The 57,671-nt window shown below is 47.9% G+C and carries 54 protein-coding genes and 1 pseudogene (2 of these 55 only partly in view); 38 read left to right on the top strand and 17 right to left on the bottom strand.

Going from position 1 to position 57,671, the window contains the following annotated elements:
* Positions 1-506, bottom strand: the 5' portion of a protein-coding gene (locus tag BC351_RS33600; protein WP_079419262.1) for a DUF1796 family putative cysteine peptidase. The gene continues 130 nt to the left of window position 1, outside the view; only the first 506 of its 636 coding nucleotides appear in the window; its start codon is at positions 504-506; its stop codon lies off the left edge, out of view.
* Between the two features lie 273 nt (positions 507-779).
* Here BC351_RS33600 and BC351_RS33595 point away from each other — a divergent pair, with 273 nt between their 5' ends.
* The 9 genes from BC351_RS33595 to BC351_RS33555 all read left to right on the top strand — a co-directional run bounded on the left by BC351_RS33595 (position 780) and on the right by BC351_RS33555 (position 9,293).
* Complete coding sequence (locus BC351_RS33595; protein ID WP_079419260.1) at positions 780-1,163, top strand: hypothetical protein; 384 nt, start codon at positions 780-782, stop codon at positions 1,161-1,163.
* 31 nt (positions 1,164-1,194) lie between these two features.
* Positions 1,195-1,542 (top strand): hypothetical protein, encoded by a 348-nt coding sequence (locus tag BC351_RS33590; RefSeq protein WP_079419258.1) that lies wholly within the window; start codon positions 1,195-1,197, stop codon positions 1,540-1,542.
* A gap of 17 nt (positions 1,543-1,559) precedes the next feature.
* Positions 1,560-2,624, top strand: coding sequence for a glycosyltransferase family 4 protein (locus BC351_RS33585; RefSeq protein WP_079419256.1), 1,065 nt, complete (start codon positions 1,560-1,562; stop codon positions 2,622-2,624).
* Positions 2,625-2,684: 60 nt separating this feature from the next.
* On the top strand, positions 2,685-3,920 hold the full coding sequence (locus BC351_RS33580) for a sialidase family protein (protein WP_079419254.1): 1,236 nt from the start codon (positions 2,685-2,687) through the stop codon (positions 3,918-3,920).
* 34 nt (positions 3,921-3,954) lie between these two features.
* Complete coding sequence (locus BC351_RS33575) at positions 3,955-5,172, top strand: sialidase family protein (RefSeq protein WP_079419252.1); 1,218 nt, start codon at positions 3,955-3,957, stop codon at positions 5,170-5,172.
* Between the two features lie 291 nt (positions 5,173-5,463).
* Positions 5,464-5,835: a hypothetical protein gene (locus BC351_RS33570; protein WP_079419250.1), complete on the top strand. Its 372-nt coding sequence runs from the start codon at positions 5,464-5,466 to the stop codon at positions 5,833-5,835.
* A gap of 636 nt (positions 5,836-6,471) precedes the next feature.
* Complete coding sequence (locus BC351_RS33565; RefSeq protein ID WP_079419248.1) at positions 6,472-7,674, top strand: glycosyltransferase family 2 protein; 1,203 nt, start codon at positions 6,472-6,474, stop codon at positions 7,672-7,674.
* 14 nt (positions 7,675-7,688) lie between these two features.
* Positions 7,689-8,759: a glycosyltransferase family 4 protein gene (locus BC351_RS33560; RefSeq protein WP_079419360.1), complete on the top strand. Its 1,071-nt coding sequence runs from the start codon at positions 7,689-7,691 to the stop codon at positions 8,757-8,759.
* Positions 8,760-8,852: 93 nt separating this feature from the next.
* The gene (locus BC351_RS33555; RefSeq protein WP_079419246.1) at positions 8,853-9,293 is read left to right on the top strand and encodes a hypothetical protein; all 441 of its coding nucleotides are present in this window, start codon (positions 8,853-8,855) and stop codon (positions 9,291-9,293) included.
* Positions 9,294-9,380: 87 nt separating this feature from the next.
* Here the strand turns inward: BC351_RS33555 and BC351_RS33550 are convergent, their stop codons facing one another.
* Positions 9,381-10,295, bottom strand: coding sequence for an NAD-dependent epimerase/dehydratase family protein (locus tag BC351_RS33550; RefSeq protein WP_079419244.1), 915 nt, complete (start codon positions 10,293-10,295; stop codon positions 9,381-9,383).
* Between the two features lie 218 nt (positions 10,296-10,513).
* On the opposite strand from BC351_RS33550, the gene BC351_RS33545 reads away from it, so the two are divergent.
* The 6 genes from BC351_RS33545 to BC351_RS33520 all read left to right on the top strand — a co-directional run bounded on the left by BC351_RS33545 (position 10,514) and on the right by BC351_RS33520 (position 14,155).
* Complete coding sequence (locus BC351_RS33545) at positions 10,514-11,302, top strand: glycosyltransferase family 2 protein (RefSeq protein WP_079419242.1); 789 nt, start codon at positions 10,514-10,516, stop codon at positions 11,300-11,302.
* A gap of 4 nt (positions 11,303-11,306) precedes the next feature.
* Entirely contained in the window at positions 11,307-12,422 is a 1,116-nt protein-coding gene (locus BC351_RS33540; RefSeq protein WP_244209259.1) for a glycosyltransferase family 2 protein, read from the top strand.
* The gene (locus BC351_RS33535) at positions 12,413-13,144 is read left to right on the top strand and encodes a glycosyltransferase family 2 protein (protein ID WP_079419240.1); all 732 of its coding nucleotides are present in this window, start codon (positions 12,413-12,415) and stop codon (positions 13,142-13,144) included. The genes BC351_RS33540 and BC351_RS33535 overlap by 10 nt, the downstream gene beginning before the upstream one ends.
* Positions 13,145-13,245: 101 nt before the next feature.
* The gene (locus BC351_RS33530; protein ID WP_079419238.1) at positions 13,246-13,536 is read left to right on the top strand and encodes a nucleoside-diphosphate sugar epimerase; all 291 of its coding nucleotides are present in this window, start codon (positions 13,246-13,248) and stop codon (positions 13,534-13,536) included.
* Between the two features lie 11 nt (positions 13,537-13,547).
* A complete protein-coding gene (locus BC351_RS33525) occupies positions 13,548-13,892 on the top strand; it encodes an alpha-helical endospore appendage domain-containing protein (protein ID WP_079419236.1) in 345 nt (114 codons plus the stop codon).
* A complete protein-coding gene (locus BC351_RS33520) occupies positions 13,892-14,155 on the top strand; it encodes a hypothetical protein (RefSeq protein ID WP_079419234.1) in 264 nt (87 codons plus the stop codon). Before BC351_RS33525 ends, BC351_RS33520 begins: the two co-directional genes overlap by 1 nt.
* 1 nt (position 14,156) lies before the next feature.
* On the opposite strand, the gene BC351_RS33515 is transcribed toward BC351_RS33520, so the two are convergent.
* The 3 genes from BC351_RS33515 to BC351_RS44485 form a co-directional block, all read right to left on the bottom strand.
* A complete protein-coding gene (locus tag BC351_RS33515) occupies positions 14,157-15,146 on the bottom strand; it encodes a ketoacyl-ACP synthase III (RefSeq protein ID WP_079419232.1) in 990 nt (329 codons plus the stop codon).
* A 174-nt stretch (positions 15,147-15,320) separates the two neighbouring features.
* The gene (locus BC351_RS33510) at positions 15,321-15,581 is read right to left on the bottom strand and encodes a TraB/GumN family protein (protein ID WP_158082316.1); all 261 of its coding nucleotides are present in this window, start codon (positions 15,579-15,581) and stop codon (positions 15,321-15,323) included.
* Between the two features lie 107 nt (positions 15,582-15,688).
* Positions 15,689-15,823, bottom strand: coding sequence for a MerR family DNA-binding transcriptional regulator (locus tag BC351_RS44485; protein ID WP_425270957.1), 135 nt, complete (start codon positions 15,821-15,823; stop codon positions 15,689-15,691).
* A 215-nt stretch (positions 15,824-16,038) separates the two neighbouring features.
* On the opposite strand from BC351_RS44485, the gene BC351_RS33500 reads away from it, so the two are divergent.
* Complete coding sequence (locus BC351_RS33500) at positions 16,039-18,105, top strand: methyl-accepting chemotaxis protein (protein WP_079419228.1); 2,067 nt, start codon at positions 16,039-16,041, stop codon at positions 18,103-18,105.
* A 568-nt stretch (positions 18,106-18,673) separates the two neighbouring features.
* The gene (locus BC351_RS33495) at positions 18,674-20,017 is read left to right on the top strand and encodes an FAD-dependent oxidoreductase (protein WP_079419226.1); all 1,344 of its coding nucleotides are present in this window, start codon (positions 18,674-18,676) and stop codon (positions 20,015-20,017) included.
* A gap of 110 nt (positions 20,018-20,127) precedes the next feature.
* On the opposite strand, the gene BC351_RS33490 is transcribed toward BC351_RS33495, so the two are convergent.
* Positions 20,128-21,132 (bottom strand): DUF3231 family protein, encoded by a 1,005-nt coding sequence (locus tag BC351_RS33490; protein WP_079419224.1) that lies wholly within the window; start codon positions 21,130-21,132, stop codon positions 20,128-20,130.
* A gap of 171 nt (positions 21,133-21,303) precedes the next feature.
* Here BC351_RS33490 and BC351_RS33485 point away from each other — a divergent pair, with 171 nt between their 5' ends.
* The 7 genes from BC351_RS33485 (at position 21,304) to BC351_RS33455 (ending at position 28,225) form a co-directional block, all read left to right on the top strand.
* Positions 21,304-22,086 (top strand): peptidoglycan-binding protein, encoded by a 783-nt coding sequence (locus BC351_RS33485; RefSeq protein WP_079419222.1) that lies wholly within the window; start codon positions 21,304-21,306, stop codon positions 22,084-22,086.
* Between the two features lie 164 nt (positions 22,087-22,250).
* Positions 22,251-23,831, top strand: a complete 1,581-nt coding sequence (locus BC351_RS33480) for a helix-turn-helix domain-containing protein (RefSeq protein WP_079419220.1) — start codon at positions 22,251-22,253, stop codon at positions 23,829-23,831.
* Between the two features lie 127 nt (positions 23,832-23,958).
* Positions 23,959-24,519 carry a nitroreductase family protein gene (locus BC351_RS33475; protein ID WP_079419218.1) on the top strand — a complete coding sequence of 187 codons (561 nt, stop codon included), beginning with the start codon at positions 23,959-23,961 and terminating at the stop codon, positions 24,517-24,519.
* Between the two features lie 34 nt (positions 24,520-24,553).
* Positions 24,554-25,507, top strand: coding sequence for an ABC transporter permease (locus BC351_RS33470; protein WP_079419216.1), 954 nt, complete (start codon positions 24,554-24,556; stop codon positions 25,505-25,507).
* A complete protein-coding gene (locus tag BC351_RS33465; RefSeq protein WP_079419214.1) occupies positions 25,497-26,444 on the top strand; it encodes an iron chelate uptake ABC transporter family permease subunit in 948 nt (315 codons plus the stop codon). Before BC351_RS33470 ends, BC351_RS33465 begins: the two co-directional genes overlap by 11 nt.
* Positions 26,441-27,199: an iron ABC transporter ATP-binding protein gene (locus BC351_RS33460; RefSeq protein WP_079419212.1), complete on the top strand. Its 759-nt coding sequence runs from the start codon at positions 26,441-26,443 to the stop codon at positions 27,197-27,199. The genes BC351_RS33465 and BC351_RS33460 overlap by 4 nt, the downstream gene beginning before the upstream one ends.
* A gap of 27 nt (positions 27,200-27,226) precedes the next feature.
* Entirely contained in the window at positions 27,227-28,225 is a 999-nt protein-coding gene (locus BC351_RS33455) for a siderophore ABC transporter substrate-binding protein (protein ID WP_079419210.1), read from the top strand.
* Between the two features lie 82 nt (positions 28,226-28,307).
* Here BC351_RS33455 and BC351_RS33450 read toward each other — a convergent pair whose 3' ends face one another.
* The 3 genes from BC351_RS33450 to BC351_RS33440 form a co-directional block, all read right to left on the bottom strand.
* Complete coding sequence (locus tag BC351_RS33450) at positions 28,308-30,695, bottom strand: EAL domain-containing protein (protein ID WP_079419208.1); 2,388 nt, start codon at positions 30,693-30,695, stop codon at positions 28,308-28,310.
* 217 nt (positions 30,696-30,912) lie between these two features.
* Complete coding sequence (locus tag BC351_RS33445; RefSeq protein ID WP_079419206.1) at positions 30,913-31,944, bottom strand: anthranilate phosphoribosyltransferase; 1,032 nt, start codon at positions 31,942-31,944, stop codon at positions 30,913-30,915.
* Positions 31,941-32,585 carry an ANTAR domain-containing response regulator gene (locus BC351_RS33440; RefSeq protein ID WP_244209258.1) on the bottom strand — a complete coding sequence of 215 codons (645 nt, stop codon included), beginning with the start codon at positions 32,583-32,585 and terminating at the stop codon, positions 31,941-31,943. Before BC351_RS33440 ends, BC351_RS33445 begins: the two co-directional genes overlap by 4 nt.
* 467 nt (positions 32,586-33,052) lie before the next feature.
* On the opposite strand from BC351_RS33440, the gene BC351_RS33435 reads away from it, so the two are divergent.
* The 4 genes from BC351_RS33435 to BC351_RS33420 are packed head-to-tail and all read left to right on the top strand — an operon-like array spanning position 33,053 to position 39,300.
* Positions 33,053-34,297 (top strand): nitrate/nitrite transporter, encoded by a 1,245-nt coding sequence (locus BC351_RS33435; protein WP_079419202.1) that lies wholly within the window; start codon positions 33,053-33,055, stop codon positions 34,295-34,297.
* 53 nt (positions 34,298-34,350) lie between these two features.
* The gene (gene nirB, locus BC351_RS33430; protein WP_079419200.1) at positions 34,351-36,774 is read left to right on the top strand and encodes a nitrite reductase large subunit NirB; all 2,424 of its coding nucleotides are present in this window, start codon (positions 34,351-34,353) and stop codon (positions 36,772-36,774) included.
* A gap of 30 nt (positions 36,775-36,804) precedes the next feature.
* Complete coding sequence (nirD, locus tag BC351_RS33425) at positions 36,805-37,155, top strand: nitrite reductase small subunit NirD (protein ID WP_244209257.1); 351 nt, start codon at positions 36,805-36,807, stop codon at positions 37,153-37,155.
* A gap of 57 nt (positions 37,156-37,212) precedes the next feature.
* On the top strand, positions 37,213-39,300 hold the full coding sequence (locus tag BC351_RS33420; protein ID WP_079419196.1) for a molybdopterin oxidoreductase family protein: 2,088 nt from the start codon (positions 37,213-37,215) through the stop codon (positions 39,298-39,300).
* Between the two features lie 7 nt (positions 39,301-39,307).
* Here BC351_RS33420 and BC351_RS33415 read toward each other — a convergent pair whose 3' ends face one another.
* From BC351_RS33415 to BC351_RS43060, 4 genes and pseudogenes are all read right to left on the bottom strand, one after another.
* Complete coding sequence (locus tag BC351_RS33415; protein WP_244209264.1) at positions 39,308-42,511, bottom strand: Lhr family ATP-dependent helicase; 3,204 nt, start codon at positions 42,509-42,511, stop codon at positions 39,308-39,310.
* An 84-nt stretch (positions 42,512-42,595) separates the two neighbouring features.
* A pseudogene (locus tag BC351_RS43650) lies at positions 42,596-43,660 on the bottom strand (DEAD/DEAH box helicase); the annotation flags it as partial.
* A gap of 678 nt (positions 43,661-44,338) precedes the next feature.
* On the bottom strand, positions 44,339-44,575 hold the full coding sequence (locus tag BC351_RS33410) for a hypothetical protein (protein WP_144028602.1): 237 nt from the start codon (positions 44,573-44,575) through the stop codon (positions 44,339-44,341).
* A 16-nt stretch (positions 44,576-44,591) separates the two neighbouring features.
* Positions 44,592-44,969, bottom strand: coding sequence for a hypothetical protein (locus BC351_RS43060; protein ID WP_208629879.1), 378 nt, complete (start codon positions 44,967-44,969; stop codon positions 44,592-44,594).
* Positions 44,970-45,263: 294 nt separating this feature from the next.
* On the opposite strand from BC351_RS43060, the gene BC351_RS33400 reads away from it, so the two are divergent.
* The gene (locus BC351_RS33400) at positions 45,264-47,282 is read left to right on the top strand and encodes an S-layer homology domain-containing protein (RefSeq protein ID WP_244209263.1); all 2,019 of its coding nucleotides are present in this window, start codon (positions 45,264-45,266) and stop codon (positions 47,280-47,282) included.
* 99 nt (positions 47,283-47,381) lie between these two features.
* Here BC351_RS33400 and BC351_RS33395 read toward each other — a convergent pair whose 3' ends face one another.
* The gene (locus tag BC351_RS33395) at positions 47,382-47,567 is read right to left on the bottom strand and encodes a hypothetical protein (protein ID WP_079419190.1); all 186 of its coding nucleotides are present in this window, start codon (positions 47,565-47,567) and stop codon (positions 47,382-47,384) included.
* Between the two features lie 178 nt (positions 47,568-47,745).
* Positions 47,746-47,967 (bottom strand): helix-turn-helix domain-containing protein, encoded by a 222-nt coding sequence (locus BC351_RS33390; RefSeq protein WP_028556998.1) that lies wholly within the window; start codon positions 47,965-47,967, stop codon positions 47,746-47,748.
* 195 nt (positions 47,968-48,162) lie between these two features.
* Here BC351_RS33390 and BC351_RS33385 point away from each other — a divergent pair, with 195 nt between their 5' ends.
* From BC351_RS33385 to BC351_RS33375, 3 genes are read left to right on the top strand one after another with little or no spacing between them, the layout of a single operon-like run.
* The gene (locus tag BC351_RS33385) at positions 48,163-48,858 is read left to right on the top strand and encodes a DUF6483 family protein (RefSeq protein WP_079419188.1); all 696 of its coding nucleotides are present in this window, start codon (positions 48,163-48,165) and stop codon (positions 48,856-48,858) included.
* Between the two features lie 28 nt (positions 48,859-48,886).
* Positions 48,887-49,618, top strand: coding sequence for a class I SAM-dependent methyltransferase (locus BC351_RS33380; protein ID WP_079419186.1), 732 nt, complete (start codon positions 48,887-48,889; stop codon positions 49,616-49,618).
* 10 nt (positions 49,619-49,628) lie between these two features.
* Entirely contained in the window at positions 49,629-50,606 is a 978-nt protein-coding gene (locus BC351_RS33375; RefSeq protein ID WP_079419184.1) for an MBL fold metallo-hydrolase, read from the top strand.
* Positions 50,607-50,870: 264 nt separating this feature from the next.
* Here BC351_RS33375 and BC351_RS33370 read toward each other — a convergent pair whose 3' ends face one another.
* A complete protein-coding gene (locus BC351_RS33370) occupies positions 50,871-51,833 on the bottom strand; it encodes a phosphatidylglycerophosphatase A family protein (RefSeq protein ID WP_158082315.1) in 963 nt (320 codons plus the stop codon).
* 266 nt (positions 51,834-52,099) lie between these two features.
* Here BC351_RS33370 and BC351_RS33365 point away from each other — a divergent pair, with 266 nt between their 5' ends.
* The 3 genes from BC351_RS33365 (at position 52,100) to BC351_RS33355 (ending at position 54,740) form a co-directional block, all read left to right on the top strand.
* On the top strand, positions 52,100-53,149 hold the full coding sequence (locus BC351_RS33365) for a GerMN domain-containing protein (RefSeq protein ID WP_079419180.1): 1,050 nt from the start codon (positions 52,100-52,102) through the stop codon (positions 53,147-53,149).
* Positions 53,150-53,344: 195 nt separating this feature from the next.
* On the top strand, positions 53,345-54,103 hold the full coding sequence (rph, locus tag BC351_RS33360; protein ID WP_079419178.1) for a ribonuclease PH: 759 nt from the start codon (positions 53,345-53,347) through the stop codon (positions 54,101-54,103).
* Entirely contained in the window at positions 54,087-54,740 is a 654-nt protein-coding gene (locus tag BC351_RS33355) for an XTP/dITP diphosphatase (protein WP_079419176.1), read from the top strand. The genes rph and BC351_RS33355 overlap by 17 nt, the downstream gene beginning before the upstream one ends.
* Positions 54,741-54,792: 52 nt before the next feature.
* On the opposite strand, the gene asnB is transcribed toward BC351_RS33355, so the two are convergent.
* Positions 54,793-56,637 (bottom strand): asparagine synthase (glutamine-hydrolyzing), encoded by a 1,845-nt coding sequence (asnB, locus tag BC351_RS33350; RefSeq protein ID WP_079419174.1) that lies wholly within the window; start codon positions 56,635-56,637, stop codon positions 54,793-54,795.
* Positions 56,638-56,815: 178 nt separating this feature from the next.
* Between asnB and BC351_RS33345 the strand changes: the two genes are divergently transcribed.
* The 3 genes from BC351_RS33345 to BC351_RS33335 all read left to right on the top strand — a co-directional run.
* Entirely contained in the window at positions 56,816-57,172 is a 357-nt protein-coding gene (locus BC351_RS33345; protein ID WP_079419172.1) for a hypothetical protein, read from the top strand.
* A 46-nt stretch (positions 57,173-57,218) separates the two neighbouring features.
* Positions 57,219-57,332 (top strand): DUF4023 family protein, encoded by a 114-nt coding sequence (locus BC351_RS33340; RefSeq protein ID WP_079419170.1) that lies wholly within the window; start codon positions 57,219-57,221, stop codon positions 57,330-57,332.
* 155 nt (positions 57,333-57,487) lie between these two features.
* Positions 57,488-57,671 carry the start of a MarR family transcriptional regulator gene (locus BC351_RS33335; RefSeq protein WP_079419168.1) on the top strand. The gene runs 290 nt beyond the window's last position, so 184 of the gene's 474 nt are visible here — the first part of the coding sequence; its start codon is at positions 57,488-57,490; its stop codon lies beyond the right edge, outside the window.

The raw sequence follows: 57,671 nt of genomic DNA, 5'->3' as shown, positions 1-57,671 counted from the left end.
ACAAGGTCGGGCACGACGGCATGCTGAACAAACAAGAGGCTGAAATCATAAGCAACAAGTTCTGTTAAAATGGCCTGCAGCTCCTCGACATGTTCGAAAGCATCTCCTGAACGCACAAAAAGGATTCGCCGCCGAGTGGCAAGGACGTCCCAAAAACGAGCGATTCGCCGCTCATATTTCGCTTTTACCTCCGGATATGCTGTCAATTGTGTGAGACTGTTTTTGCGAATAGAGAAATCGTGGTTGGATATGAAGGAGTACCGGGTGTCGAGTACCAGGAGCTGCTGGCCGGCATAGCCGAGAATTTGCAGATAAGGCAGTTCCATGAATCCCTCAAAACGCTGCTGAAGCAGACGATTGACATCGGAAAGGCGGTTGGAAATCATCCAATCGAGCACACCCGAATAGGGGCGCAAGGCGTTTTTCTCCAGCTGCATCGCGGGAACGCAAAGCCCTCCCAAGCTGAAAATAGCATCATACGAGCCTTTCAAGTCTACCAATCGCATAAGTTAACCTCCCTCAGAAACTTCTTCATGGAAAAGTTACTTCTATAGTAGATGCATCCCAAGGAGGATTGGATTGGACAAAAAGCAGGGAGTTGTTTCCCCAATTTACGAGATAATCCAGTCGTGAGATATAGGTACTTTCTAGTGGAAATATGCCCTTCCCTTTTGGTGTAAATTTCATACCTTAATAGAGTGAACATGCATGAGCCTGAACACCGATCACACCTATTTTGGGGCAAGGTTTACATGCGATTTAGAGAGGAAGTGACGACTATGCCTAAGTACACGCATGCAAATTCAGCAAATGAGGGGACATTTACGCCGTTTTTGATTACGGATAAGGAAGTTGTGCTCACCTCAGTCATTGCTATGCACGTTAGTCCAGGGAATCGAATCATTCTCCAGATGGAAGTGGGATGGGAGAAGCCGATGAACTGGGATATGGGGGAGATCGAAATTGTTTTGCGCAAAGATGCTCCGGACGGCCCCGTCGTATACTGGACATTGGAATCCTGCTTCGTAAGTGCCCATACCATCGTTGAGCAAGTTGAAATCGGAGAAAATCCCGTTCACGTTTATTACTTATCTGTCCTTTCATCAGAGCATCGTGCGATTATCGTGGGTCCTTATCTTTTGAAATGCACGGTTATGGAATAAAGAAGCCAATAGGTACGAGGAAGGTGAGCGAATGTCAATTTTTCGAATAGAAGCCAGTGAAAACTATGCCATCAATTCTAAATATATTCAGTCTTTTGATATCACTTTGCAAAATTTGGGCAATGAGGAATTCGATATGTTGATTCAGGGGACGAATCCTTCGGGGACGACCTTTACGTACTTATATCATTTGAATCCTGTGTCCGCTGCCAATTCCGTCATTCATATCCCTGATATTTATACAAACTATGAGTCCTTTTCATTGCTGCTTGTAACCAATATCAACACCTACGCCACAACGGCTGTCACCCTGCATATGAAAAGCAATGGACATGTGGTAGCAATATTCACACAAGATAACTTTGTCCGAATCCATTGAGAAAAGAGGAGAACAATGTGAATGTTCTTTTCGTTTATTATGTGCCAAGCGGCGGGGTGGATACCTTGAACCGTCTGAGATGCAAGGCGCTTAAACCTTATGGCATTCATGGTGATTGCCTCTATTATGGCTGGGGAGCCGGGATGCAAAATAAGCCGGATATCCCTTACTATGTAACTAGAAACGATATTGAAATTAAAAAGATCATTGATAAAGGCAATTATGACGCCATTGTGGTGACGACGGATTACGCATCCTTTCCAAGATTTCGCTTGCTTGGATATACCGGCAAGCTGGTCCTGGAAGTACAGGGATACGGTCCCAAGGATGTGGCTCGCAAAGAGCTTACACTGGCCATCCCTTACGTGAATGGTAATGTCGCTGGACTGCTTAACCCGCGAACGCCGCATATCGCTGCTTTATTTGAAGAATTATTCCCGGCTATTCCCCGGTTTAATTTCAATAATGCTTTTGATTCGCACTACTTTACCTATCGGGCTCTGCCTAAAGCCCAAGAACCGATTATCGGTTGGCTCGGACGTATTCAGGACAATAAAAATTGGCGTGAGTTTCTACAAATCGGCCACACCTTAATTCATCATGGATACCCCAAATTACAGTTGTGGATGTTTGAGGATCACCACTTAGCGGTGCCGGAGGAGCGGGTTCAATTTCATGAACTCGTGGAGCAGCTTCACCTGAAGGAGCATCTTACCTTGCGTTCCAATGTAGAACACGCTCAAATGCCAAGCTATTTTTCTATGATCGGAGATTCCGGAGGGCTCTTGTGTTCAACTTCTAAGGTAGAAGGGGCTCCCTATGCTGTTTTGGAAGCTATGAGCTGCCGTTGCCCGGTCTTATCGACATATTCGGATGGTGTATCCAGCTCGATCTATCACAATACTACAGGGAAGTATTACCAACAGGGCCATATCGCGCAAGCGATTGTTGAGGCCAAGGAATTGATGAGGAATTTGGAATTGCGGGAATCGATACGTGCGGCAGCTCAGCTTCTTGTGGAGCGCAATTTCAGCACAGATGCCTATGCCCAGCACTTCAAGGCTATGCTCGAAAGCATATAAGAAGAAGCAAGAATGCTTATGAGGCAAGTTACAATGAATGTAATCGGAGGAGGAAGTAGCGTGGCGAATTATCAAGTGACTCCCAGTGGCAATCCGAAGCAGGAGCCCTCAGTTGCCGTGAATTTACTGGATCTAACGACAGTCATGGCAACTGCAACAGACTTTTCCTCAGGGCCGCCATTGATTGGGATCTATCGCTCGATTAATGGCGGCGTGAATTGGGTTAATGCACTGCTGCCATTGCCTCCGGGTTATACCGGAGCTGAAGCAGGATTTGTTGCCTACGGTTTTCCGAATTTATTCATCGTCTCAGCGCATGTGTTTCCCAGTGATTCCAATGGGACGGTTGTTGCTTATCGGTCAACCGACAACGGCGTGACCTTTTCAGACCCTATTTTTGTCAATAAGGGCTACGGCACTTTTATTAATAACGACTGGACCAAAATTATTATTGATAATGCGCAATCCAGCCCCTACTTGGGTTATGTGTATGTCACGTATAACCGACAGTATAATGTCGATCTGGGAGGCAACTCTGTTGCTGGCTTCCAACGCTCAACAGACGGCGGGCTTACATGGGACCAGCCACAGTTCCTCTCGGATTTGATGGAGGATACGGAACGGGCCGATGTGGCGGTCAGTTTGAAAGGGACGGTGACCTTGGGATGGATCGATGTCAGTTCGGTAAATCCCGCTTTTTTCATTCGTATTTCATTAGATGGAGGGACGACCTTCGGATCACCCATCTTTGTCTCCAATGTTGTCCTTGTCCCGAGTCCCCTCCCAGTCACCGGTTACGAGTTTCGTGTACTTAATTTCTCCAATATGGCAGCCGATACGTCACTGACTCCTGGAACCAGCGGAAATCTGTATGCCGTCTGGCAGGATAACAGGCAAGGGTATGCGGACATTTTCCTCTCCCGATCACTAGACCAAGGACAAACCTGGAAAGCTCCGATTTCAGTAACGAACGCTCCGGCGGGATCACAGAATTTCTTCCCGGCTGTCGCCGTTTCTCCCAAAACAGGGACAGTGAAAATTTTATATTATACGAATCAACTGGATGGTTTTGATTTGGATACTTTCGTCTCTGAATCGAGCGATGGAGGCTTAACCTTCATCAATTCCAGAGTTTCCACTGTATCTTTTAACCCGAATGGGAACAGTCCTATCCCCACACCTCTGATTGGGGATTATATTGATTTGAGCATCGTACCACCCGATGACTTTCTAGGTGTTTGGACAGATACGAGGACAGGAACACAGACCATTTTTGCAGGAAACAATAATCCCTAAGTAAATTCAATACATGTTAATAAGGAGGATGGTTATGGCTAATGTTCAAGTCTCACCTCCAGGCGCGCTTGCTCAGCAACCGTATGTCGCTGTTAATTGGTTGAATACGAATAATATTCTCGTTAGCGCTACCGATTTTACTTCGGGACCACCGCTTGTTGCGGTGTATCTCTCTAATGATTCAGGCAATACCTGGTCGCCGACCATATTACCGCTTCCAAGCGGTTTTCTGGGAGGGGAATCCAATGTAGTGGCTTATGGATTTTCAAGTATTTTCCTCGTGGCATCGCATGTATTTAATGCCGTATCTGGCACAATCGTTGTCTATCGTTCTACAGATAATGGCATGACGTTCTCTGCTCCTATTATCGTAGCGCCCGGGTATGGCACCTTTACGAATAATGTGCAGGTGATCGTGGAAATCGATAATGCGCAGGCCAGCTCTTTCCAAGGGAATTCCTATTTGATTTATGTTCACGGATTCAATACGGATGTCATTGGTGGATCCACGGTCTTTTTTCAGCGGTCACTGGATGGGGGAGTTACATGGCAGCAGTCCGTACTCGTGTCTCCAGAGGCTAGCATCGTAACGCGATCCGATATCGGGATCGGGCTTTCGGGGATTGTCTATGTGGCTTATATTACACTGAGCCCAACTACGGAATTCAAAGTAAGCCGTTCTCTAGATGGGGGAGAAACCTTCTTACCTGCGGTTTCAGTATCTTCGGTGACGCTTGTTCCCGATGTGCTGCCAGTGACGGGCTATGGATTTCTTGTGCTGACATCAGCCAATATTGCGACAGATACGTCATCATTTCCGACAAGCGGGAACGTCTATGTAACTTGGCAGGACAATAGGCTTGGGTATGCGGCTATCTTTTTATCCACATCATTGGATGACGGCGTGACATGGAGCGCCCCATTATTAATATCGAATAGTGGGCCAGGCTTCCAAAATTTTTTCCCAGCGATCGCCGTCTCGCCGAAAACGGGTCTAATCACCGTTATTTACTATTCGAATCAGGCGGATGGTTTTGATTTAAATACTTATGTTGCCGAATCTTCCAACGGTGGCAACACGTTTACTGTTTCACAATTAAGCACAGCCCCCAGCAATCCGAATGCGGGAAGCGCCACACCAGTGACGACGATCGGCTATTATATCGACATAGCCAGCAGTCCGCCAGCTAACTTTATTGGTGTTTGGACAGATACAAGAACAGGGGCACAAGCAATCTTTTCGGGAACATAGGGCATTTGGGGGTTATCGGGCATTTGAGGGTTATCAGGCATTTGGAGGTTATCCTCCAATGCCTTTTTTTAATCACAATAGAAAGTACAAGTTTTCGGTTCCCGAAAATGGCTTTCTATTTGGTGGTATAACGTGTTTCTTGGAAGGCGAAGCGAGGCAGGAAAAAATTGTCCACCCCGCTCTGAATATTATTTGGACAACAGAAATTCGCTAATTTTGTATATGTGTCCAATCATTCTAGCAAGCAATGAATATAGTATTGGTAGATTCATAGAAAGGAGGTGGACATAGATGGTATATACAACTGGTTTGATTAACAATACCAATGACGGCGGAACCTTAGCAGCGAATGTCATTGTCAATATTACGAATGATGATCCAACGAATACAGCGCTGGTTCTCGTGAAAATATTTTATGCGATGGGAACTAGCGTTGCGAAAACTCCCTTGCATTTCACAGGGTACTATGTAGCATCTGGGTTTGTGGACATTCACACGTTCTCTGTAGTCGGTGTTATGGCTTATGAAGTTCAGATTGAAATTGACAGTTCGACGCCGAACCTGACCGTTCCAACTGTTTTTGCTACCGATACATTTGGAAATCTGATTCCTGACACAAGAGTCTTGCAACCTGAACTTGCGTTCATTTCAGCTTTGAGCTAATTAATTCAATCCAGTAAGTGAAAATCCTTGTTGTACAAGGTTTTCACTTTTTTTGACCACAATAGAAAGTATAAGTTTTCGGTTCCCGAAAACGTCTTTCTATTTGGCGATAAAACCTACCTCTAAACGCGGTCGCTCATCTTTGAATGGCTTCGATAGAGGTTTTCTCATGCTAGTTGAGAACAATTAATCCACCGGAGTCTGACTCAATTCAGCTGATTCAATTGACATTGAGCCCGAGAAGGAACTACGGTCCGCTAATTGACAGAGAACGGGGGAAAAGCAGCATGAGAGGGAACTGTGGTACGCTATTTCGGCGAAAAACGTTGATTCTGAGCGGGAAATGCTGAAATATGGGATCCTACTTCCCTTTCAGCTGCAAATATCCGATTCTGAGACAAATAGAGGATCATAGTTCCTCCTACAGTGGAATTTCCCCGAATTTCCCGTAGTTGATCCAGTGTCCGTGAAGCTGTTGACTTCGCTGAAGGTTCATAAGGATTGATACAAGAAGGTTGCCGTGAATCGCGGCCTTCTTTTTTTGCATTTTAGACAAGTAACTGGTTACGAACACAATCAAATGACTACGCACAGCAATAAGCTATTAGTAATATGGCATGGAAGGGGTTCGAATCCATGATTGAAGTTGGAATCGTTATGCCCGTATACAAGCAAAAACGTGAATATCTAAGCGCCGCGATAAAGTCGATTTTGAATCAGACGTTTAAACAATTTCGATTCATTATTGTGATCGATGGAGACACGGAGATGCTGAAGCTTTCCAAACAACTGGTCGGTGAAGACCCCCGAGTAGAGTTTATCGTGAATGAAGTCAATTTGGGTGTGGCTAAAGCGTTAAACCGTGGTTTTGATGTGTTATTCGCAGATCCAAGGATGAAATATGTGACGTGGGTATCCAGTGACAATATTTATTATCCGCAATTTATTTCGGTGCTGCGCCATGCGCTTGCTCGCTGTCCAAGAGAAGTTGGACTCGTCTATAGTTCATTTTGTTCCATAGATGGGGAAGATCGTTCGTTGGATACGGAGCAAACATTGGCGCTGCTGAGACAATATCAGTCCCAACCCAGGGAAGCGCTTCTGGATGCTTGCATAACAGGCGTATCATTTATGTATAAATCGCAATATGCCAAGCAGATTGAAGGGTATTATCTTGAACCTGTCGAGGATTATGAATACTGGCTTCGCTTAACCGAACTTTGCGACATCAAGTATATTCCTGTGGAGCTTGTTGATTATCGCGTCAATTCCACGTTCAGCATTTCAGCTACCTTGCAAACGACCGATAACCATCGCAAATGGAGATACGCCTACCACTTGGCGCGATATGAGGCTAGAATGAGGCGGGGCATTGCACCGCTAGTGACCGTGTTATTCAGTGTGAAACAATTGGATGAACAGGGTATCGCTTGTTTGGAAAGCCTATATGAACAATCATTTAGCAATTACGAATTGCACATTTTGGACTGTTCTTCGGATCGAGTGGCTACCTATGAGATTTCTAAAATTGCACATCCAACAGTAACCTATAGGTTTTTTCCTCATGTGGACGAAGAAAAGGCTATTTTCTATGCTTCACAGTTTACGAAAACACCTCTCACCTTTGTTTTGGGGAAAGAGCCTTTGTCCCAACATCTTCTGATGGAAACCCTAGTCCGGGAATTAAGCACCAAAACGCCGGATTACATGTCCAATTATTTTACGCAAGATAACTTGATTGGATACCGCAAATATGAGAATGATGACAAACCCTATTTCAACGAGCTTTTCCGCACGGTGCATTTTTTTGCTTACCAAATTAAGAAACATCTAGTATGAAAGCGGGCCGGGCTATGAAAATTTTATTTACGTTCTATAACCCAAGCGGCGGTATGGACACCTTAAATCGAATACGCTGCGAAGCTTTGCAAAAGATCGGTGTCGAATGTCATATGCTCTATAAATATGACGGCAATGGACGGCGAAATATTAGACATATCAAGACACATATTTGCAGTACAAACAAGGATATAGAAGATTTGCTCCAGCGGGAAAATTATGACGCGGTCATCGTCTGCACCGATTTTGATTTGCTCCAGAAGATTCGCGCCAGCGGTTACAAGAATCCGCTTATTTATGAGGTTCAGGGACTAGGTACGATGGAAACAGCTGTGGAGATTTTGAAGCAGGCTGAAGCTAATGTGAATAAATATGCATCCGCTCTGCTATACCCGCGCACTTCCCATATAATGACGCTGCTTGAAACATTTTTCCCGGATAAAAAGCACTATTCCTTCGATGATCCCTTGAATATGGATGATTTCGGCTATACTTCGTACCCGCAGAAGAAATATAGCGTTATCGCTTGGGTGGGACGGATTGAGACGAATAAAAACTGGCGGGATTTCATTGAGCTAGGCTATCAACTCAGCCAATCTATCCCGAATCTATATCTGTGGATGTTTGGCGATATGGATTTGAATGCACCTAGTGAGCAGAAGAAATTCGAAGAGAAGATCGCAGAGCTGGGAATTGAAGATCGGGTAATCCGATATTCGAACGTTCCCCATGAGCAGATGGCAGATTATTTCTCCATGATTGGCGACTCGGGCGGATTTCTCTGCTCAACCTCCATATTGGAAGGCTTCGGTTATGCCGTTGCGGAGGCTATGCTTTGCCGCTGTCCTGTGCTTACAACAGATTCGGACGGGGTCAGGAATTTCATTTTTCATAATGAAACAGGTTTATTTTTTCCTCACGGGGACATTGATCAAGCCGTTGTTCTGGCCAAACAACTCATGTACAATGCTGAACTTCGCGATCATATTCGAACGAACGGAGAACGATATGTCAAAGTCCGATTCACGGTTCGCAAATATACGAAAAAGTTCATGGCGATGCTGGGAGAGCTTGGCGTGAAGTAAGGCGAATTGAGGATTGTAAAAAGATAACTTGTCCAGTCATTTCTCTGAGTCTAGCATACGATAACGTATAAACTCAGAAAGGAGGTCCTCTAAATGGGGATTTTACTAGATGAACAAATTTCGCAAAATATTAGTACGTCAGGCGGTATTTCCATTCCGCTTACTTCTACGCCAGCCTTGTTTGGCACGCTAGGCTTGAACACAGCCGATGCAGGAGCTAATCTTCGTGTCCAATTCTCAGCTACTGTTTCTTTAGCTTCTATTGTCTCTGTATTGACACCTGTCACAATTACAATTTTCAGAGGAGTAGGACCTGACGCCGTGCTTGTCTATTCCGCTACGCAGTCTGCTCCGGCAGTTGGCCTGTTGGAAGTTTTGGCGAATAGTGTCATGACAATAACGGGAGCAGATTTTCAGCCTCCGAATCCAGGATTCTTAGTCTATCAAGCCTTCGTCAGCATTCCTAGCGGTATTGCAGTTGCTCCTACGCGAATAGGCCCAGAAAGCTTTAACGCAGCCGCTTACTCCGACTAAGCGTTGTTAGCTGAGCAAACTGAATAACAAGCCAAAGAACCTTACCTCGACTTGCACCGAGTGTGAGGCTCTTTGGTGTTCAATGGGTTAGCTGTTAGTGCTGATTTGGTACGTTTCCAGCAGCCCTGAACGAATGTCATAGTGAGGCTTCCATGACAAGAGGGCAAGTGCTTTGCGATTATCCAAACAGCTGTGCTTGATATCGCCATCCCTAGCTAAAGCATGCAGGATAGGCAGTTCAGAGCCATGATAGTGCAAAAGCAGCTTCGCCAACTCTTTGACGGAGGTTGGGCTGCTCGTGCTCACATGCAGCGTTTCCCCGTTGCCATGATGGATGGCCGCTAGATTTGCGCGTACCACATCTTTCACATAAACGAAGTCTCGTGTCTGTTCTCCATCGCCATGAAGCGTGAGTGCTGTCTCTTTCAGAATGCGATCCATGAAGACAGCGACCACGCCGCCCTCTCCTTTGGGCGTTTGTCTGGGGCCGTACACATTGCCAAAGCGGAGGATGGTGTAGGGAAGTCCGTGGAATTGATGGAAGACTCGAATATAGGATTCGGCAGCAAATTTGGATAACCCATAGTAGGATATTGGCGATGTGGGGTCTGTTTCGGTAAGTGTCTCTCGCTGTAAGTCGCCGTACACGGCGGAAGTGGAAGCGAAGATGAATTTGCTTACACCCGCATCGCGTGAAGCTTCAAGAAGATGAATGGTGCCGATCAGATTAATGTAGGCATCTTGACCTGGATTCGCAATCGAACGCTGAACATCGGCTTGGGCCGCAAGGTGGAAAACAACATCAGGTTGAATCGAAGCAAGAAGCGGCTTGATCTGTTCGTGACTTATATCTTCCACATGAAGAATGGCATCAGGATGAATGTTAGTTGGTTTGCCTGAAGACAGATTATCAATAACATGGACTTCATAATGCTGAGCGAGTAGGTCATCGACAAGGTGTGAACCAATAAAGCCCGCACCACCGGTTACAACAGCTTTCATCTAGAATTCCTCTTTTCTTGGTAGTATGCACTATCTTACGTGAGGAAATAGAAGGATGTACAAGGCAAATGCCTGTTTGTCTCTTGTAAAAAAAGCGAGGAAATAGGCTGTACAAATGCCTGTTTTCCTATATTACGGCTTCTGCCCTGTCCCCTTTCTTTTCCGATCATAGAATATATAAAGCAGGTATTCCGCCATGGACAGGAGTTGAGAGCGAATTGAGTAACCAACGTATTCAGCGGAAGCAGAAGCAGCTAACAGCGCGCATCAGCTTGCATCAGCCTAAGGTATCCGTCATCATTCCTGTTTACAACGAAGCCCGCACATTGGCTAAAGTGATTAGGGAAGCCTTTCGTGTGCACCCTCATACCGAAGTGATTGTGGTAGATAATGGATCGACAGATGGAAGTAAGCGTGTAGCGGCGGGGTTAGGGGCTAAGGTTATCTCGTTTAATCAACCGCTAGGACATGATGTAGGAAGAAGTCTTGGAGCGAAAGAAGCGAGAGGAGATATTCTGCTGTTCCTTGATGCCGATTTCGTTATCGCTGCGAAAGAAGTGATTCCACTAGTCAGAGCCGTACAGCGGGGAGTGGATGTCGCGTTGAACAAATACAACGGAAGCACGGCTACTGTCGGCGTACACCGCGTTGTGCTGGCGAAACATGCGCTGAACGCGATATTAGAGCGCACCGATTTGCTTGGAGCTTCCATGACGACAATCCCGCATGCGATCAGTCGAAAAGCACTTCATGCGATAGGAGCCGATAATTTAGCCGTTCCGCCACTGGCCCAAGCGATCGCTGCTCATCGCGGCCTTCATATAAAGGCAACCCAGCTTATTCAAGTTGGTCTTCGCAATCGCATCCGTCGAAGACCAAAAGCTTCGGATCCCGTAGGTGACTTAATCATAGGCGATCATTTGGAAGCCATTAACTGGCTAGTTGGAGTGTCCGGTGAACGGGCGAGCTTGAATGACTCCGTGCGTGTTAGAGAAATGATGAGGTGAATACATGAAGCCGAACATCAAGAAAAGAAGCCCTCGACCCCAGCCTTCAGCAATTAAAAAAAAACGTTTACAGCCCAAGCCTTCCTTGTCCCGTCTGCGGGCAAAACCATCGCCCAAAAAACGCTCAAGAACACAAGTGTACTGGAGAAATTGGGGCAGCAAGGCGGGTCAAGAAGATGCCCTGAAACATGACATTACCAAAGAAGCTTATCAGAAGAAAGCTCTCAATCAGCTTTGGGTGAATCGAGTTAAGTCCGAATTGCTGCATGCTAACGCGCAGAACTATGAAGCTGCTTCCCAAGGTTACGTGCATGGTTATTGCAAAGCGGCCAAACTGCCAATCCCTGATTGGGTGTTAATGCCTACGGCAGGCTCTGTTGGAGCGATTGTCAGTGTGATGAATGAAGAACGAACGATTGTGAAGGTGCTGGAGCAGCTGAATCGGCTGCCGCTGGATGAGATCATCATTATCGTGAATGGCTCGAGTGACCGCACGCTGGAGAGGGTCAAAGCGCATTCCCACGCGCTCATTGTTCATTATCCAGAGCCATTGGGGCATGATGTGGGCAGGGCGATTGGAGCCAAACTATCGCATTCGGATATCTTGATCTTTCTCGATGGCGATTTTGTTGTTGGTGCTGAGAAATTACTGCCCTTTATTTCTTCGATTGAAAGAGGACATGATCTAGCTCTTAATAATATAACGCCATATTTGCCTCCCTTCTCACAATGGGATTCCGTCACCATGATGAAACGGTTTCTTAATGTCTCGATGAAAAGGCCCGATTTAAATGCCAATTCGCTAACCGCTGTTCCGCATGCATTATCCCGAAATGCGCTCCAGCATATGGGCTATGCGGAACTGATGGTTCCGCCAAAAGCACAGGTCAATGCCATCATGGGAGGATTGCGGATAACGGCGCCTGCCAGTGTTAATGTTGTATCCGTGAACAGAATTCGTAAGATCAACATGGGAAGAAATAATCCCGTTGCCCGGATGATTATCGGAGACCACGTCGAGGCACTGCAATTTGCTATGAAATCCAGAGGGGAACGTATTGTGTTTCCTGATATCATTCGGAAAAGGAAATTCCTCGAGGGGGAAGTCTCATGCAGGTAACGAGTATCGTCATTCCTACATTTAATGGTCTATCCTTGCTGAGAGACTGTGTAGCCTCTATTCGCAAGCATACCTCAGTGCCTTATGAAATTATTGTGGTCGATAATGCTTCCACAGATGGCACATTAGAGTATTGTTATCAAGAGCGGCTTAAGCTCGTTTGCCTTCCGGTGAACCGCGGCTTTCCAGTCGCTTGTAATTACGGTCTTCACATTGCCACAGGGAACGCATTGATGCTGCTGAACAATGACACCATCGTAACTCCAAACTGGTTAGACAATATGCTGCGCGCGCTATACAGCAGTGAGGACATCGGAATGGTTGGACCGGTGACGAATTACGCGAGCGGCAAACAGCAGATTCAAGAGCCGTTTACAACGATTGCCGATATGGCGGCCCAATATAATGTTCCCAATCCTGATTTGTGGCAGGAAAGCACTCGGCTGGTCGGGATTTGTCTGCTTTTCAAAAGGGAAATGCTCGATAAAATCGGCTTCATGGATGAACGCTTTTCCCCAGGACATTACGAAGACGACGATATGTGCTATCGGGCGAGGCTTGGCGGCTTCCGGCTGTTGATTACCGGGGATTGCTTTATTTTCCACCATGGGAGTGCCAGCTTTCATAAAAAGGGGCAAGAGGCTGTCCAAGCGCTGCTCCAGCTTAATCGCCAGAAGTTTATTGATAAATGGGGAGTAGATCCCCATCATTTCATTGCGTAACAAGGTGAAAGGGCGAATGGAAGAAGTTCTGGTTCTTGGCACCGTTTTTTGCCTGATTGCATAACTTAGAGTGAAAAAGCGGAATTTGGAGGCGAAATGGCGTGGAACAAAGGGTAACAACGATTATTTCCCATATAGCGGCTTCCCATCGCGAGATGTCCAAAATCTTGGAGGCGAAGCGGAGTATCTCGACGCAGATGGCCTCCATTGCGAAGGATATCCCAGACTCACACCCCGATTTCGAAGGCCTTAGCATGCTGCAGGAGCAGGCGTTGCAGTTGACTAAGAATATAACGGCATATTTAAACAGTTTAGCTAATCTGGAAGAAGCCATTGCGCAGCAAACAGAGATTGTGATGAAAGAAATGAAAGATCCTGAGGATGAGGAATAGAGGGATATAACTTGAACAGAAATGATCTGTATTTGCATATGCTGGATGCCACAGCTAAGCTGCAGCATGAAATCGCCTTAATGCTGGAAGCCAGAGTTGTCGAGGCGGAGAAATCTCGCAATTGGATATGCCATCACATCAATTCTTCCAATCTGGAAGGGCATGAGCATCAAATGAAACAAACTGGAGAGATTCACGAGCATGTGATCGAGCTCATCGACGGTTTGACGAAAATGGAGAACTCGTTGAACCGACATATGCAGGCTCTTCTTGGATCCAATGATTCTGGTTCAGGAGATTCAGGCGGATCGGGCGGGTTGGGCAATTTATTTTCCTTTGGCGAGGATGAGAAGTAATGAAATCAACACATCGAGATACCATTGAATTGCATATGCTGACCTCGCTGGCCAGAAGCCAGCGAGCGATATGCCGCATCTTGGAAACCATTGCGGATCAGGTAGAGATTTCAGAGCAGCTGGCCGTCCACTTGGCTGAGAATCTGTCGACATTAAGTGGTTATCAACGTACGCTGATTCACAAAATAACCAAGCAGAAGCCGCGCAAGCGTCAGATGGGAACACCCGCCAAGCCTTGGATGAACAAGCAAGTACTGCGTTAGCTTATCCCCAACGTACAATCAAGCCTGCGTGAGTAAGACCGCCGCCGAAGCCATAGAATAATAAGGTATCCCCCGCTTTGACTTTGCCTTCCGTTATGCCTAAATCAAGTGCCAGCGGAATGGAAGCCGCAGAGGTGTTGCCGTAATATTCAAGACTATATAAAGCTTTCTCCAAAGATATGCCGCTCTTTTCGCAGATGGACTCGATGATGCGCAAGTTGGCGCTGTGAGGGATGAACCAATCGATTGCCGTCTGCGGCAAACCGCTTTTCTCGAGAAGCTTCTGGATGCCTTGCGGGACCGTTGTCACCGCGAATTTGTACACTTCGCGTCCATTTTGGACAAGCTTGCCGTCTCCGGTTAATGGCGTCCCCTGCCATTGTGTGGACAGACCGGTTCGGTAGACGTGCTTGCCGCCGGAACCATCGGAACCAAGATGGTGAGCCAGGAATGCAGGCCGATCTGTTTCGCGTTCTACGACTACGGCACCGGCGCCGTCACCAAACAAAATACAGGTGGAACGGTCGGTGTAGTCCGTTATTTTGGACAGCGCGTCACCGCCGACGATGAGAATCTTGCGGTGGACGCCGGCCGCAACAAGCGCGCTTGCGGTATGCAGAGCGTAAGCGAACCCGGCGCAGGTCGCGTTGAGGTCATAAGCACCCGTTTCGGGCAAACCGAAATGCGCTTGAATCTGGCAAGCAACCGGTGTCGAAGGCAGATCAGGCGTATGCGTAGCGACGATGATCAGCTCGACCTGATCCAGCGAAGCGGGGTACCGGGAGAGCATATTTTGCACAGCGGCTATACATAAATGGCTTGTGAATTCATCGTCAGCAGCAAGCCTGCGTTCGCGGATGCCTGTGCGCTGTACGATCCATTCATCATTCGTATCCACCATGGTTTGTAGATCAGCGTTGCTAAGAATACGGGAAGGAACATAGCTGCCAATGGCAGAGATGCGAGCTTGCAAGGGAGTTGAGATAGTCATTTGGATTCACTCCTTTTAGTATCTGATATTAGTACTTGGTACTAAATATAACTTTACTTTAACGAATTTAAGAGGCTGTGTCAATGGTGTGTTGCCTGGACACTAAACGAAATAAAGAACAGGGCTAACCTCATAGTTAGCCCTGTAGTGTTATAAACGATGATGATCTAAAAGCTACTGTTTTACCACCTTAAAGCCTTGCTTCTCCAGCATTGCAACAAGACCAGAGTCGCCCGAAAAATGCGAAGCTCCAAGTGCAATCATATACGTTTCTTTTTTATCGCCGTTCAGATAGCCTTCAATCTTCTCAGCCATTGCTGCATCGCGGTCAGTCTGCATACCTTTGAAATAGTCATCATCCCATTGAAGCGTTTTGACAAATTCAAGCAAGGCTTTATCATCGCCATCTTTCCATAGCTTCAGAATATCATCCATCGACATTACCGCAGCAGAAGGGGGCAAAGTACTTGGATCCAACGTTTGAAGTAGTATTTTTTTCCTGTAGAGAGTCGGCAAAGTTGTTGAAAACCTCGAACTGGGACTCAAAAGTTTCCAGTCCAACAATTGGCTTTTTCGCTTGGCTTGAGCAGCCCCTTGCGATCATAAAAGTGCAGCGTACGTTTGGTCGTTGAGGCCAGTTTAGCGAATGTACCAGCGGTATAATATCTCTTACTTATTATTCTCAGCCCCTTTCTAGCACCAGTATAATGGATGACCTTACGTTACACTCAAGCATTTTTTCTCAGGCGGTTGGCAGTTGGTAATTGCAGCGAAATGCGGGCGCATAATGTGTTATGAAATCTCACAAAATGGCTGGTCGCAGCCGATAAAGATAGTGGATAGAAGTAGAAGCAGGTCATAGACAAATACAGAGTTTGAAAGAGGAGTCAACATGACAAAAACACAAGGTTCAAGGCAAAGAAAATCTTTTTCACAAGTATCATTGAAAATCAAACTGCCTTTATGGATCAGCCTGTTAGTGATTCTTGTGCTAACGGCAACGAGCTTATTTACCTATAGGTTCGGGTCCCAAATTGTAATGAAAAAAAGCAAAGACGAAATCAATACCAACGTTGAACGTATCGGGCAATATTTGCAATCAACAGCAGAGTTGGAAGAACAGAGCCTCTATCTGGTATCCAATGAAGGCGAACTAAAAGATTTATTGAAACTAAGAAATCAAAAAACGTTGTCAGATCAAGACTTTTTCGCTCCCAAAAATGAGCTGCAAGCCAAGACGAATGCCTTCCTTGCGGAAAGCATCAAAGGGACAAAAGGTATCCAAACGATGACACTTGTAGATAACAAGGGGACGACGATTGCCAGCAACAATCCGGGCTCCTTGAAAGCGGATCTTTCGGAACGTGACTATTTCAAAGAGGCTATGCAAGGCAAATTTGCCATCAGCGACGCATTGATTTCCAAGACGACAGGCACTTTGGTCAATGTATTCGCGCAACCCGTTAAAGCAGAGGATGGCACCGTACTTGGTGTAGTCATTCTTACCATTGATACGTCCCTGTTTGTCAATAAGCTCAAGGGGATCACCATCAACGACGAAGGCAGGGTATTCGTTGTAAGTCGTCAAGGAACAATCGTGTATCACTCCACTGTGCCTGACATGATTGGGAAGAAATTAGAATCTGAGCAATATGCCGATGTCCTCAAGCAGAAAGCGACCGATCAGCTGCTGATGGGGAATCTCGATAACGCGGAAACCTATATCCGGTATGCCAAGATTCCAAGAGCGGACTGGATGATTGTTGTTGCCGATGATTTTAGCGATATTCAAAGACCTTTGGATGATTTGATGACCAAAATCGTTATGATAACAATTGCTGCTGTGGTCATAGCTCTATTGGCAGGTATCTTCATCTCCAGAAGCATTACGTCGCCTATTGCGAAGCTGGCAGCGTTGTTCAAAAAGTTGTCTGACGGGGATTTAACGGTTCGAACCGAAGGAAAGTTTGTTGGCGAATTTGGTGTGTTGGCGAACAGCTTTGATACCATGGTGGGGAAAAATAAGGAATTAATCGGTCATATGAACACGTCCATTGAGGTGTTGAATACAAGTACGAGCGAGCTGGAACAAACTTCCCAGAAAACGGCTCAATCGATTCACGAAACGTCCGTAACGACAATGGAAATTGCCAGAGCTATGGAATCTCAGTCGAATGAGACTGAAACGATTGTCGGCAAATTTTATGAACTGGGCGAAAAGATGGAAACGATCGGCAGCAAAACGCAATCAGTGAAGGAGCGCTCGGAAGCTATTCTGGATGTGTTTGATACGAACAAAGAGATCATCGAGAACTTGATTCATATTAATCATCAAAATGAACAGGAAGTCCAGAAAATATCGGCGATTACAGGATTGTTGGCCGAAAGCTCGAATCAGATTCGGACGATTACAGGGACGATCGGCGATATTGCTAAACAGACGAACCTGCTGGCGCTGAATGCGTCCATTGAAGCTGCAAGAGCCGGAGAACACGGAAGAGGTTTCGCTGTGGTAGCGGATGAAATCCGTAAATTGGCGGAACAATCCTCCAAACAGTCCAGTGAAATTAATGAAATTATTCGATTGACCCTCTCACATGTTGACGAGAACAACCAAAGTGTCGGTGAAATCCAGACGATTGCGTTGAAACAAGATGAATTTGTAGGCAAAACGCAGCAAGCCTTCACGATGATCTTGGCGCATGTCAAAGATATTACGAATCAAATTCAATCGATGGCAAGCGATGTCACGCATATGGAAAAGGATAAAGATGATGTGCTTGAATCCGCTCAAAGCTTATCCGCTTCCGGTGAAGAAGTTTCCGCATCAGTGGAAGAAGTAACGGCTACGGTACAAGATCAGTCTTCCATGGTTCAAACGCTTGCTGGCATGGTAGCGAGTATCGACAGCTTAACGAAGAGCCTTGCTGAATTCACCCTGCAGTTCAAAGTGAAATAAACAGCTGATGAGAAGGGCTGTCCCACAAGTAGATAAACCTACTTGTGGGACAGCTTTTTGTGTTTGGGCGTGCGTATACATGTAGCATCCGGATTAGCTGTACGGGTTCTGATCATCTCTTGATGAGCCTTCTGCTTTCTCTGACTCTAGCTCCAGTTGCTTTCTCTAAACCTGCAATTATACATCTTTTTTGCTCCTGGAAGAGCCGAAACTGTTAAATTCCTGCGTTTGTGCAGGTTTTTGAGGCTTTTTCTGGATGAGCGGCTGAAAAAGATAGAAATGCCTGCACAATCTCCAAGGCATTTCCACTTTTTAACCAAATTCGCCCGGAAATTCCTGTATTTATGCAGGCTTTTACACTTGGGTGAACTGATCTGATCTGGAAGCCCCTTCATTCCACATGAAAGTAATCAACCCCATCATCTATCGACGCTTGCTTACTAAATTTAGCTTAGGGGATAAGCTCTTTTTTAAACTAAATTTAAACTAAAATGAAGCTTTAGTTTAATTTATACTGGGGGAAGCAACAACTTGAGCTTATCAAGCAAACCCAAAGGAGTGAATTCAAATGAGCAAAAGCATAGAAGCAGATATCGTTGTTGTAGGCGGAGGGCCGGCTGGCGTGAATGCGGCGATTGCGGCAGGCCGGAGCGGGGCCAAGACGGTGCTGATCGAAAAATACGGCTTTATTGGCGGCATGTCCACCGCTGCCTTGGTGTATCCTTGGATGACTTTTCATACAACGGACGGCAAGCAAGTGATTAAAGGTTTGGCGCAGGAGATTATTGACCGCCTGATGGCGATGAACGCGTCACCTGGCCACCTAAGGGACACCGTTGGCTTTGTACATACAATTACACCTTATCATCCTGAAATTTATAAAGTACTGGCGGTTGATATGCTGAAGGAAGCTGGCGTTAAACTGCTGTTTCATAGCTTCGTAGATCAAGTCGAAACGGTGGATAACCGTATTCAATCGGTTCAGTTAACGTCGAAGTCGGGGCGCATCGATGTTCGAGGCAAAGTATTCATCGACACGACCGGAGACGCAGATCTTGCTTATTTATCGGGAGCGCCTTGTCTGCAAGGGCGTGACGGCGATAAGCTCACACAGCCTATGACGATGAAATTCCGTATGCGCGGGGTCAATTTACCGGCAGTGAAACAGTATATGATCGATCACCCGGATGAATTTTATCGAAAGACGCCTTTCTCCGAGCTGGCTGATCTGCCTTTATCTGGGGTTCTCGGTTATTTCAAGCATTGGAAGGAAGCCAATCTGCCAATCAATCGTGATCAAGTGCTCTTCTTCACAGGACCGGAGGATGACGAGGTGCTGGTCAATACGACGCGTGTTCAAGGGCTGGACGGAACCAATGTGGAGGACTTGACGGAGGCGGAGGAGTTGGGGCGCAAGCAAGTTTTGATGGTGGCGGAGTTTATGAGAAATAACTTGCCTGGCTTCGCTAAAGCGTCGATCTCCTCCGTAGGCGCACAAATCGGGATCCGCGAAACACGGCGGATTGACGGACAGTATGCCCTGCAGGTGAGTGATGTTGTAGAAGGGCGTCATTTCGAGGATGTGATCGCGCGGAGCGGCTATCCGATCGATATCCACGATCCATCCGGCAAAGGGGTAACCGCTGCTTGGGTTAAGGGAGACGGAGCCTATGATATCCCCTACCGCTGTCTGCTGCCGCAAAAAATTGAGAATTTGCTGACGGCCGGCCGCTGCATCTCAACGACGCACGAGGCTCTCGCTACCACGCGCCTTACGCCAAGCTGCATGGCTACGGGGCAAGCAGCAGGTTCAGGGGCTGGGCTGGCCATTAAGCATAGTGTTCAGCCGGCGCAAATTAACGTTGCTGAGCTGCAAGCCGTCCTTGTGCAGGACGGTGCATTATTGAGCTAGCCAGCCTCCTATCCCTGTAATCCTCAAGGGTGCTTGTAGATTATGGACACCAAAAAAGCAATCGAGCCCTTGAGCTTGATTTGCTTTTTGGAAGAGAATCCTATGCCCCATTACTGATTAATTAGCTGACGTCGATCCTCCATTTGCGGTGGTTCCTCCAGCCAGCCATTTTTAATCATGAGCTTGACTCCTTCGTGGGAATATACATAAATGTCCTTGGCGATCCAAGCGGTTTTCACAGTCAAATCATTTCTTAACGAAAAAACAGTTCCAAAACTATTGGTTACCAGACCGAACCCATTCAGAAGATAGATGCAGAACATCATAAGCTTCTCAGAAAATGGCGACGTGGTAGAGGTGGTTACTGTACAACCGGACGTGGCTGAGAACTGAATATCACTTTGTAGAAGGATCTCTTCAAATGTTTTAATTTGCTTCTTGGCAAGCTCTTTTCCTTTTACAAAAAAATCTTTCACCTCTTTATTGTCTGCGCATTGCGCAAAACCGGTAATGAGCTGCATGCCGACATTGTTGGTTTCAATGCCATGATGAAGAACGCCAAGTTCAATGGTATTCAAAGCCCTTTTATCGCCAAAAAGGTTAAATCCATTCAGATAACTTTTGCTTTCAATAAATTCAATCGTTTTCGGCATCGTTACATGCGGAGGCAGAGAAAGAATGCCTTTTTTCAGTAAATAGTCGGTTGATCTTCGATAGGTTTTTTGAGTGACAACGGTGAGGCCTTCATAAATATCCATAACATCCGGATGATAGGCCATATTCATATTCAGGGTATACATCCCCATGCTGATCTCTTTCAGGACGCGAAGAAACATGATATCGAACCCGTTGTCATACAGTTTGGGCGCTTCCAGGTTAACATCTTCTTTCACAAATCCAATTGGAATGGCGATGCCTTGATTCTCAAAAAGCTCATTTATTTTATTCACATAATAACTGAGGTCTTGCCATAAGCCTCCCATAATATTTCTGGCTTCCTGATCTTCTGTTTTCTCTATGAAATATTCCAAAACCCTTAGAATGAGTGTCTTTTCCTGATAGGTAAGCCAAAGCGTTCCAAGCTCCGATGAGCTGATTGGTTTTTTGACATTCAAAATCGGATCCCTCCAGAATTTATTTAAAATGTATTATTTCCAAAAAAGACAACAATACGTATTGCAAAATTTGGAGATAAATCTGGATATTATTTGGGAAATAGGTCACTCTAAGGCTTATCGTCCACGATGCGACGAATGATGCTGATAACGGGGAGTGAACGTAGACTCATGTTGCAAGGCAAAAAGAAGCATATCTGGATCCTGTTTATTTGTATCGCCTTGTTCTGCTCATCCGCGAGCACAGCTTTTGCCTACGGCAAAGGGGCCAAAGGGCCGGATGTTTACGCGGTTCAAGGGATGCTGAAGTCACTTGGCTACTACGGCGGACCAATTACAGGCTATTACGGCAATCAAACTGCTGCGGGTGTGAAAGCATTTCAAAGCAAATATGGTCTCCCAGTTACGGGGAATGTGGATGATCAAACACTGCAGTCCATTCTATGGGCTTATGGGAATTTGAAAATCCCTAAGACTCCAAAGCCGACCCCATCACCAACACCGGCTCCATCGACTCCAACGCCGACACCGAGCCCACCGCCAGAGTCTCAGGTACCACCGACATCAGGCTTAACGGCGGAAGAGCAGCAAATGCTCGATCTGGTGAATAAGGAGCGCACGGCTGCAGGGCTGTCCCCGTTGATTGCGGATGCGGCACTGACGAAGACGGCAAGGCTTAAAAGCCAGGACATGGTCGATAACAACTATTTCTCCCATGATTCTCCTACGTACGGCTCGCCTTTCGATATGATGGAAAAGTTCGGCATTACCTATAATGCCGCGGGAGAAAATATAGCTTGCAATCAGGATGTTCAAGCTGCTCATGAGGCGCTAATGAATTCGCCGGGCCACAAAGCTAACATCTTGAGCAAGGATTATACGCATATTGGGATCGGGATTGTTAATGGAGGTCCTTGCGGCAAGATGTTTACCCAGCAGTTTATAGGGAAATAGAATCGGATGACAGCACACAGCAAAAAGACTATTGAAGCCAACCGGCCGATAGTCTTTTTTTTACATGTCGTTGTTGGCGCTTGTTGGTTACAATTTGACAATGAGAATCATTATCAAATATGATGAGAAGAGTAGTTATAACGGTGACAAGGATGTGGTCGTAAATGTCAGTAACCTTATCATCGCAAGCGCGCGCCCTCCATTATTTGGGGACAGATGAGTTAACGATTGAGAGTCAATCGACAATTGAACATGTCAGCCAACCGCATTATGCGTTTGGTTATGTGATAGATGAACTTCTAAGAGTAACCTTGGAGGATAATAAACACCGACGTACGCATAAAGTGCTGACCGGTGAGCTGTTTTTTGTTCCACCCAATTGCCGATGTACGCTGAAAAATAGTGAAAATCATCGTGCTCGTGTGATCTGGATCCGCTTCCAAATTCTGAACGGCCAGACTTCTGCTGCTGTCGTTAGCGGAACTGGGGGAGTGAGTGACTTCTTGAATCAGCGTGAGCTGCAGCTGCACAGTTTTCGGATGCCGCACATTTCCAATTGGATACCCGATTTCCTTAGCGATTGCGGCCAGCCGGATACGGCTTTATTTTATCAACTGCAGTCCTATCTCTACCGTATATCTTCCGCCTTCACGACCTTCCTGCAAAGTCCAAGGCAAGTAGATGATGAACTTGTGGAGTATGTGGAGCAGGCCAAGCAATATATTTTGGAGCATTATAACCAAACGATCGATATGGAAGAAATGGCCCGCTTGTCAGGCTCGAGCCGCAAGTTTTATCAAGCATTTCGAGGGGTTACAGGCTTAAGCCCGCATAAATTTGTGACGACGATTCGTCTGAATCGCTCGCTCAGCCTTCTGGGAAGCTCCGCTTTCTCCATAACGGAAGTTGCTCACACCGTTGGCTATGCCGACGAGCTTTATTTCAGCAGACTTTTCAAAAAGCATATGGGTCTATCCCCTTCCGATTATTTGAAAAATGCACAAATTCGCATTGCTAATCTTTGTGCTATTTTTCATGGGGATTTGGCTGTGCTGGGGTTAACGCCGAAGGTAAGTCTGCACAAGGATTGGTGGCTGGAGTCAGATCTTACGCCGTACATCGAACAAATCCGGAACAGCCATCCGAACATCATTATAAGCGGGCCGATTCCTGATGAACTGCAAGAAACACTTGCCGATATTGCGCAAGTCGTCATCATTCGCTGGCATGACTTCACCTGGAAGGAGACATTGCTCAAAATCAGCGGGTTAGTGGGTCTATCAAGTGTTGCCCAGCGCTGGCTGACCTACTTTGACATGAAAGTGGATAATGCCCGCGAACACATTCGAGAACGTCTTGGCGGGAAGCCCTTCCTGCTCGTCAGTGCTCAGGAACAGCATTATCGGGTATACGGTTTAACGCGCAAGAAAATCAAGGATTTATTTTATGATGAGCTTAAAATAACGCCGCCTAAGCCAGTAGAGCAGGTATCCTTTTTGGATACCTACACGCTTCCCGAGGTGGCTTCGATGGATTGTGACAACGTGGTGTTCTTCGTCTCGACAACGCTGTCCAATGATTATTGTCTCCAGCTAGAAGCCTCTTGGCGGCGGCTCAAACAGGCGCACAGCCGTGAGCGGCAGCATATTTTGCTGATTCGTCATCATGGTCTGCTCATGTACAACGCGACCATGCATGACAGCTTGATTGATGAAACGGTGTACCATTTATTGTCCAAATCATGATGATGACAAAAAGTCCATCCGAATTACAGGAAAGTCCATTCACGTTAGGTAACAATCATGCCAAAATAAGAAACGTTGATAACGATTCTCAATTTCAGGGAGTCCAGATGACTAGACGGGGGGACATATGGAATTAACTAAACTTATCAAAGAACGGCGTTCCGTTCATCAATTTGAAGATAAACCTGTTTCTGTTGAGCTTATTTCGGAGCTGCTGGATACCGCTGTTTGGGTACCCAATCACCGGATGACACAGCCTTGGCGTTTCGTCATTATTCAGGGCGAAGGCCGCTGCAAATTAGCGGATATCGTGCGCGAGTTCAGAGCGGCCAAGGAGTCAGATCCTGCGAAGGCGCAGGAAATCGGTCAAAAACTATATGATAAATTCATGTCGGTGCCGATGTTCCTCGCGGTTGTTTTGCAGGTGAATGACAATCCGGCCATTGCGGAGGAAGATTATGCGTCGGCAAGCTGTTTGATTCACAATTTCGGATTGCTTGCTTGGGAGCAGGGCATCGGTATGGTGTGGGAAACGTATCCACTGCTGCAATTGGCGTCGTTCCGTGAAGCCTTCGGGGTGAAGTCGGACGAGAGAATAATCGGCAGCTTGCACGTTGGATATCCTGGTAAAGTCCCTTCTCCACAACAACGTATACCGGCCAGCGAACGCTTGACGGTCATGGAATAGAGCGTGAATACAATTTGGTACGTTAGGATCTGCTATGAAAATAAGATATTTAGTGCTTGCCCTCATCGTGTTATCCATCACTTCGATTTTTATCGGGGTTAAGGGCATTACACCCTTTGATTTGTTTCATTTAACAGAAGATCAGGCCCATATCTTGCTGGTCAGCCGTATCCCGCGCTTGATTAGTATCGTCATCGCCGGCGTTAGTATGAGCGTCATTGGTCTATTGATGCAGCAGCTTACCCGCAACAAGTTCGTATCGCCCACAACGGCGGGCACGATGGACTGCGCCAGATTGGGGATACTCGTTGCGATGCTGTTGTTTGCAGAGGCGACGCCGCTTCAAAAAATCGCAGTTGCTTTCGTTTTTACGCTTGCCGGAACCTATCTCTTTATGAAGATTTTGGACCGCATACGCTTTCGGGATACCATCTATATTCCGCTGGTTGGCTTAATGTTCGGGAGCGTCGTGACGTCCATTTCCACCTTTTTTGCTTATAAATTCAACTTGATCCAGAATATCTCCTCCTGGCTGCAGGGCAATTTTGCAACGGTCATGAAGGGACGTTACGAGCTGCTGTATATCAGCATTCCGATGCTGGTCATTGCTTACCTATATGCGAATCGTTTTACGATAGCCGGTATGGGGGAAGATTTTGCCGCTAATTTGGGATTGAACTATCGACTTGTTGTTAATATGGGTCTCGTCATCGTTGCGGTTGTCGCATCGGTGAATATTTTAAGCGTTGGGATCATCCCTTTTCTGGGCTTGGTCATCCCGAACATCGTTTCCATTTATCAAGGCGATCATTTGAAAAAGATTGCCCCCCATACGGCGCTTCTGGGAGCGGTGTTCGTCTTGTTCTGCGACATTCTGGGTCGTATTCTAATTTATCCTTACGAAATTCCGATTGGATTAACGGTGGGAGTCATCGGAAGCGGAATGTTCATTTATTTGCTGATGAGGAGAAAGGCTTATGACGTTTAGATTGAAATTGAGCCTGCTCGCCATCCTAGCTGTAGGCGTCATTGCTGCCTTTTTGACCCTGCATGCGGGCGGCAATTGGGATTATGTCCTCCCCAGAAGAGGCATCAAAGTGATGAGTATTGTCTTGACAGGTACAGCGATTGCCTACTCGACGATTCTATTTCAGACGATTACGAATAATCGTATTCTAACCCCAAGTATTATTGGTTTAGATGCTTTGTATATGCTTATACAGACCACAGTTATTTTCCTGTTGGGCTCGAAGAGCGCGCTTTCGGCGAATGGGAATCTCAATTTTGCGATCACGGTTGGCCTGATGACGCTTTTCTCTCTGGTGCTGTTTAAATTGTTGTTCAAAAGGGAAGGCCGGAATTTATATTTTTTGCTGCTGTTTGGCATCATTCTGGGTACTTTTTTCGGCAGCTTTACGACCTTCATGGAAGTGCTGATTGATCCTAATGAATTCTCAGTTCTACAAGGGCGTTCTTTTGCCAGCTTCAATACCGTGAATAGTAAATTATTGCTGATATCGGCTATCTCGAGCGTCATCGTTGTGCTGTACAGCCTGAAATTTATGAAGTATCTGGATGTCATTTCTTTAGGTAGAGAGCATGCGATTAATCTTGGGGTTCCTTACGAATATGTCGTGAAACGGCTGCTTATTATTATCTCTGTTCTGGTTTCCATAGCGACGGCATTGGTCGGCCCGGTCACCTTTCTAGGTTTGCTTGTGGCTAACCTCACTTACCAGTTTATGAAGACGTATCGGCACCGTTATCTGATACCTGGCTCGATTTTGATTTGTATGATTGCGTTAGTGGGTGGTCAGTTGATTATGGAACGCATATTCAGCTTTTCTACACCACTTGCGGTCATTATCAATTTCGCCGGGGGCGTATACTTCTTATACCTGCTGTTAAGGGAGAATAAGTCATGATTGAAGTCAGACATGTATCGAAGTCCTACGGAAACAACCCCGTTGTGGACGATGTATCCATTCGAATCGGCAAAGGAAAAGTTACCTCTTTTATTGGACCCAATGGCGCTGGCAAAAGCACCCTCATTTCGATGATAAGCCGACTGCTTTCGATAGACAGCGGTGAAATTCTTATCGACGGTGAGGATGTCACCAAAGCCAAAAGCCAGGAGTTAGCCAAGAAAATAGCGATTCTCAAGCAATCCAACCACATCCAAGTGCGTCTGACCGTGCGTGATTTGGTAAGCTTCGGGCGATTCCCTTATTCGCAGGGCAAGCTGACCAAAGAAGATTGGCAGTTCGTGGACGAAGCGATTCGGTATATGGAGCTTGAAGACATGCAGCACAAATACTTGGACCAGCTGAGCGGAGGCCAGAACCAACGGGCCTATATAGCGATGGTCATCGCGCAAAATACCGAGTACATACTGCTGGACGAGCCGCTCAATAATTTGGATATGAAGCATTCTGTACAAATTATGAAGGTGCTGCGACGACTGGCAGACGAATTAGGCAAAACCATCGTGATCGTGATTCATGATATCAATTTCGCATCCTGCTATTCTGATTACATCGTCGCTTTTAAGCAGGGCAAAGTGGTGAAAGAAGGTCCTACGGACGAGATGATTGATTCAGCGGTCCTTCATGAGATATATGACATGGACATTGCGATTCATGAGATTAACGGAAATAAGATATGCGTGTATTTTACCTAACAAAGATAATAGAAGAGGTGTCTAGTCATGAGCAAGAAATTATCCATTCTCCTACTAACATTGATCATCGCGGTTTTCGTTGCGGCTTGCGGCAGCGGAAACCAAGCGAATAAAGAAACTGCGAAGCCTGCGGCAGCGAGTCCGCAAGCAACCAACGCAGCGACGGCTGCGGCAACGCCTGCAGCGCCGACAGAGATTACCGTCAAGCATAAGTTAGGTGAAACGAAAGTGAAAACGAATCCGAAGAAGGTTTTCGTATTCGATTATGGGGTATTGGATTCCTTGGATCGTTTGGGCGTTGAGGTGGCCGGCGTTCCGCAAGCGAACTTGCCTTCTTATCTGAGTAAATACAAAGATGCCAAATACATTAATGCAGGTACGCTGTTCGAGCCGGATTTTGAGAAAATCAATGCCAGCAAAGCGGATCTTATCATTATCTCTGGTCGTGCAGAGAAAGCCTACGCGGAGCTAAGCAAAATCGCGCCAACCATCTTTATGGGTGTGGATAACGCGAAATACATGGATTCATTCAAAGAAAATGCGTTAACCTTAGGCAAAATTTTCAGCAAAGAAGCAGTGGCAACGGAGGAAGTTGCTAAAATTGAAACAGCCGCTAAACAACTTCAAACTAAAGCATCGGCAAGCGGTAAAAATGCGCTGATCGTCCTTGTTCAAGATACAGCGCTTAGCGCATATGGCGCAGGCTCACGCTTTGGCATCATCCATGACGTGTTTGGCTTCAAACAAGCAGATAGCAAAATTGAAGTATCGACACACGGCCAAAATATTTCCAATGAGTACATTTTGGAGAAAAATCCCGATTATCTCTTCGTGGTTGACCGCGGTAAAGTTGTTGACGGCAAATCGACAGGCAAGCAAATCATTGAAAATGAACTTGTCAAAAAGACGAATGCCTTCAAAAATGGCAATATCATCTATCTGGATGCGAACTACTGGTATCTCTCGGGCGGCGGTCTAATCTCCGTTGAGGGTATGGTGAAGCAGGTCGCGGATTCAGTGAAATAACTAGCAGCAATGCTTTTACTAAAGCTTAAACCAACCTTCAGCACCACGATTATCGTGATGTTGGAGGTTGGTTTTTTTGGGGTCATTGATGTTCGCCGGATTCTATTCTAGCGCGCAGCCAGATTTCGAATTCCGAAGCACTAATGGGATGTGAGATCAGATATCCTTGAATGCTGTCGCACTGATGCTCCATTAAGAAGTTGTATTGTTCTTGCGTCTCTACGCCTTCTGCGAGCACATTCATATTCAGGCTGCGTGACAAGGATATAATGCTTTTGGCGATCTGGGCGCCTTGTGGTGATTTATCGCCGATGAACGATTTATCAATCTTGATCTGATGGACGGGCAATTTATTCAGCAGGGATAAGGAGGAGTAGCCTGTTCCAAAATCATCAATGGCAATGGAGATCCCAAGTGTTGTTAGACGTTCCAGAAGAGCAATCGCCTGCTCTTGGTTCTGAACAGCAACGCTTTCTGTAATTTCCAAGCAAAGATACTTGGGGTCAAGACCGGTTTCCTCAAGTATGGCTTGCACGTTGCCAGCGAAATGGTTTTGATGAAATTGGAGCGTAGATATGTTAACAGCCACTTGCAGTGCGGGCAATCCCTCCTCCTGCCAACGTTTGCTTTGCAAGCAGGCATTTCGCAGAACCCAGTTGCTAAGGGGGACAATGAGCCCGCACTCTTCTGCGAAGGGAATGAATTGCTGCGGTGGAATAATTCCTTGTTCGGGAGAATTCCACCGCACGAGCGCTTCTATCCCGCAGACGCGGCCATTGATCAGATCAATTTGCGGCTGGTAATACAGAACCAACTCTTCACGTTCAATCGCTTTGCGCAGGTTGCGCTCAAGCTTCAGGCGTTCGTGAGCCTTATGGCTCATAGAGGGTTGGTAAGCTTCCATTTGATTGCGGCCTTGTTCTTTTGCTCGATACATGGAGATGTCGGCGCTTTTGATCAAGGAATAGACATCCTCGCCATCATCAGGAAAGAAGCTGATGCCTAGACTGGCAGTCACGTTTAGCTCAAGTCCTTCTTCCGTATAGGAGGATTGTTGGAACCGTGCGATCAACTCGCTGCCGATCTGGACTCCGAGCTGCTTGTCAGGCAGATTGGGAAGTAGAATAAGGAATTCATCCCCTCCGATTCTCGCAACCGTGCTGCCTTCGTAGAACGGCTTGGACAGAAGTCCTGCGACGAATTGCAATAAACGATCTCCGACTTGATGCCCCAAGCTATCATTTACAATTTTGAATCGATCTAGATCGAGTAGCATAACGGCAAGCAGTTGCTGTTCTTCCTGTGCTTGCAACAGAGATTCGTTGACACGCTGCTGGAACAGGTTTCGATTGGGAAGACCTGTTAAAGCGTCATGATAAGCGAGGAAGGAGATGCGTTGTTCGGCTTCCTTGTGCGCTGTGATATCCCGCAAAATCATATAAACAAATGTTTCATCGCCGATTTCCAAAAATTCGGTATCCACCATAAAGGAGATAGGGAGATGATTCCGAAAGGAGATTTTCGTGACTTCAAAGTTATGCAAGGATTGCCTGGCATCAAACTGCTTGCGATAGGAATCTAGAAGTTGGGCATGCATCTCTTTGGGATACGCGTCTAGAAAGGAATACGCTTTATGGGAACCATCATCGTCAGGGGGAGTTAGAATTTGTCGTCCAGCTGCGTTGATTTCTACAATATTCGCGTCTTTATCAAGAAGGGCGACCCCGAAAGGAACGAGTTCAAACAGCATCTCATATTTGCGAGATTCATTGGGAAGCATATCGTACCTTTTGACAATCGTCCGGACTGCAATCACGTAGAAAATAACGGAATGTATAGACAGTTCCGGCATGGCGATGTATGGAGGGAACAGATTGCTGAGGATAAACATCACAAACCCCCATAAGAGAGTAATGAAGCTGGAGATCATCAGCATGACATATTTGCGTTTATGACCGCCAGAAGTGGAGCGAATCATCCTTATAAGTAAAAGGTTCTCAACAAGTGAATACATAAAAACAAAAATCATCATCAAGTAAGGAAAAAAAGAGCCGAGGATGGGTTTGATCCATAAGCTATCCAACACATAGCCACTGACGAGATATGGCGTACAGATAGATAAAGGCGCGAATAGACAAAAGGGCAAGCAATAAATAATAATTCTGGCCGTTAAAGAAAGTCTTTGTCCAAACTTGCTAAGGTTGAAATAGAACTTCATCCCCAAGCCGGTAGAAATCAAAATAACGGGAAAAAAGATCGTTTGATAAAAAAATGGGGAAAAAGCAGGTGGGGCCAAATTCAGTACTAATTGTGCCAGGCATAATACGGCAAAGCAGGCAACCAATAAGGCGGCAGACTGATTCACTTTGCTTTTCCGATTGCGAAGATAAATCTCTATGGACGAGTAGAAGAAATAGATGGCGGGTAGAAGATAAATGATGATCGTTAACAACAGGTGAGTTGTTGACATATGAAAGTCACTTCCCTACTAAGACAGTTACCGGACACAGTTCGACACATTTGGACAAATTTCCTTCTCAAAAGGTGATAGTCCATAAAAGTCGGCTCAGAGGGGGAGGCAGCGAGTCGTGCTCGAGCCTGCCAAAAAGGTAGTCTCAGTCGCGAAAAGCCCTTTACTAGGAATTCCAAAGGATTCCTAGTAAAGGGCAGCAGTAAGGCTTTGTTGATTAGGTGGCGGAGACCAGTTTGATGGCTTCTGTCCACTCGTTGTATTTCTGCAGAGCTGTTCCTTGCTCAATAGCATGGCGGGCCAAATAAATGCCTTCTTCGATGGAACCGGCTTTTTGGGAAACCCATAAACGCACGGCACTATTCAACAGCACCATGTTCAAATAAGGAAGTTCAGCGTCACCGCGCAGGACGGCAAGGGCAGTTTCGCCTTGCAGCTGAGCTGTCCATTCAACTTCAGGCACTTCAACCATTAATTCGTAAATTTCCGGATCGACAATGAATAATTCACTGACACCATCTTGGATGAGATAAGTCCGCGTACGTTTGTCGACGGAAAGATCTTCCGAGCCTTCCATCCCCTGCACGACAATACCTTGTGAAACGCCTAATTCGATTAATAAATTGGTGATCTTCTCGAACACAGTGCCATGAAACACACCGACGGCCATATAGGGGGCTTCGGTGAAACGAAGCAGCTTTTCGGCGGTATTGAACACGGTGCGCAGTCCGAGTTCCTGACGCAGCACGCGCAGCTCGCCAAGCGGCGGGCACCAGCTTTCTGTGGGCGTGAACAGGAAACCTGTTCGAGCCGCGGCCGATATGAGTGCTTCGCGTGAAGCGGCAAGCACTGGAACGCCTAGCGCTGCGAGCACATCCGACAGCGTGATGCCCCATTTGGGCGGCATGCTGGGGCTGCCGTGCAGCGTGGCAGGAAGACCGCATGCGGCGAGGACGAAGGCGGTAGGCAAGGTAGCGATGAACGTACGCGTTCGTCCATCGTAAGGTCCGGCGCAGTCGATGCTGCCGGGAATCGGATAAGCTTTCGTTCGTTTGCGCAGCGCATGAATGAATGCTTTGATCTCATCAGGTGATTCCATTTTGATGCGTTCAGCGACGAGAAAAGCGCCCATTTGCGCTTGAGTCGCAGCGCCTGTAATAATGAGCTCCGCAGCTTGGGCAGCTTCTTCATACGTCAGATCTCTTGCTCCGCGTTTGCCGCGGCCCACTTCTTTGAGTAAAGATATCATCGTTTCCGACCTCCTTGGTTCTGATCCTGCAGTATTTGATACACCTTGACGATGGAGGTAGCAACGTCTACCATTCTTTTCCGTTCATTCATCGCTTGTTTACGCAAAAAGTCATAAGCCTCCGCTTCGGAGATGCCTTTAATTTCACATAAGATCCGCTTCGCCTGATCGACCCATTTGCGCTCTTCCAGCTTGGAAAGAAGCTGCTCGCGCTCCTGCTGCCACTCCGTTCGTTGGAAATAATGATTCACACCAAGCAGCAAGGCGCAGTGCACTTCAAGCGGCGTCATCGTTGAGCCGATCAATCCATCAATGCCAGCATTCATAACGCATTCATTTGAGGGAAAGGTGTGGGAGTCGCACCACCAGAACAAGGGAAGACTCTTCATTGCTGACACACGAGTGCGCCAGGATTCTACTTGACTAGGGCTTACAGATAATAATACAGCATCGACCTTAGGAATGATAAAGGAAATTTCTTTTACAGCAGCAGTCGAGTAGACGCGAAAACCCAAGTCCTTCAGCATCTCGGCAGGCAGGAATTTCTCGGTAGAAGAGGAAGAGTTCAGCTGATGAGGCGACGAGGAGGTAGCTGAGCGAGCTGCTTGCAACTCGTCGATCAGGATAAATGATTGTAACATTTGAATACCTCCATCGTGGTTTGCTTTATATATGGCAACTTCATGTGAGGTTTGTTGCTTGTGTGAATGATTGCACGGCATTACTATAGCATATGACCTTGAAATTTGTCGATATGTCACAATGGATATCATGAAAGAAAAATATATGTTATGTTTATTGACATAACCAAAGTGTCATACTATAATCAAAGTAGAAATCGGCACAATGATGTGCCGCTAAGCATCACTAACGAAGGCAATGGCGCCTATCCCCTTACAATTACGTAACCGGATAGGCTTTTTATGTTCTGTTTGATCCCTATCAATTAACATGCTGCTCACGATGATGTGACAGCAGTGGCAAAGAAGCCGATAAGCATCCCACCATGTCTGGGGATAGTTTGTCGGCCTTTTCTTGTCAAAAAGCGCTCAGGTACGGTAGGGTAGAAAAAAGAAGGCGAAAAGCCTCGATAAAGGAGAGGGAATGCATGGTTGATCGGAAGAGTTTTTTGCAAGTTGGGCACAAAGGGTCGTTATTCAGTTCGTTTTTGTATTTTGACATGAGTTTCATGGTATGGGTCCTACTTGGTCCTCTTGCGGTTATTCTCGCCAATGATTTTCATCTGGATGCGGCACAGAAGGCGAATTTAGTTGCATTGCCTACGCTCGGTGGCGCAGTTCTTCGATTAGTACTAGGGGTTCTGACCGATAAAATAGGGCCAAAGCTAACAGGACAGATTGGACTTACCTTAACCTTAGTCCCTTTGTTCTGGGGCTGGCAATTCGCGAACAGCATGGGAGATATGTATTTCGTGGCACTGATGCTCGGAATTGCAGGAGCCAGCTTTGCAGCGGCACTGCCCTTAGCCAGCAGCTGGTATCCGCCGCAGTACCAAGGCCTGGCGATGGGCATCGCAGGGGCTGGCAATAGCGGAACTATTTTCGCTACTTTGTTCGCTAATCGGCTCGCCCAGCATTATGGCGACTGGCATGTTGTTTTGGGGATTGCCATGATTCCGATCGTAATAACACTTGTTGTCTTCAGTATATTGGCGAAAGATAGCCCCAATAAACCGGCTCCGAAGACGATTGCCGAATACGGCAAAGTATTGAAACAAAAAGATTCTTGGTTGTTTTGTATGTTATACAGCGTTACCTTTGGCGGTTTCGTAGGGATGTCTACTTATTTAACGATTTTCTTTAATACGCAATATGGCCTTTCGCCAGTTCGAGCAGCCGATTTCACAACGTTATGCGTGATTGGCGGAAGTTTCTTCCGTCCGGTCGGGGGATGGCTCGCGGATAAAATCGGCGGCATACGCATGTTAATGGTGTTGTACGGGATTGTTGCAATCATGATGGCCGGTATTTCTACGCTTCCTGCTCTTTCGCTTACAACCGTGATGCTGTTCATTGCCATGATGGCCTTTGGGATGGGCAATGGTTCTGTGTTCCAGCTTGTACCTCAGCGTTTCCGATCCGAAATCGGCGTTGTTACAGGCATCGTTGGAGCGGCAGGAGGCCTTGGCGGATATTTCCTGCCCAAAATTCTCGGCAATATCAAATTATCTACCGGTTCTTTCACTCCGGGCTTCTTGATCTTGAGTGCAATCGCGGCAATCTGCATCGTATTAATCGCGCTAGTGCAAGGGCAATGGAAACGGACCTGGATTGGTGAGGGCGGTAAAGTGAAAGCAGCACCTGCTTCTATAGAAAGTGTGCAAGTCTTATAGATATCCATTGTTGCCCCGGTGATAGGAGAGACATATCAGAGAGGAAGATGATCATGACTCAAAAGGAACAGCTGGTATTGGTCGGAAATGGGATGGCGGGCGTAAATGCGGTGGAACACTTGCTGAAGCTTGCACCGGATAAATATGAGATCACTATTTTTGGCAGTGAGCCGCATCCGAACTATAACCGAATTTTGTTGTCTTACGTACTTTCCGGGGATTCCCAAGTCGAAGATATTGTCATTCATCCTTACGAGTGGTACACGAATAACAAGATTACCTTGCACACCAATCATACGGTTACTCAAATTGACACAACCGCTCAAACGGTAACGAGTGATAAAGGGTTAACGGTTCCTTATGATAAATTGATTTTGGCGACAGGCTCCAATCCATTTATGATTCCGCTGCCTGGTGCGGATAAAGAAGGCGTCATGGCGTATCGGACCATTCGGGATTGTGAAATCATGATCGAGTCTGCCCGAAAATATAAAAAAGCGATCGTCATCGGCGGCGGTTTGCTTGGTTTGGAGGCAGCGAGGGGCTTCCTTCATTTAGGGATGAAAGTAGATGTTGTTCATATTGTCGATACGATTATGGAACGTCAGCTGGATCGCACCGCATCCAAAATGCTTCAAGCGGCACTCGAAGAGCAAGGAATCAACTTTCTCCTCGCCAAGCAGTCCGCAGAAATCATCGGTGACAAACGCGTTGCTGGTCTAAAATTCAAAGATGGTACGGTTGCCGAGGCGGATTTGATCGTAATGGCTGCAGGGATTCGTCCCAATGTTGAACTTGCCAGAAATTCCGGTGTAGACTGCAATCCAGGTATCATCGTAAACGACTATTTGCAAACGAATGTGCCTGATGTTTATGCGGTAGGCGAATGTGCGATGCATAGAGGGGTAGCCTATGGACTCGTTGCTCCTCTGTATGAGCAGGGCGCCGTGCTCGCCAAACATTTGGCAGGCGTAGAAACAGCTCCGTACGAAGGTTCCATTCTGTATACGAAGCTGAAGGTTTCTGGGGTTGATGTTTTCTCGGGCGGTAAATTCGTCGATGCCGAAGGTACGAAAGCCATTCGCATCCATGACGAGTTCACAGGTGTCTATAAAAAAGTGGTTATTCAAGACAACAAAATCATCGGTGCGGTTCTTTTTGGAGATACGGCAGATGGCACACGACTCATGCAAATGATTCGAGAAGAAACCGATGTGAGCGCCATGCCCAAAACAGCGATTCTGACAGATTCATCCAGCGGCAGTGGCTCAGCAGCAGCCGGAGCAGCTGACATGAAGGATGATGCTATTATCTGCGGCTGCAATGGCGTTACGAAAGGTACGATTTGTTCAGCGATCAAGGGGCAAGGGCTTACGACCGTGGATGAAGTGAAGAATTGTACAACAGCTTCTCGTTCATGCGGCGGCTGCAAGCCGCTCGTCAGTGAGCTTTTAGCCTTCACATTAGGAGATTCTTATGATGGAAATGCGGCCAAGGAATCGATCTGCGGCTGTACCGAGTTTGCTCGTGATGAAGTGGTTGAAGCCATTCGGGATAAAGGTTTATCGCATGTGCGTGAAGTAATGAACGTGCTGGGGTGGAAAAATGAAGAGGGCTGCTCCAAATGCCGCCCAGCGCTTAATTACTATTTGGGCATGGTAAGCCCTGGCACGTATCAAGATGACAGCACCTCGCGATTTGTTAATGAACGCATGCATGCCAACATTCAGAAGGATGGTACGTATTCCGTCGTTCCAAGGATTTATGGCGGTGTCACGAATCCAACCGAATTGAAGCGGATTGCTGAAGTAGCCGAACAGTTCCATGTTCCCACTGTGAAATTCACTGGCGGTCAACGTCTCGATTTGCTTGGTGTGAAGAAAGAGGATCTTACGGCGATGTGGGAAGCATTGGATATGCCGTCTGGATATGCGTATGGGAAAGCTTTGCGTACTGTGAAAACTTGTGTAGGCGATACCTTCTGCCGCTTCGGTACCGGGGATGCGATGGGGGTTGGCATTGAGCTGGAGAAACGATTTGAACGCTTGAATACACCAGCCAAGGTGAAGCTTGCGGTATCCGGCTGCCCGCGAAACTGTGCAGAGTCAGGCATCAAGGATTTGGGCGTTGTCTCTGTAGATGGGGGTTGGGAACTTTATGCGGGAGGCAATGGCGGAGTGAAGGTTCGTGTCGGTGACCTTTTGACAACGGTGAGAACAGAGCAAGAAATTATTGAATACACAGAAGCCTATCTGCAATACTACCGTGAAACAGGCAAATACGGGGAGCGTACCAGCGAATGGGTTCACAGACTTGGCATCGAGCATATACGTGACGTGGTCCAAAATGAAGAAGAACGCAAACAGCTGTGCACACGCATGGAACTTGCGCTTTCCGTTACGAAAGATCCATGGAAGCAAGCGATTGAAAGCAAAAAAATTCAACGCGATCTCTATGAAGTTGTCGAATTGACCTAGCAGTAGAAGATGGCCGGGAGGGGCAGAACGATGAAAACACAAGACGAGCAACTGGTATGGGTGCAAGCCGTATCTTATGAGGATTTAGCCGTAAACACAGGGAAAACGATTCGTTATCAAGGCGAAGAAGTGGCGTTATTCAAAATGAAAAGCGGCAAGCTGCTAGCCATTCAGAATCGTTGTCCTCATAAAGAGGGCGTTCTGGCCGAAGGCATTGTCTGCGATGATCACGTCTTCTGCCCCATGCACGATCGCAAGATTCATCTTCCTTCGGGGCTTGTTCAAGCGCCTGATACAGGCTGTGTTCGCACGTATACGACCAAAGTGCTGGATGGATCTGTCTATATCGGCTTCCCGACAGAGGAAGAAATGGCCAGTTAAGCAAGCAATGAAAAACTTGGATTAGCAATAGAGCGCTTGGTATTGGGGGTGAGGAGCATGTTATCGCAAGATCAGCCTTCCTCGCACTGCTGCTTTTGCAGTATGCAGTGCGGGCTGGAGATCATGCCGAATGAGAAAACCTCGGTTTTGATGACAAAGCCAAGTCCAAACTTTCCGGTAGCGACGAACCGTCTATGTCAGAAGGGATTAAACGCCCTTGATCATGTGCTTCATCCTGAACGCATTATGGAGCCATTGCTCAAAAGCAAAGCGGAGCCGCATGGTTGGCTAAAGGTTTCTTGGGAACAAGCTTATGCGGACATCGCGAAGCGGATTAAAGCGTTGCAAGAGACGTATGGTCCGGATGTCGTTGGGGTGTACGGCGGCGGTTCTTTGACCAATGAAGTTAGTTATCTCCTTGGCAAATTTACACGTGTTGCGCTTCGCTCCAAATATATCGATTACAATGGCCGCTATTGCATGTCTTCGGCAGCGGCAGCCAGCAATCAGGCGTTCGGTATCGATCGGGGAATGACTATGCCATTAACGGAAATTCCGAATGCCCAATACATCATTCTGGCGGGAACGAACATTGCAGAATGCCAGCCAACGATGATGCCTTATTTGATGGAAGCGAAGAAGAAAGGCGCTGTGATCGTCACGATTGATCCGCGGAATACGATGACCTCCAAGGTCGCTGATATTCATGTACGGCTGCAGCCAGGCTTCGATTCTGTGTTTATTAATGGCTTGCTGCACATAATGATTGAGGAAAAGCTTGTCGATCAACGTTTCGTTCAGGAGCGAACCTCCGGTTTTGAGCTATTGAGGGAAGCTGTGAAGTCCTTTACTCCGGCAAGAGTTGAAGAGCTGACGGGAATTCTTGAGGCTGTTCTACGGACTATAGCGCGAGGGTTCGCCAAGGCGGAGACGGGGATTGTGTTAACCGCACGAGGCTTGGAACAACAAGTAAACGGTGTGGAAAACACGTTGAATTATATCAATTTGACCTTGGTGACCGGTAAAATAGGGCGTAAAGGCTGCGGCTTTGGTGCCGTAACCGGACAAGCGAATGGTCAAGGCGGACGCGAGCATGGGCAGAAGGCGGATCAGCTGCCGGGCTACCGATTGATCGAAGATCCGGCCGCTCGCGAGCATGTCGCCAAGGTGTGGGGAATTGATCCGCAGGAATTGCCAGGCAAAGGTGTTTCGGCCTATGAGCTGCTGCAAAAGGTAGATGAAGGCGAAATTAAGGCACTCATCGTTCTTGGTTCCAATCCACTCGTATCCAGTCCGAACAACCGGATGGTGGAGCGTGCGCTTCAGAAGCTGGATCTGCTGGTCGTGGTAGACATGTTCGAAAGCGAAACGGCGCGTTACGCACACTATTTGCTGCCAGCCTCCTCCTTTGCCGAAGCAGAAGGCACCATGACGAATCTGGAAGGACGTGTGTTCCATCGTCAGAAAGCGATGGAGCTTCCGGGCAGCTGCAGGTTTGATTTTCACATTATTTGTGAGTTGGCAGAGGCCTTAGGGCGTGGCGCCTACTTTCAATATACGGGTGTTGAAGACGTGTTTCGGGAGTTAGCTGCGGCAACAGCTGGCGGCAAAGCGGATTACAGCGGCATTACGTATCAGAGGCTTCAGGAGGAGAAAGGGATATTCTGGCCTTGTCCTGCCCTAGATCACCCGGGGACTCCGCAATTATTTGAAAGCCGCTTTCATCATCCGGATGGCAAAGCGAAATTGTTCGGCATTCAGCCGAAAATGCCGGCAGAGCCGATTGATGCGGAGTACCCTTACGTGCTGACAACAGGCCGGCTTGCCAATCATTATTTGAGCGGCGTGCAAAAGCGACGGACAGAGGCTTTGAACAAGAAGGCTCCGGTGCCTGTTGCCGAAATTCATCCATGGCTGGCTAAGCGCATCGGACTTGGAACGGAAGGGAAAATCCGCATCACGAGCCGCCGAGGCTCCTTGTGTGTTGAGGTGAAAATAACAGAGGGGATTCAGCCTCGGACGGTTTTCGTACCTTTTCATTGGGGAGATGAACTCTCCATCAATGTTTTGACCAATGATGCGCTCGATCCGACCAGTCGGATGCCGGAATTCAAAATTTGCGCTGTCAACATCGAAGCGATATAGACCGTACTCAGCTCAGTTGGCTAGGCCACAGGACGAAGCTGGTGCGGTCTTTTTCTGCGCCCAGAAGTTTGAGATAGGCCTGTTCCGGCGCTTCGGAGATGCGTACGCCATTCCAAGTATCAATGACGATTTTGCGCAGCTGATGTTGTTTCAAAAATTGACGGAACATGAGTTTGAGTTCCTGAACGATGATAGATGGATCGCTAGCGGTATCTGCCAAAGAAGTGATTTGGTAAATTCGCTTGCCGTTATTTTCAATCCAGTAGAGCCACTCGCTGCCTTTGAGTGCTAGGTAATTCCCCTGTTTCCGTGCGAAGGAAATACCCGCAACCTCTGGCCAATCGAGCAGAAGTCCAAAAGGATTGGCTGGATCGACGGCACTTACGAGTGTGAACTTGGTTTGACTAGCCAGAGGAATAGCTGGCTGCTGGTGCAGCAGGCTGATAAAGGTCTTGGTCGCGAATTGCAGCGCATGCAAGTCGGCAATAAACAACCCTCGAACAACAATTCCCCATTCTTCCAATTGACGGAGCGCGGACTGAATAGCTTCCCATGGGAATGGACAGAACGCTGAGACCACATCCTTGGTGACAAGCCCAAAACGTTCAAGCAGGTGATGGGTCCACTGCATGGCAGAAGCCTGCTTGTCAAAAGTTGGTTCATACAAGCTGCTAAGGGCGTACCAGCGGCCAAGTCCAGACTGGAACTTGTCCGGTTTCTTCGAGGCGCCCATCGCATGAAGCCTCAGTGGCGCGAACTGATCATTGGCAGCTTGACCATCCCATACCAATTGCAGCAATTCCTCCAACAAGACAGAAGGCGGCTTGCCAGTTTCAATCCCGAGCTTACTCAGAAAGCTCGCCCCTTTCTCCTGCAGCAGCGTTAGCAGATAGGGCTGAGAGACAGGCATGTGGCTGACTGCGGCAAGACAAGGCTCAAAGAGAGAATGGCTTTCTGCCAGAAAGAAAGCAATCCGTCCTTCCTTCTCGCCCGGCTCTTTGCGGCCAAGCCAGACAATTTGCCCTGATGAGCACAAGGTATCCAAATCTTGCTTGCGGTAAGCAAGCTGACGCGTTGGGAACAAGAGTGACTCCCAGTGTGACACAGGCAAGAAGAAGCCTTGCAAATCTTGAATAATTGCAAGCAGCTCTTCCATCCCTGGCACATCAGCGCGATCCGAGAGCTTGCGTCTCAGGGGCATATGGGCCAGATAGGTGAATGGCGAAATAGCTCCGCCGCCACGGCGATAGGATTGCAAGGACAGGCGAATTAGCCGCGAGGCGACTTTACTGCTGGTCCACAGCTCTTCCGTGCCTGGATCGGCAAAGGGTGCTTCAGCAATCTGCTGTGAGGCAAGAGCGGTCTCGACCCAGCTCGCTGCGAGCTGAGGATCAATGTCGAAATGGACCGCAAGTTCTTCGGTCGTGAACGACAGCTTCCCATCGGCAAAGCGCTGAAAAACGAAGGAGCGGGACACGGCGTCGCTGGAAAGTGAGGCATAGAACGCCATTTCATCCTTGCAAATATATCGCGTCGTTGTCGAGAAGTAAGCCAGTGCTGCTTTGCCTTGCTGCACAAGCTCATCCATCCAAGCAGCTACAAGCGTTTCGGAGGCGGCACTCACCTTGACGAGCTCGGGAATAGAGGCATCGCCGCGCTCCTTCAAAAAGCGCAGCACCTCCGCAGCTGAAGCCAGAGGTTCGTCAGCTTTGGCGAGCTTCTGCTCTTCGGCCTCCATAATTTGCGGGCTGACCGCACGGCGAATGGCTTCCGCGCCGAAAATATCAGCCGCCATCTGCCGGCTGAAGCCAAGCAGTTCCACTTGCAAATCCTCCGTCAAAGCGTCGGATTCATAGATTTTTTGCGCGACATAATCGGATTTGAATTGTGCGGCAAGCGGTGAAGGAAAATGGTTGCGATGTACCGCGATCTGAATCGTACCAAGTTGAATCACTTGCAGAATATGCTGCAAATGGGGCAAGTCGACATGCTCCTCCAAACACTCGCGCATGGCCTCCTGAAATAACGGAAAGCGTTCCTTGAAGGGAAGGGCTTCCTTGATCAGTTCTTGCCCGCGCAGCCGCTTCAGCCAAGCGGGGACGCGCGTAAAGCTGCGGGAAAGCAGCAAGGATGTTTCAGCTAACCGCTGGAAGGCTGCGCCAAACATGCCGGATTCAGCTACGGCTTCAATGACGTACTGCTCCGCTTCTATGAAAGAGATAGAAAGAATGGCGGGTACAACCGCATCCTGCAAGGATGGGAAGATAAGCTCGATGCCATTATCCTTCGCATTTGTATAGAGGGCAGCCAGTCCATGCCGCTTGAGCTGCTTCTCAATCGCCATCAGCCAAGTGCGGTTTAATTTACGGCCGAACAAGCTATGCAGAATATAGTGGGCTTGATTGTTTTCATCAAGAAAGGACTCAATGACTAGAGTTGTATCGGTTGGAACGGTATTCACGGCAATTTGATTGCGGACGAGACTGATCAGCGATTGACTGGCTTCTATGCCAAAAAAGTACTGTTCGCTTAGCCAGTTTAGGACAGCGAGGTCTGCCTCGGTGCTGCTCTGGGCTTGCAAACGATCGCGCAGCTCGCGCCAAAGTTGACCCGTTTGAACGCCGAGCTCAAAGGATTTGCCGCCGCTTTCCCCGCGCCAGAAAGGGATTTCACTGTAGCGATTGTCCGCTTCCTGGACATAGATGCGCTCCGGACGCTTGCGGACGATTCGCCAGGAAGCGGTGCCCAGCTGGAAGACGTCGCCGACTGACGACTCATGGATGAACTCTTCATCGAGCTCTCCGAGATGAAGGCCGGTTTCGTTGTGATGCACGGGATAGGCCGTGCTCTGCGGAATGGTGCCGGCGCCGGTTAATGCAGCCATTTGCGTAGCTGCCAACCGTTCGAGACGGCCGGTTTCGCGATCCCATGCGATGAGCGGACGCACGAAAGGGTAAAGCCCTGACAGCACTTCAAGCATGGCTAACCAGCGCTCCTCCGGCAGCTCGTGGAAGGAATCGCTCTGCGCCAGCAGTCGCGCCAGCTGCGCGACATCCAGCTCGTCGCCCATCGCGCCCATCGCGACGAGCTGCTGCGCCAACACATCGAGGCTGCCCCGCGGAATGCGGATGTCCTCGATGTCGCGCGCGGCGATCCGCCGGCTGAGCACGGCCAGCTCCGGCAGCAGGCTGCGGCTGCGCGCAAGCAGCACGCCTCGGCTGACGCTGCCGACGGCGTGGCCGGCACGGCCGATCCGCTGGATGCCTGCGGCAGCGGAGAACGGGGAGTCGATCTGGATGACCAGATCGACATGACCCACGTCGATGCCGAGCTCCAGCGACGACGTGGCTACGAGGCAGCGAAGCTCGCCTGCCTTGAGCAAGCGCTCGACCTCGAGCCGCTTCTCGCGGGCGACGCTGCCGTGGTGGCTCTTCGCGATCTCATGACCGACATGGTCATTGAGTCGCAATGTCATTCGTTCGCACAGCCTGCGGCTATTGGCGAAGATCAGCACAGTGCTGCAGCCGTCCATCAGCTGCAGCAAACGCTCAACAAGAGGCGTCCATATCTCCTCTTTGTCCGCTCCGGGCTTTGCAGGCTCCGGCATCGTCACCTGCAGGGCGTACTGCTTCTCGGCTTTGCTCTCGATAATGCCGACCTGCCGCGGCTGATCCGCTTCCCAGCCGCCCAGGAAGCGGGCGACCCGCTCGATCGGCTTCTGCGTGGCAGACACGCCGATCCGCTGCACGGATCGCCCGCACCACGCGTCCAGCCGTTCCAGCGTGAGCGACAAATGCATGCCGCGCTTGTCTGCTGCCAAATCGTGGATCTCGTCGACGACGATCTGTTCCACGCTCTTCAGCATCTGTCTCGCGCGCGGCGAAGTGAGGAGAAGGTACAACGATTCCGGCGTTGTCACCAGCAAATCGGGCGGGTTTTTCAGCATCGAGGCTCGCGTGCTTTGTGTGGTATCGCCCGTTCGCACGCCAACCCGCAAGCCGTGCCAATCGGCTTTCTTCGGGGAGGAGGCAGCAGCTTCGTCAATTTCTGCTATAAAATGAATCAAATGATCATGAATATCGTTATTTAACGCCTTGAGCGGCGTTACGACTAGAACACGGACACCGGCTTGATAGCTATCCCCAAGCGATTGCTTTGTTTTTGCAACCCGGTCCATGCAAGGCAGCAAAGCTGCCAGTGTTTTTCCTGATCCCGTAGGAGACGAGATGAGGGTATGTGTGCCGGAAATAATGTGTTTCCAAGCTTGCTTCTGCACATCGGTGGGTTCACCGAAACGGGAAGAAAACCAAGTCCTCAGAATCGGATGAAAATGAGATAGCTTCAGCGCATTGTCCGTCATTTCGTTCGCTCCTTTGCTTACACTTTTATCCAACATAGCATAATGTGAGGGCTAGCGCCAAACCTATGAGCCCTTCGCGACTCGAAAAGTAAGCTCAAAGTGCTGCATGCTCTTGGATTTTCTAGCGCTTGCCTAGAAAGCCTGCAAAAGTGCATCCTTTTTCAGCAATATCGCAAGAAAATTGGAAATACCTGCGATTGTGCAGGCTTTTTAAGCTTTTCCTCTCAGGATGCGGAAAAAGGTCTCCAAAGGATGCATAATCGCAGGCTTTTCACGTTTTTGCTGATTTCTAAGAGGAAAAGGATGCATATTTGCAGGAATATGCGAAAAAGTGCGACATAGACGGGCTTGAGGCAATCTGCCAGCTTCGGTATGAGGACGTCGCTTGTTTAGGGTATGAGGACGTCGTCTGTTTAGGGTATGAGCGTCGATAGGTTTTTGACATCTCTATGCCTGTATAGAGGTGAAGCAGCAAATTCGAGCTAAAAAGGAGCCTCGCTTCGAATCGGGGCGCAGAGGAATACCCACGTAAGAGCAAGACCACAAATCTTTGGACACGATTCCGTGACCACAAGGAAGTATTTTGGGTATCTTCGAGATGCCAATATTCCCTTTCAGCTTTTTAAAGAGGCAGTGCAGTTCTCACAAAGTTGATCTACACAAGCAAAAGTGTGCCCTTCAGGGCCGAGAGGTCAGCTCAGCCCTTTTTGCCGCCGGACTTCCGGTGATTTTTAGGTTCACGTTTGAGGTCACTAGACAGCGGCCGGCTGCTGTTGTGCGAGTTTTGGCCAAATTGCCGCCTAAGTTCCTTATTTTCGTTTTCGAGGTTTTCAACCTTGGCAACCAGAGACATGAGGGGGACTTCATGGATGCCGAATCACTGAGCATAATCCGCTTAATTTCTTCTATATTCATGATGCACCTCCCCTCGTCAGCATTTCCAGTACTTCCAGCCTCCGGCACTTCCAGCACTTCCAGCACTTCTATCACCCAGCACGAGCACCAGCACCACCAACACCACCACCAACACCAACACCAACACCACCGGCACCACCAGCACCACCAGCACCACCAGCACCTCCGACACCACGAGCACCACGAGCACCACGAGCACCACCAGCACCAGCACGAGCACCAGCACCAGCACCACCAACACCACCGGCACCACCAGCACCTCCGGCACCACCAGCACCACCGGCACCACCGGCACCACCGGCACCACCAGCACCACCGGCACCACCAGCACCACCGGCACCACCAGCACCAGCACCACCGGCACCACCAGCACCACCGGCACCAGCACCAGCACTCCAGCACCACCAGTACCACCAGCACCACCGGCACCAGCACCAGCACTCCAGCACCACCAGTACCTCCGCCCTCCTATTCATTCTTGCCAGTGGTAATTTCCCGCAAATGATTTACACATTCTGACAGTTTATTTACACCTTGTATGATAAATTTGTTAAGCCGTATCTAGGATGTTGATATAGATTGGTTATTTATTTTGTGGTAATTATAAGGTCACCCTCCTAATAATAACCAGACGTACGAATTCTTCTGATACACGCAATATTCTAAGTTAAAAGGAGAGTGAAGCTTGGTGTTCAAAAAAGTCGTAGCAACTTGTCTAGCTTTTGTTATGATCACGGGAGGCAGCACGGCCGTTTTGGCAAAAGATAACGGTGCTAAAAATGAGGACAAAAAAGTTGAGATTCATCTGACCTTTGACGATTTGCAAAGCGCGGAATGGGCAATCCGCTATATCGCCAGCTTGGCATCGAAACGTGTATTTGATGGCTATGAAGATGGGACGTTCAAACCGCATAATACTGTTTCGCGGATTGAAGCGATTACGGCTGCCGTTCGTTTGATGGGGCTTCGCAGCCAGGCTGAATCTGCGTCGGCCATGAATACCAAATTGAACTTCAAAGATGCCAATCAAATTCCTTCATGGGCGGTTGGTTATGTCGCTGTCGCTTTAGAAAATGATTTGTTTTCGGAAAATGATGACAGTGTTCAGCCTCAAAAGAGTGGAGACCGCTTGTGGGCAACGACGCTTCTGGTGAAGGCATTGAAATTGGAGGCACAGGCGAAGGCGAAAATGAACACGACGCTGTCTTTCAAAGACGCGAAGCAGATCCCGGCAGGTTCTGTTGGCTACATTGCTGTCGCCATTGAGAAAGGATTGGTCGATGGCTTCGAAGATAATACATTTAGGCCCAACCAATCGGTCACACGGGCTGAGCTTGCGGCGCTGCTTGATCGTACAGGCGGACAATTGCCGGATCAAGGGAATAACACGCTCACAGGCACGATTACTAAAGTAGTTGCGAATAACACGCTAAGTATCAAGAGTTCTGGAACAACATCAGCGTATTCCCTGCACCCGGACGTATTCATTTATCGGAATGGGGCCAAAGTAAACGCTTCTGCGTTACAAGCAGGGGACGAGGTGAAAATACGTACATTTAATAATCAGGTCGTTTTCATCGAAGTAACCAAAGCTGTGCAATCCATCCTTTACAGCGGCACCGTGAGTGCGGCAGTGAGCAATAATACGTTGACGTTAACGAAGGCTGGCGCTACCTCTACACTTGCGCTTCACCCAGATGTTGTCGTCTATCGCAACGGTATGAAAGTGAATGTCTATGATTTGAAAATTGGTGATGAAATCAATATTCGCACATCGGACAATAAAGTCATTTACATTGAAGTCACGCGATCTGTTGTACCTGTTTCCAGCAGCGGGACTGTCAGCTTGGCAGTGAGCAGCAATGTGCTGAGGCTGACGAAATCAGGTGTTGCCACCGAATATGTCCTGCACCCGGATGTTGTCATTTATCGGAATGGTGTGAAGGTCAATGCTTCCGCTTTGCTTGTCGGGGATGAGGTAAATGTCCGTACGTCCGACAATAAAGTTATCTTCATTGAAGTGACGCAAACGGCGCAAGCCATCACCAACAGCGGAACTGTCACTGCGGTCGTTAACAATAATGTGCTGAAGCTCCAGAAGTCAGGTGTTCCTTACGAACTGCCGCTCCATCCCGATGTTATCGTTTATCGCAATGGCCTGAAAGTCAACGCTTCCGAGCTGAAGGTGGGGGACGAAGTCAACATTCAAACGTCCGAAAACAAAGTTATTTACATTGAAGTTACGAAAATGGTTCAAGCGATTACAAACAAAGGCACAGTCAGCGCTGTAGTCAGCAACAATGAGCTCAAGCTTACAAATTCGGGAGTTATAACTACCTTTACGCTTCACCCCAATGTTGTTGTTTATCGAAATGGGAAGAAGGTCAAAGCTTCTGATTTAAAAGCAGGCGATGAGGTCGATATCCGTACCTCTGATAATAAAGTCATTTATATTGAAGTAACCAAAATGATTGATGCGGATCAGCCGTTTGAACTTTTAGGCACATTAAAAGGAACTACCCTCAATGCCCAAGGCGGGCTTGCAACGATTTCTATCGTTCAAACGATAGATGGTAAAGAACAAACAACGATTTATACGGTGTCCACAGGTGTCACTGTTTCGGGCAACTTGTCCTTGTTTACCGAAGGTCATCTGATTCAGCTGAATGGCAAGAATAAGGTTGTAACAGCCATCATTGTCAAATAAGATTGCTTTCCTTCCGGAAATAAACAAAAACCAGTCCAAAGATCACGCATTTCCGTGTCTTGGACTGGTTTTGTTGTAGGCAGGCAAACAAAAAGCCCATCAGTAATGGGCGAGGATAACGGCGATATCTCGATCTGTAAATTGCAGGGAGCCTTCCTCCGATTTATGAAAGAAGTAACCTCTCGATTCAATATAACGGCATAGTCTAAGCAGCATATTGGGTTCTATATTTAGGAGTGTAGAAAGTGAAAAAATAGTTTTATGCTCCGTGACGAACTCACTCATATCACAAATAGCCTCCTCCAATTAGGGTATATATATAGCATATCTGTATCATAGTACATGCTTGACGTCATTTGTTGTCGAATCATCGGGTTAACAAAACGTTCACTTCCAACATAAAAGCCCTCGACTCCTTCCTAAGAAGGCTCGAGAGCTTGCATGGATCCCTTTGCTGACGGAATCAGATCTTCAATTCCCCAAGCTTAATCAGTTCTACAACCGCTTGTGAACGACCCTTGACATTTAACTTTTGCATGACATTGGAAATGTGATTCCGTACAGTCTTTTCACTAATGAAAAGCTGCTGCGCGATATCTTTCGTTGTTTTGTCCTGCACCAAAAGCTCGAATACTTCGCGTTCGCGGTTAGTAAGTAGAAATTTGTTTTTGTGGTCGCTGCCCATGGATGTGTGTCACCCCTCCTTGCTCGGGTATTGGGAAATACAAGGTTAAGGGATACAGTCAAAATTAGTTTATGAAGGGCTGCTGTCAATGGTGCGGTATATGCATAAAAATAGGCGGGATGGATTTTTGAGTTTCCTGCCGATGCATGGTAAGCTAAAATGAAGCATTTCTTTTGAGCTTAGGAGGCGATTCCCGTGTTCAAACGTGATTATTTTATGCGGCAAATTGAACAAATGACCGTGATGCTGCATCGCATTCTTTTTAACAAAGAGCACATCCCTCTGGAAGATGCCCAGAAGCTGCTGGATGAAGCAAGCCGCCACTTGCTTGGGCTGAATATTCGTTCGTTGCAAGCGTTGTCGAGTAAGGATATTCTGGAATTGCTTTCTTACCACGGCAATCTGGATACGGCCAAAGCGATGGTGATTTGTGACATGTTCGTTGCTCAAGGAGATATGCTTCAGCGGCATGAACAGATGGATGAGGCTTATCATGCTTATTTGAAATCGCTGGATCTTTTGCTTCATTTGTCGCTTTCTTCTGAGGTTGACCCCAAGGATGAGGTGAGCGGGGAAATTGGCTCGCGTATCGATCAAAGCTTGGAACGTCTGGATCGCTGGATGATGCCGGAAGATATGAAGCGGCTGCTTTTTGCCCATTATGAGAAGGTGTGCAATTATGCGAAGGTTGAGGATGTGTTGTTTCATTATATGGAAGATCATCCGGATCAAGGCGAATTGTTGGGACAAGGCATTGCTTTTTATGAAAAGCTGCTGGATGCTGAAGATGACGCTCTCCAAGCAGGCAATTTTAGCAAAGATGAAGTGTTGGACGGGTTGCGTATTATGAGAGATAAACAGCGTGCTTTTGAAATTATGAATCCTTTATAGAATATTTAGAAATTGAAGGTGTGAAGAAATGGCTTGGTATCAGGAAAGTTTTGGAAACGATTATTTGATTGTGTATAAACATCGCGATATGCAGGGGGCTTACCACGAGGTCAAGAAAATGATTGATTGGCTGGATTTGCCTCAAGGAGCCCAGGTGCTGGATTTATGCTGCGGCATGGGTCGGCATTCGATGGCTTTAACGGAGTTCGGCTATGAGGTAACCGGGGTTGATTTATCCGAGGTGCTTTTGAATGAGGCGCTCAAGCTGGATGAGATGAAACAAGTCACTTGGCTGCGTGGAGATATGCGAGAGGTCCCGATCGAGCGGCAATTTGATGCTGTTGTCAATTTATTTACTTCATTCGGCTATTTTGATGAGAATGAGCAGAATGAGAAAGTGATTGGTGAAATTCAGCGGCTGCTCAAAAAAGGCGGCCGGTTTATCATTGATTTCCTGAATCCGGTATATATCCAGGCCAATCTGGTTCCTCAATCGGAACGGATGGAAGGCGATCTGTTGATTCGCGAAGCGCGGGCGATTGAAGAGGGCTGTGTGCGGAAGCGCATTGTGATTTCGCAAAAGGATACTGCGGATCGGCACTATTTGGAGCAGATTAAATTGTATGATCGAACGGCCTTTGAGGCGATGCTGGAAAAAGCCGGCTTACATATTGATTCTGTGTACGGCGGTTATGATGGTCAGCCTTATGAGGCTGAGGCATCCAGCCGCATGATTTTTGTGGGGCATAAGGAAGGATGACGACTCGGATATGAACATCGTGACGGAACATACAGAGGAAATTACACAAGTCAAGGTTCCGCTGCCCTTCCCGCTGCGTTGGGTTAATGCGTACCTGATTCGCGGCGACAACGGGTATACGGTGATGGATCCGGGGCTTCATACCCCGGATGCGGAGGCGCTCTGGCTGCAAGTGCTGCAGGAGCGAGGGATTGGCTTCGAGCACGTGGAGCAGATCGTGCTCACCCACCACCATCCTGATCACTACGGGATGGCAGGTTGGTTCCAGGAGCGCACGGGCGCGCCGGTTCTCCTATCGGAGACCGGTTACGCGCAGGTGCAGCTCTTATGGGGAGCGGAGCAGCCGATGTCGGCGCTGCTTCTGAAGCTTTTTGCCCGTCACGGCTTCCCGCAGGACGGGCTGGATGAGATGACGAAGCACATGGTGAGCTTCGTCGAGATGGTCTCCCCGCAGCCGCAGGTCACGCTGCTGCGTGAAGGCCCTGTGCGCCTCGGGAACCGCGTGTACGAAGCCATCGAGACCCCTGGCCATGCCGCGGGTCATCTGGTCTTCTACGACGGCGAGGCGCAGGTGATGTTTTGCGGCGACCACGTCCTGCCGCAAATATCGCCGAACGTGTCCTTCCTCCCGCAGGTGGAGGAGAACCCGCTCGGCGCGTACCTCAGCAGCCTGCAGGAGATCGGCAGGCTGCCTGTGAAGATGGCTTACCCGGGGCACCGGGAGCCGTGGCCTCTGTTCAGCGCACGCGCCGCGGAGCTGGTGCGCCATCATCATGAGCGGCTTGCGCTCATGGAAGATCAGCTAAGCGCTTCGCTTAGCGCTTATGATGTGTGCCGGGCGACTTTCGGCGACCGGCTGAGCATCCACCAGATGAGGTTCGCGCTATCGGAGACGATCGCTCACCTCATCCTGCTCGAAGCGGAGGGACGCATCCGGCAGGACGACCCTACGGCGGAATACATTCGCTATATCACCGTATCGAAATAAACATACAAAAGCCTCCAAACCAATTCGTTGTTGGTTGGAGGCTTTTTTGATTTCTTGAAAAGGAACTGCAATCCCCTATTTAGCAGAATTCAGACGATTTCCTCTCGCAATGGGAACTACAGTCCGCTATTTCGAAGAAAAACGCCACTTTTGCCGGATAGACGACAATTAGCGTATCCTAGTTCCGTTTCAATGCAAAATGGCGGGTTTTCGGCAAAATAAGAGATCATAGTTCCGCTAAGCAAGACAAGCGCTCTTCACATATCACTTCAAAGGCTTGCTGTAAGTAGGAATATTATTATGCGCCAGTCGGCCGCAAGCGGCGGCGACAATGCCGCACACCATATCATCAATAAACGTGTTGCATTTTCCTTCGGAATGATCGCTGTCGAGCTCTTTGATGATTCCGATTTTTTCTTTGTCCAGATAGCCGAAGTTGGTAAGCGCGATGGTGCCGTACATCAGTGGCACGGCTGTCGCGATACTTTCGTCTACGCCGAAAAGTCCCTCGTCCTGTCCGACAATATGATTATATTGCGGATTGAATTCACCGGCTTCGACCGCTGTATCGATTTTGATCGCGAGCTGAAGCGCGTGGAAGGTTTGCTGCTTGCGCAGCACGGCAAGCACATGCTCTTCGCAGAGGCTGCGTTCCATATCGGGATTGTAGGGACGCTGCAGGGTATCGAGTATCTCTACCATATCATCGAGGACGACACCTCTTGCCGCTAACAGGGCGAGATTGCGCGCGGTATAATCCTCTTTTACATTTTCCGAAATGATAACGCTTGCCGTCGAGGCGACGATGGCGCATATCCCTTTGGAAATGAACGATTTTGGACGTTTGGTTGGAAAAAAGAAACGGAATTTACAATCCATAAAGCCGAATAGGGAAATTGCTCCGCTTCCATATAAACCGCAGATCGACATGGCAATCGTGCGATGGACGTTGTAAGCCGGGTCTTTCATGCTGGCCAGCAGCTCGGAATCGTGCTTCACTTTCTTTTGCAATTCCATCAATGTGGACATGACGTTGTAGGTTTCTGTTTTGCTCAAAACGCCAAGCAGTGTTGTTGTAATCGTATCGTAAGGTATTTTCTTGATGCCTTTAATTTCGACGAGCAAGCGAGCCACGGCTTCTTCAATGACAGCTTGAGGATAGTGACTGAAAACTTCATCACGGAATTCGTTGAAAATGAGCGTTTTATCTTTGAGGAAAGTTCTCATCGCTGCGCCTCCAGTTAGGTCCAAACTTTGATACCAGTATAGCATATCAGAATTGAATGGGAAAAATGCGCGTTTATGCAAGGTTTGAATTCGGTCGATCATGGGTGCTTTTTTCAAGATGTGGACAAAAAGTAGTTATAAATCGGACAAAGCCCCGTATACATAATAATACGAAAAAGCAATGTACAGGCCATGCAAAAGGAAAATAAAAGGGCAGATGCTTCCGAAGAAAGCTTCTGCGAAAACTCGAAGGAGGAAATAAGCAAATGAAACATCAACATTGGATTCGTTCAGCCGCCATCGCGGGGGTGGTAGTTTTGCTGACCACAGGATGTTCGGTTCTGGGGACTGGGAAGAAAAGTGACATCGATGCGCCTCCGACCACGGGTGCAGAAGTGGATGCTAAGACGACATCAGCCGCAGTTACGATTGATATGATCGATGAAAACTCCTCGCAGATGACGGTTTATGTCAAGGACGCCAAAGGCTTCGTTGCGCCGCTAAGTCTCGGATTGCCCAAATCAGTGTCTGTCGCCAAGACGACGCTCGAGTACATGGTCGATGGAGGCCCAGTTGCCAGCCTGCTGCCATCCGGTTTCCAAGCGCTGCTGCCTAAAGGAACGAAGATTGTCAGCTTGAATATCACATCCGATAAGCGTGCGATCGTTGATTTCTCTAAGGAGTTCCTGAGTTACGACAAGCAGGATGAAAGAAAGATTTTGGAGGCCATAACTTGGAACCTCACCAATTTCGCAAGCGTGGAGAAGGTTCAACTGCGAGTAGAGGGGAAAGATCTGAAAGAGATGCCGCAAGGAAAAACGCCGCTGGATATGCCGCTCGCCCGTTCAATGGGGATCAACATTGAGAAGGCGGAGGATGCCGAATTCGGACAATCTACGCCGGTAACCCTTTATTTCTTAAATCAAAATGATCAAAATTACAAATATTATGTCCCAGTAACAAGGCTTGTTAAGAGAACGGATGATGTAGCCAAAGCGGTTGTTGATCAATTGATCAAAGGACCGGATCAGAAGAAAGGGTTGGCTGCGGTTCTGAACACGACAACGGAAGTAAAGAGCATTAAACCGACGGCGGATGGCTTGATCACCGTTGATTTCTCCAATAAGCTTCTAGGCACTGATCAGAAGGCATCTGCAGATGCGCTGCAGTCTGTCATCTTATCTTTAACGGAGAACACAGGGTATAAGCAAGTGCAAATTAAAGTGGACGGCGCTGTGAAGATCACATCGACGGACAATCAAAATTACAGCAAACCCGTAGCAAGACCTGCACATATTAATCCAGCGAAGCTGTAAGCAGCCCAGCCTTATGAAGGCCCTATGCCTGCACCCTTGTCATTGACAAGGGCTTGCATAGGGCTTTTTACTTTTTTTAAATAATCTTTGGTTTATCATTGTTCGGTCTGAGGATGCTTTTCCTCGGCTACTTTGTTACAATGGGGCGTAAGGTACAAAGCTTCTGATGGAAGCAACAGGAGGAGAACAACAGTTATGAGAATTGGCGGAAGAACGAATCAAGACCTGCGAACTATGAAAATCACCCCTCATTATATAAAACACGCAGAAGGCTCGGTGCTTATTGAGGTCGGGGATACCAAAGTCATTTGTACAGCAACAGTGGAAGAACGCGTTCCCCCTTTCATGAAAGGGCAAGGCAAAGGTTGGGTAACGGCTGAATATTCGATGCTTCCGCGGGCAACGCAAGTTCGCAACCAACGTGAAGCGGCCAAAGGCAAGCTTGGAGGCCGTACGATGGAGATTCAACGTTTAATAGGGCGCGCCTTGCGTTCCGTTGTGAATCTGGAGGCTCTCGGCGAGAGATCCATTACACTGGATTGTGATGTGATTCAAGCGGACGGCGGTACGCGTACAACGTCGATTACGGGCGCTTTTGTTGCTATGGCTTTTGCTATCAATAAACTAGCTACCGATAAAAATCTGGCGAAGTTTCCTATTAACGATTTCCTCGCATCTGTCAGCGTAGGCGTAATTGGCGAAACACCGCGTCTGGATCTGAATTATGAAGAGGATTCACAAGCGAAGGTAGATATGAATGTCGTGATGACCGGCAATGGTCAATTCGTTGAAATTCAAGGGACAGGCGAGGATGCGCCATTTTCCCGCAAGGAATTGGATGAGCTGCTGGCTTTAGCTGAGACAGGCATTCGCACCATGATTGAAGAGCAAAGCAAGGTACTAGGACCGATCGCTGATCGTATTCGAGGTGTACAACATGCGGCTACAAAGTAACATTGTCGTAATTGCTACGCGCAACGAAGGGAAAGTCAAGGAATTTGCCAAGCTGTTTGGGGCAAAGGGCTATAAGGTTCGCAGCTTAGCGGACTATACGGAGCTTCCTGAAATCGTTGAGAGCGGGAAAACGTTTGCGGAGAATGCACGCATTAAAGCGCAAATTATTTCGGCGCATCTGCATGTGCCCGTTCTGGCGGATGATTCCGGCTTATGCGTCAAGGCGCTGGGCGGGGACCCAGGTGTCTATTCGGCCAGATATGCAGGCGAGGATGCAACGGATGAGGACAATAATGCGAAGCTTCTCCAGGCATTGAGTGAAATTGCGCCATCTGATGAACTGGCTTCCCCATTAGGGGCAGGGCATCCACCACTGCTTAGCGAGGCTTCCTTCGTCTGTGCGCTCGCTTTAATTGACCCCGTGGCCAATGAGATTATCGAAGCGGAAGATGCTTGCCGCGGCTTCATTATCGGGGAAGAACGAGGTGAAAGCGGCTTTGGTTATGACCCGTTATTCTATATTCCGGAGATGGGAAGAACGATGGCGGAACTGACGATGGAAGAGAAAAATGCCATCAGTCATCGGGCTAAAGCACTGCGGCTATTTTTGGATCGGCTGCCTAACCAAACGGACTAAATACAACAAAAGACCTGCATCCATTGAGCAATGGAGCAGGTCTTTATTTCCATTAACGAATGGAAATTTTATAGGTGCGCAGCCAGGTATCTACTTGAGCCAAATAGGCGAATAACTGCGGTCCTGTCATTAACTGTCCAAACCAAGGCAGATCGAAATCATTGTTGTCTGAGCTGGCAAGCGCCCGGATTTTCTTCACATCAATGAACGGCAGCAGAGGGGAGCTGGAGTCGTCAAGAATTTCCAGAACCCACTTCCGCACAGCTGCCAAATAATTCGGATTATGCGTCTTCGGGTAAGGGCTCTTTTTGCGAGTCAGCACGTCATCCGGCAGAACACCTTTGAGTGCCTTGCGGAGGATGCCTTTCTCCCGGTCGCCGGACGTTTTGATTTCCCAAGGGATATTCCACACATATTCAACAAGTCGATGGTCACAGAAGGGAACGCGAACTTCCAAACCAACGGCCATACTCATGCGATCCTTGCGATCCAGAAGGGTTGGCATGAAGCGTGTAATGTTCAGATAGGACATTTCCCTCATCCGGTTTTCCTGCTGGGTTTCCCCGGCTAAGCGAGGCACTTCGCTCAATGCCTGTTGATATCGGTTGCTGACATATTCGACGGGTTTGATCCAATCGACGAGATCCGGGGCCAGCAAGTCTACGCGGTTATTCAGCTTAAGCGACCATGGGAACGTGTTGGCAGACAATGCTTCTTCATTATGAAACCAAGGATATCCTCCGAAAATTTCATCGGCGGCTTCGCCGGAGATGGCTACCGTAGCGTGCTTTTTAATTTCTCGGCAAAACAAATAAAGAGAGCCATCGACGTCAGCCATCCCCGGGGTATCGCGGGCGAAGACGGCTGTTTTCAATGATTCCACAAGTTCCGGCGTGTCGAACTCGATATAGTGGTGCTCAGTGCCAAGGTACTCTGTCATTCTTTTGATCCAAGGCGCATCGGAGTTCGGTTGGAAGATGTTTGCCTTAAAATGTTTGTCGTTATCTTTGTAATCGACAGAAAAGGTATGCAGAGGGCCTTGCCCGCTTTCCTTATAGTGTTCTGCTGCCAGCGAGGTGAGCGCGCTGGAATCGAGTCCGCCCGAAAGCAAGGTACAGATCGGCACATCGGAGGCGAGCTGACGCTGTGACGTATCACTCAGCAACTGCTGTACTTGCGAAGCGGTAGCGGCGATATCATCTGGGTGCGGCTTGCTTTCCAGCTTCCAATAGGTTCGGATTGACAAGCCGTTGCGGTCAAAAACTGCGCATTGGCCAGGCTTGAGCTCTGACATGTTGCGGTAAACACCGTGGCCTGGCGTGCGTGCAGGGCCAACAGCGAAGATTTCCGCCAATCCCTCCGCACCGATCTCCGCTTTGAAATCGGGATGCGCGAGAATAGATTTCGGCTCTGAACCGAATAAAAGTACTCCGTTCTGATGAGAATAAAAGAGCGGTTTTACGCCAAGCCGGTCTCGGACCAAATACAAAGACTGTTCCTGATCATTCCAAGCCGCGAAAGCGAAAATGCCATTCAGACGGTCGACACAAGCTCGCCCCCATTCCATAAAGGCAACCAGCAGCACCTCTGTATCGCAGGTCGTGCGGAATTGATGGCCTCGGAGCTCGAGCTCCTTTTTCAGTTCAGGAGCGTTATAAAGCTCACCATTATATACGATCGTATAGGTGTAGTCTCCTTGTTTCCGAACCATCGGCTGAGCACCGTTTTCCGGATCCATGACGCTCAAACGGCGATGGCCGAGAGCGCAATGCTGTGAGATCCAGGTGCCTGAGGCATCGGGTCCACGCAAATGGAGCGTTTCCGTCATATTTTCTAGAATGGACGGGTACCCGGTCAAGTCTTTCCGCCAATCTATCCAACCCGTTATTCCGCACATAGACGTTCCTTCCTTTCTTTATGAAGAGAGCATGATGATAAAAGGTATGCAAATTAGGGATATATAATGTCTGTCCTGAGGCGGAGGGAAGGCTGCTGCAGTTTGATTTTTGTGTTTTGTTAACAGGACTGTTACAATATAGCCAATTCTTACATTTTAAATGATGAAGGTGATGACGATGAAAAAGAAACATTCCAAAGCACAAATCGACTACTTGGCGTCCAGAGAACATTTTCTGCAAATTAGCAATCAAGCAGATAAACGAATTACAGAGTTGAGAGAAGCCGGTAAAGAAGTAGGGCAAGAAGAGATGGAAGAGATCGTTGAGCGTGTTGGCTTGCATCGCGCTTACAATGAGCTTACGCAAGCTGAGAACGTTTTGATTAATTGGACGCAAACAGCGATCAGAACCGAACCTGAGTTTATGCAGAACCGCATCAATTTCGAGGAATTGTACGAACGAGTGAAAACGGATGCGGAAGCAAGAGGCGCAATTCTTAATTTGGCTATGCGTTTAAATTTAGAGCTTGTGTGACATTCTATAAAGGTAGTGCCATTCTTTCTTCAGGAGGCGAGTGCTCATGGATAGCCATTTCATTAGCAAGCTGCATGACAAGCAGAGGAAAGCCGAGAAGAACTTCAGGACACAAGGTGATAATCAGCCCGGTAGTAATTTGCCGCACAAGAAACACTAAGGTCGAGTGGCACCAAACAAGAGCCTGTAGGGAAATTGCCTACAGGTTTTTGCTTGCCTTTATATAATTTATAAATTTCCGGGCTGGGAGCGGGACTACCACTCTGTTTTGGTTTTTGGTAAGGTAGAGGTAGGTCAACGGGTGGGAGGACAGCCATGAACAAAGAAGATCAGGTCATGATAGGGTTCAGGGAATTGTATAATAAGCTGGTTTGGCTTAATAAGGATAAGATGGAAGACAGTCTTAAGGGGTATAAGCCTTCTGAAGTGCATTGCATCGAATACATTGAAAAAAATGTAGATTCCAACGTGACAAAACTTGCGGAGTCCTTTTATATGA

The organism is Paenibacillus ferrarius, assembly GCF_002027705.1.
Lineage (GTDB): Bacteria > Bacillota > Bacilli > Paenibacillales > NBRC-103111 > Paenibacillus_E > Paenibacillus_E ferrarius.
The sequence above is the reverse complement of the archived record's forward strand: the minus strand, read 5'-3'. Positions and strand labels throughout refer to the sequence as shown.

Excerpts from the sequence above, each read along its gene's own strand:
- BC351_RS33450 (WP_079419208.1), bottom strand. The coding sequence starts at position 30,695 with ATGTCAACAACTCACCTGTTGTTAACGATCATCATTTATCTTCTACCC.
- BC351_RS33355 (WP_079419176.1), top strand. The coding sequence starts at position 54,087 with ATGCGGCTACAAAGTAACATTGTCGTAATTGCTACGCGCAACGAAGGG.
- BC351_RS33535 (WP_079419240.1), top strand. The coding sequence starts at position 12,413 with ATGCAGGTAACGAGTATCGTCATTCCTACATTTAATGGTCTATCCTTG.
- BC351_RS33590 (WP_079419258.1), top strand. The coding sequence starts at position 1,195 with ATGTCAATTTTTCGAATAGAAGCCAGTGAAAACTATGCCATCAATTCT.
- BC351_RS33495 (WP_079419226.1), top strand. The coding sequence starts at position 18,674 with ATGAGCAAAAGCATAGAAGCAGATATCGTTGTTGTAGGCGGAGGGCCG.
- BC351_RS33555 (WP_079419246.1), top strand. The coding sequence starts at position 8,853 with ATGGGGATTTTACTAGATGAACAAATTTCGCAAAATATTAGTACGTCA.
- rph (WP_079419178.1), top strand. The coding sequence starts at position 53,345 with ATGAGAATTGGCGGAAGAACGAATCAAGACCTGCGAACTATGAAAATC.
- BC351_RS33435 (WP_079419202.1), top strand. The coding sequence starts at position 33,053 with ATGGTTGATCGGAAGAGTTTTTTGCAAGTTGGGCACAAAGGGTCGTTA.
- BC351_RS33475 (WP_079419218.1), top strand. The coding sequence starts at position 23,959 with ATGGAATTAACTAAACTTATCAAAGAACGGCGTTCCGTTCATCAATTT.
- BC351_RS33570 (WP_079419250.1), top strand. The coding sequence starts at position 5,464 with ATGGTATATACAACTGGTTTGATTAACAATACCAATGACGGCGGAACC.
- BC351_RS33390 (WP_028556998.1), bottom strand. The coding sequence starts at position 47,967 with ATGGGCAGCGACCACAAAAACAAATTTCTACTTACTAACCGCGAACGC.
- BC351_RS33465 (WP_079419214.1), top strand. The coding sequence starts at position 25,497 with ATGACGTTTAGATTGAAATTGAGCCTGCTCGCCATCCTAGCTGTAGGC.
- BC351_RS33515 (WP_079419232.1), bottom strand. The coding sequence starts at position 15,146 with ATGACTATCTCAACTCCCTTGCAAGCTCGCATCTCTGCCATTGGCAGC.
- nirB (WP_079419200.1), top strand. The coding sequence starts at position 34,351 with ATGACTCAAAAGGAACAGCTGGTATTGGTCGGAAATGGGATGGCGGGC.
- nirD (WP_244209257.1), top strand. The coding sequence starts at position 36,805 with ATGAAAACACAAGACGAGCAACTGGTATGGGTGCAAGCCGTATCTTAT.
- BC351_RS33480 (WP_079419220.1), top strand. The coding sequence starts at position 22,251 with ATGTCAGTAACCTTATCATCGCAAGCGCGCGCCCTCCATTATTTGGGG.
- BC351_RS33550 (WP_079419244.1), bottom strand. The coding sequence starts at position 10,295 with ATGAAAGCTGTTGTAACCGGTGGTGCGGGCTTTATTGGTTCACACCTT.
- BC351_RS33560 (WP_079419360.1), top strand. The coding sequence starts at position 7,689 with ATGAAAATTTTATTTACGTTCTATAACCCAAGCGGCGGTATGGACACC.
- BC351_RS33485 (WP_079419222.1), top strand. The coding sequence starts at position 21,304 with ATGTTGCAAGGCAAAAAGAAGCATATCTGGATCCTGTTTATTTGTATC.
- BC351_RS33445 (WP_079419206.1), bottom strand. The coding sequence starts at position 31,944 with ATGATATCTTTACTCAAAGAAGTGGGCCGCGGCAAACGCGGAGCAAGA.
- BC351_RS33540 (WP_244209259.1), top strand. The coding sequence starts at position 11,307 with ATGAAGCCGAACATCAAGAAAAGAAGCCCTCGACCCCAGCCTTCAGCA.
- asnB (WP_079419174.1), bottom strand. The coding sequence starts at position 56,637 with ATGTGCGGAATAACGGGTTGGATAGATTGGCGGAAAGACTTGACCGGG.
- BC351_RS33455 (WP_079419210.1), top strand. The coding sequence starts at position 27,227 with ATGAGCAAGAAATTATCCATTCTCCTACTAACATTGATCATCGCGGTT.
- BC351_RS33420 (WP_079419196.1), top strand. The coding sequence starts at position 37,213 with ATGTTATCGCAAGATCAGCCTTCCTCGCACTGCTGCTTTTGCAGTATG.
- BC351_RS33575 (WP_079419252.1), top strand. The coding sequence starts at position 3,955 with ATGGCTAATGTTCAAGTCTCACCTCCAGGCGCGCTTGCTCAGCAACCG.
- BC351_RS33345 (WP_079419172.1), top strand. The coding sequence starts at position 56,816 with ATGAAAAAGAAACATTCCAAAGCACAAATCGACTACTTGGCGTCCAGA.
- BC351_RS33365 (WP_079419180.1), top strand. The coding sequence starts at position 52,100 with ATGAAACATCAACATTGGATTCGTTCAGCCGCCATCGCGGGGGTGGTA.
- BC351_RS33440 (WP_244209258.1), bottom strand. The coding sequence starts at position 32,585 with ATGTTACAATCATTTATCCTGATCGACGAGTTGCAAGCAGCTCGCTCA.
- BC351_RS33380 (WP_079419186.1), top strand. The coding sequence starts at position 48,887 with ATGGCTTGGTATCAGGAAAGTTTTGGAAACGATTATTTGATTGTGTAT.
- BC351_RS33595 (WP_079419260.1), top strand. The coding sequence starts at position 780 with ATGCCTAAGTACACGCATGCAAATTCAGCAAATGAGGGGACATTTACG.
- BC351_RS33375 (WP_079419184.1), top strand. The coding sequence starts at position 49,629 with ATGAACATCGTGACGGAACATACAGAGGAAATTACACAAGTCAAGGTT.
- BC351_RS33460 (WP_079419212.1), top strand. The coding sequence starts at position 26,441 with ATGATTGAAGTCAGACATGTATCGAAGTCCTACGGAAACAACCCCGTT.
- BC351_RS33370 (WP_158082315.1), bottom strand. The coding sequence starts at position 51,833 with ATGAGAACTTTCCTCAAAGATAAAACGCTCATTTTCAACGAATTCCGT.
- BC351_RS33565 (WP_079419248.1), top strand. The coding sequence starts at position 6,472 with ATGATTGAAGTTGGAATCGTTATGCCCGTATACAAGCAAAAACGTGAA.
- BC351_RS33470 (WP_079419216.1), top strand. The coding sequence starts at position 24,554 with ATGAAAATAAGATATTTAGTGCTTGCCCTCATCGTGTTATCCATCACT.
- BC351_RS33500 (WP_079419228.1), top strand. The coding sequence starts at position 16,039 with ATGACAAAAACACAAGGTTCAAGGCAAAGAAAATCTTTTTCACAAGTA.
- BC351_RS33395 (WP_079419190.1), bottom strand. The coding sequence starts at position 47,567 with ATGAGTGAGTTCGTCACGGAGCATAAAACTATTTTTTCACTTTCTACA.
- BC351_RS33510 (WP_158082316.1), bottom strand. The coding sequence starts at position 15,581 with ATGGATGATATTCTGAAGCTATGGAAAGATGGCGATGATAAAGCCTTG.
- BC351_RS33520 (WP_079419234.1), top strand. The coding sequence starts at position 13,892 with ATGAAATCAACACATCGAGATACCATTGAATTGCATATGCTGACCTCG.
- BC351_RS33340 (WP_079419170.1), top strand. The coding sequence starts at position 57,219 with ATGGATAGCCATTTCATTAGCAAGCTGCATGACAAGCAGAGGAAAGCC.
- BC351_RS33410 (WP_144028602.1), bottom strand. The coding sequence starts at position 44,575 with ATGAATATAGAAGAAATTAAGCGGATTATGCTCAGTGATTCGGCATCC.